Genomic DNA, 57,671 nt, shown 5'->3' with positions numbered 1-57,671 from the left:
GCAGTTTTACTTAAAAAAGCAGCTAACATTGAAAAAGGTTCAGGAGAGCCTAACTCTAAAAAAGTAGCAACTGTTACTAAAGATCAAGTAAAAGAAATCGCTGAAACTAAAATGCAAGACCTAAACGCAGCTGATATTGAAGCAGCTATGCGCATGGTAGAAGGTACTGCACGAAGCATGGGTATCACTGTAGAGTAATATTCTACAGCGACTCTTGAAGTAGCTTCTCAGTCGAATTTATATTGAAAAATATAAATACGTGGGAGGTACAACCGTTATAACCACAATCAAGGAGGAAACAAAATGGCTAAGAAAAGTAAAAAAATGCAAGAAGCATTGAAAAAAGTAGATGTAACAAAAGAATACTCTGTAGCAGAAGCAGTAGCTTTAGCTAAAGAAACAAACATTGCTAAATTCGACGCAACTGTAGAAGTTGCTTACCGTCTAAATGTAGACCCTAAAAAAGCTGATCAACAAATCCGTGGAGCTATGGTATTACCTAATGGAACTGGTAAAACTCAATCTGTATTAGTTTTCGCTAAAGGTGAAAAAGCTAAAGAAGCAGAAGCTGCTGGAGCTGACTTTGTTGGTGAAGCTGACATGGTAGAAAAAATTAAAGGTGGATGGTTTGGTTTCGACGTTGTCGTAGCAACTCCAGACATGATGGCGCAAGTTGGTCAATTAGGACGTGTATTGGGACCTAAAGGATTAATGCCTAACCCTAAAACAGGAACTGTTACTATGGACGTAACGAAAGCTGTTGAAGAAGTTAAAGCAGGTAAAGTGACTTACCGTGTAGACAAACAAGGAAACATTCATGTTCCAATTGGTAAAGTATCATTCGACGATGCTAAATTAATTGAAAACTTTGAAGCGTTAAATGATGTTATCTTAAAAGCTAAACCAGCTGCTACAAAAGGTGCTTACATCCAAAACTTAACAATTACAACAACTTTTGGACCTGGTGTCAAAGTTGATAAATTTTCATTCTAATTAATAAAAACAGTTGACCTAGATAACTGTAGATGTTATAGTTATCTAGGTTAAAATATTATGCCGAAGACAGTAGGTGGTTCTAGAACCTTAATTTCCTACCGAGGACAATGATTAATACAATCAATAGTCCCTCTATGTCAACGGTGGCATGGAGTTTTTTTTGTATAAAAAATTCCACCATCTATTAATTAACGGAGGTGAAAATAAATGAGTGAAGCATCAATTGCAAAAAAAGCACAAGAAGTTGACGTGATTTCTGCTAAACTAAAAGAAGCTGCATCTGTTGTTGTTGTAGATTACCGTGGTTTAACTGTAGAAGAAGTAACTAACTTACGTAAACAATTACGTGATGCAAACGTTGAGATGAAAGTTATCAAAAATGGTATCTTACGTCGTGCAGCTGAAAAAGCTGGCTTAGAAGGTATGGAAGATGTATTCTTTGGACCAACAGCCGTAGCATTCAGTAACGAAGACGTTGTAGCACCTGCTAAAATCATGAATGATTTTGCAAAAGAAGCAGAAGCATTAGAAATTAAAGGCGGTATTATCGAAGGAAACGTTTCTTCTAAAGAAGAAATTATTGCTTTGGCAAAATTACCAAGTCGCGAAGGCTTACTTTCTATGTTACTATCTGTACTTCAAGCTCCTGTCAGAAACGTGGCTTATGCAGTCAACGCAGTAGCAGAAGCAAAAGAAGAAGAAGTTGCGTAATGGCAGCTTAATATCAAAAAAATAAAAAATAAAACAATCGAGAGATTTAAAATGGAGGAAAAAATAATGGCATTAAATGTTGAACAAATTATTGCTGATTTAAAAGAATCAACTATTTTAGAATTAAATGATTTAGTTAAAGCTATCGAAGAAGAATTTGGTGTATCTGCTGCTGCTCCTGTAGCTGTAGCTGGTGGCGCTGCTGAAGGTGGATCTGCTGCTGAACAAACTGAATTCACTGTAGAATTAACTTCTGCTGGAGATTCAAAAGTTAAAGTAATCAAAGCAGTTCGTGAAGTAACTGGATTAGGATTAAAAGAAGCTAAAGCATTAGTTGATGGAGCTCCATCTCCACTTAAAGAAGGCGCATCTAAAGAAGAAGCTGAAGAAATTAAAGCAAAATTAGAAGAAGTTGGCGCTGCAATTACATTAAAATAATCAGTTATTTTAATGAAAGAGAGGAAGAGAAATCTTCCTCTTTTTTGTTTGCCTAAAATCAAATAAGGATAAGAGTTGAGAATTTTGTATAGAAGACGTAAAATGAAAGGGATAGTAGAAAAGGAAAAAGGATTGGAGAGTAAAATGATTAATCGATTACATGACGATAGTTTAGCATTACACACAGATTTATATCAATTAAATATGATGAAAACATATTGGGAATTAGGTAGAGACGATAGACACGCTGTTTTCGAATGTTATTTCCGTGATATGCCATTTAAGAATGGTTATGCTATTTTTGCGGGCTTAGAACGAATTGTAGATTATTTCGATAATCTAGCTTTTTCTGATTCAGATATTGATTATCTACGTAAGGTGACAGACTATCCCGAAGAATTTTTGACTTATCTGAAAGAATTTAAATTTAAATGTACAGTGAGATCAGCTTTAGAAGGAGAATTAGTTTTCAATAATGAACCTATTTTCCAAGTTGAAGGTCCACTAGCTCAATGTCAGTTAGTTGAAACAGCTGTATTAAACATTATTAATTATCAAACATTGATCGCAACAAAAGCTGCAAGAATTCGTGCAGTATGTGATGATGATTTAATTATGGAATTTGGGACAAGAAGAGCGCAAGAATTAGACGCATCAATATGGGGGACAAGAGCAGCGTATATTGGTGGTTTTGATTCAACAAGTAATGTTAGAGCGGGTAAAATGTTTGGTATTCCTATTGCAGGAACTCATGCACATAGTTTGATACAATCTTACTTAAATGATTATGACGGTTTTAAAGCATATGCTCAAACGCATAAAGACTGCGTGTTTTTAGTAGATACATATGATACGCTACGTTCAGGTGTGCCAAGCGCAATCCGAGTGGCTAATGAAATGGGCGATAAAATTAATTTCGTTGGTGTGAGAATTGATAGTGGGGACATGGCTTATATTTCTAAAAAAGTAAGAAAACAACTTGATGAAGCAGGTTATCCTGATGTTAAAATCTATGCGTCAAACGATTTAGATGAATCAACCATTCTAAATTTAAAAATGCAACGGGCAAAAATTGATGTTTGGGGGATCGGAACAAAACTCATTACAGCTTACGATCAACCAGCGCTGGGTGCGGTTTATAAAATAGTTTCTATTGAGAGTGATGATGGAAAAATGGTGGATACAATCAAGTTATCAAGTAATGCCGAAAAAGTGTCAACTCCTGGTAAAAAACAAGTTTGGCGAATTACTGGTAAAGATGGGAAATCTGAAGGAGATTACATCACACTTTGGACAGAAGACCCACGAAATCAAGAAGAGTTATACATGTTCCATCCAGTTCATACTTATATTAATAAAACAGTGAAAAACTTTACAGCACGTCCAGTTTTACAAGATATCTACATAGATGGTAATCGAGTGTATGAGTTGCCCACATTAGAAGAAATCAAAAAATTATCTAAAGACAATCAAGACTCATTGTGGGAAGAATACAAACGTAATTTAAACCCTCAAAAATATCCAGTTGATTTATCAACAGAGTGTTGGGAACATAAAATGGCTACTATAAAAAAAGTTCACGATATGACTCGAAATCAATAGTAGTCATAATTTAAGGAGCTCTAGATGAATGAAAAAGAAACTGTCTTTTGGAACAGATTTTTAAAAGACACGGATATAAAGTCGCCTGTTTTTGGTGAGTCATGGGCGTTTGGAGGCTCACCTGACGAGTTAGCTGAATTAGTTTTACAAGGTAAGAAGACAGCAACTGCCAGTGCCAAAATAGAATATGAATGGTGCAATGAAGCTTTACCTAAAGCTAATGAGCATTATGATATGTTATTAAATGGTAATGGTGATCCAGTGGCTATTCTCATGACAACCAAAGTCTATGTGACACCGTTCAATCAAGTTTCAGCAGAACATGCTTATAAAGAAGGAGAAGGAGATTTATCTCTAGCATACTGGCGAGATGTACATTATCAGTTTTGGAAAGATCTATTCCAAAATCATTATCACAAGCAAGTAGATATTGAAAGCATGGATGTTGTGTGCGAAGAATTTAAAGTTGTATATCAATAAGTGAGAAAAGATAGTTTGTTTTAATGAAACTATCTTTTTTTGCTGTTTTAGGCTGAATGTTTATTATTAGTTCATCATTGATTTATCGCTATTTTAGTATAATATACTTGTTGTTTTGTACAAAAAATTCATTTATTAGTTATTTTACGAAATAGTAGATTGATTTTTCATTAAAGGATTATTAATGTGGTATATGTTGCTTATATGAGTATACCATATGATAAACTATCGAGTATGATATTAAAAGAAGGGGTAAGTAATGGTGGAACAAAAAAGTATATATGTAAATAGTTTTGGTAAAAGGCGTTTACTAGATGATAAAGGCGAACGTATTTCAAATATTGTATTAATACAGTTTTTATTAGTATTTAGAGATAATTGTTTAAGTGACTTAGAGCTTTTAAGTGTTATCTTAGATTGTTTTGCACAGAGTAGAGATAAACTAATATTAACAGATGCTTAATAATACTGGGTGTCAGAACTATCGTGTGATTTACCAGAAGAGTTTATCAGTAAATATGAATAGAGTTTATACATTGTTAAGGATGTAAAAAGAAGTTGACCTAGAAGTCCTAAAATAGAAAAAATCCCGTGAAATCAGTTTATTAAAATATTGATTTCATGGGATTTCTATTTTATTAGTGTGGTGATTTTTACTAAATAAATTACTTTTGTGTCAGCTTCTTTTTATTATTTTCCCAAGTTGAGGTGAGGAAATCATAGGTTAAATCATTTGTATTACTAACTAGTGATATATCGGTCCCTAAATCATTAATGCGTCCAACGCCGATAGGTAAAGCGCTACTTTTTTTAATTGCCGTAATTCCTGCTTGTGAATCCTCAATCCCGATACAACTTGAAATAGGACAATCAATTGCATCTGCTGCAGCAATAAAAATATCAGGAGCAGGCTTTCCTAAGGCTATACTACTTGGATCGACTATAGCATCGAAATAGTGAGTTAAATTCATTTTTTCTAACAATAAAGGCCCGTTCTTACTTGCAGAAGCAAGGGCGATTTTTATATGATGTTGCTTTAATTCTTTTAGTAAAGAAAGAATTCCTGGGAAGATATCTTCTTCAGAAAAAGATTGAATCATTTTGACATAAACATCATTTTTCTTTTCAGCTAGTTTTCTAAATGTATCATCATCAACAGTGTTTCTTTTCTTTCCGTGCTTTAAAATTAAATCTAAAGAATCTTCTCTACTAACCCCTTTGAGTTGTTCGTTGAATTCTCTATCAATCTCAATATCTAACTCTTCAGCTAAACTTTTCCATGCTTTGTAATGATAGTCAGCCGTGTCAGTTATGACACCGTCTAAATCAAATAGAACTCCCTTAAACATTTAATTAACTCCTTTGTTTTTTAAATCGATAGTTAATGTATTTTTTAATGTATAATTTTTTTCATAAACTGATAAATCCAGAGGTTCGCCACTCAATAAATTAATTTTAATATCAGTTGAGATATTAATATGAAGTAGTCGATTACGGTAGTTAATATGGAAAGCATATCCATTCCAGTTCGTTGGCAAGAATGGTGAAAAACTTAAAGATTCATTGAATACTTTCATTTGAGCGAATCCTTGAACGATTGTTAACCAACTTCCTGTCATAGAGGTAATGTGTAATCCATCTTCCGTATCATTGTTATAATTATCTAAGTCTAATCTAGCTGTTCTTTGATACATTTCAATTGCTTTTTCTTCCATACCTAATTCAGCTGCTAATATAGAATGGATACATGGTGAAAGTGATGATTCGTGAACAGTCATTGGTTCGTAAAATTCGAAATTTTTACGTTTTTCATCTAGAGTAAATTGGTCGTTGAAGAAATATATTCCCTGTAAAACGTCAGCTTGCTTAATAAAGCAAGAGCGAAGTATTTTATCCCAAGACCAATTTTGGTTTAAAGGAACCTCTTTTTTATTTAAGTCAGAGACAGGCATTAAATCTTTATCTAAAAAGGTATCATGCTGTACAAAGACATCAAGTTTCTCATCTTTTGGTAAATACATATGATTTATAATATCTTCCCATTTATCTAATTCAGATTCCGAAATAGAGACAGGTGTTTCGTTTTTGTATTTATCATAGTTTTCTAGTGTGTAGCTTAATACCCATTTGGCAATATAATTTGTATACCAGTTATTATTGACATTGTTTTCATATTCATTAGGTCCTGTAACACCATGTATCATATAAGCGTTGTTACGTTTTGAAAAATGAACTCTATCTGCCCAAAAACGTGAAATTTCAGTTAATACTTCTAAACCTTCTTTTTTTATGTAGGAAGTATCACCTGTGTAATTAGTATAATTATAAATAGCATAGGCAATAGCTCCGTTACGATGGATTTCTTCAAAAGTAATTTCCCACTCATTATGACACTCGACACCGGTGAAGGTTACCATCGGGTAAAGAGCACCTTTTAACCCTTGCTGTCTAGCGTTATGTTGTGCTTGTGGTAATTGGTTATGACGATATTTTAATAAATTCTTTGTGACACTAGAATCAGCAAGAGATAAGTATAGTGGAATAGCATATGCTTCAGTATCCCAATAAGTAGCACCGCCATACTTTTCACCAGTAAAACCTTTAGGACCGATATTTAATCGTTCATCTTCTCCATAATAGGTTGAGAATAATTGAAATAGATTAAAACGAATACCTTGTTGTGCTTCATCATCTCCTGAAATCACAACATCAGCTAGTTCCCAACGTTTTAACCACGCTTTTTTATGTTGTTCAACAAGTTCTTCTATTGAGTAATGATTGACTTGTTCCATTAGTTCTATTGCTTTAGATACTTGTTTTTCTTCAGGAATATCACGACTTGTTATAATAACTACTTTTTTATCGAGTGCTAATTTATCACCTGAAGATAGTGTAGTAGAAAATGTTTCGGTTGCTTCAAATTCTTTGAAAGATTTATTAGATGTAATCGTGGAGTTCGAAATGTCATTTTGCATCATAGTTGTCACACAAAATTGATCTACACCAAATGGATTACTAATTGTTTTAGCTGTAACGGTGTTTTCGCTACTTTGACGGTGTTCCCAGAACATATCATCATAATTACTGTCTTCGTTATGAACATGGTTATCTAATTTGGAAACAAAAGTCACACCACCTATACCTTCTAAAATTTCAACAGTAACGTTTATCAATGCTAATTCTTTAATTGTTAGGCTTAACAATCGTTTAAATGAACATTTAAATTTACAGTTATCAACTGATAAAATAAATGAGCGTGATAAAATACCATGCTGCATATCTAGTTCTTGATAAAAATTTGTTGGTTCATAATGATTCAAATCTATTTTTTTATCATTTAAATAAATATCGACAGCAATAAAATCAACAGCGTTAATTACTTTGCCAAAATAATCAGGATAACCATTTTTCCACCATCCAACACGTGTTTTATCGGGATACCAAACACCAGCCAAATAAGTCCCTTTATGGTTATTTCCAGAATATCCTTCTTCAAAGTTTCCTCTTAGTCCCATGTAGCCGTTCCCGATACTTGTTAAAGATTCTTGTAAACGGATATCTTCTTTGTTTAGTGAGTGAGTGGTTAATTTGAATGGATCAATGTCAAATAATCTTTTTAAGTGTGTCATTTATAATACCCTCCATGAATTTTAATGATTAATTATATAATATACGCAAACGATTGCGAAATCAATAAAAAATAAAATTATGTTACTGTAACATAATTTTAAAGATAAATGAAAAGTATTTACTTTTCTAAAACTGATAAGTATAATATAATTATGCAAACGATTTCGTTTAAAACAAGAATTAATAATGACAGAAAGAGGTATAGAAACAATGAAAAAGTTACTAAGTTTTGAGTTTTGGCAAAAATTTGGAAAAGCATTAATGGTTGTGGTAGCTGTCATGCCTGCTGCTGGATTAATGATTAGTATCGGAAAAACGATTCCGATGATGTCACCAGATATGGCGTTTTTAGTAATAACTGGCGGAGTAATTGAAAATATAGGATGGGGAATTATTGGAAATCTTCATTTATTATTTGCACTAGCAATTGGTGGTAGTTGGGCTAAAGAACGTGCAGGAGGAGCTTTTGCTGCAGGAATTGCCTTTATTTTAATCAATCGTATTACTGGTTCAATATTTGGTGTTACATCAGAGATGCTTGCAAACGACGAAGCATTTACTCACACATTATTTGGAACTAAAATCATGGTTAAAGGATTTTTCACGAGCGTATTAGAAGCACCTGCTTTAAATATGGGAGTGTTTGTTGGGATTATAGCTGGTTTTGTTGGGGCGATGGCATATAACAAATATTATAATTATAGAAAATTGCCAGATGCTTTGTCTTTCTTCAATGGTAAGCGCTTTGTTCCTTTTGTTGTCATACTTTGGTCAACGTTAGTTTCTATTGGTCTTGCGATTATTTGGCCAGCTATTCAATCAGGTATTAATAATTTTGGTTTATGGATTGCTCAATCACAAGAATCTGCACCAATTTTGGCACCGTTTTTATATGGAACCCTTGAGAGGTTATTACTACCATTTGGATTACATCATATGTTGACCATACCTATCAACTATACTCAGTTAGGTGGGACATATGAAATTTTATCTGGAGCACAGGCAGGGACGCTTGTTTACGGTCAAGATCCACTGTGGTTAGCATGGGCAACAGATTTATTTAACTTAAAAAATGCAGGAAATATCGAACAATATAATTATGTATTATCAAACTGGACACCAGCTAGATTTAAAGTAGGCCAAATGATTGGAGCATCAGGTATTTTGATGGGATTCACTTTGGCAATGTATAAAAATGTAGACATTGATAAAAGAAAACAATATAAATCAATGTATGTATCTGCTGCATTGGCAGTGTTTTTAACAGGAGTAACTGAACCATTAGAATTTATGTTTATGTTTGCAGCAGTTCCGTTGTATCTAGTGTATGCAGTGATTCAAGGAGCGGCATTTGCGATGGCCGACATCATCTCATTACGCGTCCATTCATTTGGAAATATTGAGTTATTAACAAGAACACCATTAGCCATTAAAGCAGGTTTATCACAAGATTTGATTAACTTTGTAATTTGTATTATTGTGTTTGCTATTGTTTCTTATTTTATTGCTGGATTTATGATCAAGAAATTTAATTTAGCAACACCAGGTAGAAATGGTAATTATGATGTTGATGCGTCAAATGAAGTAGATGCTGATCCAACAAAGAATGAAGGAATCGCACCACAAATTGTATCAATTATCCAATTATTAGGTGGAAAAAGAAATATTTCTGAAGTGGATGCCTGTATGACACGTCTAAGAGTGAGTGTGAAAGATGCTAATTTAGTAGGAAACGAACAAGAGTGGAAAAAAGCAGGGGCACTTGGATTAGTCTTAAAAGATAACGGGGTGCAAGCAATATATGGACCAAAAGCGGATGTTATTAAGTCTGATGTACAAGATGCATTGGATAGTGGAGTGGATATTGATTTACTTGTTGCAGAAACTACCGTGGAACAAATCGAAGATAAACAAAAGAAAAAAGGTATAATGATTCCATTGATTACTGTAGCTCAAGGTGACGTTATACCTGTAGAGCAAGTGACAGATGATGTGTTTTCTAAAAAAATGATGGGGGAAGGATTTGCTGTTAATCCTAGTAGTGAGCATGTATACTCACCAGTTTCAGGTGTTGTGACATCTATATTTCCAACTAAACACGCTATAGGATTAGTCACATCAGAAGGATTAGAAGTATTAGTACATATGGGTCTGGATACGGTGGAAATGGTAGAAGAAGTATTTGAACTCTCAGTACAAGAAGGAGATGTTGTACAAGCGGGTGACTTACTTGCCACAGTTGACTGGGAAAAAGTTGCACAGGAAGGAAAAGAAACAACGATTGTTGTCATATTTACGAATACACCAATGATTCAAGAATTTGAATTAACGTCTGTTGGATTATGCAGAACATCAGATAAGATTGGACATATAATACTATAAAGTGAGGGATATGGATGAAGTGGTTAACACTCAATATACATAGCTGGATGGAAAAAGAAACGATAAAGAAAATGGATATTCTAGCAAATTTTATTATTTCACAAGATTTGGATGGAATATCGTTGCAAGAGGTCAATCAACTGATTGATGCTCAAAATGAGGTCAATCCACTTCATTTTATATCTCCAGAAAATGAAAGACCTGTCATTAAACAAGATAACTATGCACTCTGCTTAGTAAAAAAATTAGCAGAACTTGGTGCAACGTATTATTGGAGTTGGACATATAGTCATATAGGATATGATATCTATGAAGAAGGAGTTGCTATATTATCTAAAGTGCCAATAAAACCATACGCTGTTCTAGTTTCTAATGTTGATGATAAGAAATCTGTTCAAAGGCGAATGATGTTATGTGCAGAGCTTACAGTATCAAGTAAACCAATACTTGTTACTAGTAATCACTATTCCTGGTGGGATACAGACAGTCGAACAGGCTTTCAGATTGAATGGAAATTAAGTAAACAATATTTAGATAAGTTTTCTGGTGTTAAACTATTATTCGGTGATTTTAATGGACCAGATAATATAAAAAATGAAACCTATGATTTAGTGAATGAAACCTTTATTGATACGTATAAATTATCAGATAAAGTAATAGGTCATTACACCATTCCTGAAGAAATAGATGGATGGGAAGGGACGAAAGAACAGTTTAGAATAGACTATGCGTTCATATCTGAAAAACATCGAGTAAGGTTACATCAAGTTGTTCTTGACGGTGATATTTATCCGTGTGTGAGTGATCATTATGGTATTATGGTATTAATTGATATGTGATAAAGAGTGGGAGATAAAACTATGGGAGTTACAATAAAGGATGTTGCAAAAGAAGTTGGTGTTGCCCCATCAACTGTTTCACGAGTGCTTAAAGATCATCCAAGTATATCAGCAGATACGAAAGAACGTGTGAGAAAAGCAATGGATAAATTGGGATATGTCCCAAACATATCTGCTAGAAATTTAGTTAGTAAATTATCTAACGCGATTGGTGTTGTTTTACCAATTATTGAATCGAAAGAAAGAACAAGTGAGCCATTTTACCTAGAAGCAATTACTGCGATGAATGAAGAAGCGAGTAAACACCAAGTGAGTATTGCAATAGCTTCAGGTAATACAGAAAAAGAATTATTAGAAGCAGTTCAGCTTCTCTATTTACAAAAAAGAGTAGACTCATTTATTTTGATGTATGTAAAAGAAAATGATATAATTCTAGATTTTTTAATTGATAAGGCTATTCCGTTTACTATCATTGGGCATCCTTATCGATATTATAACGAGACGAGTTGTGTTGATAATGATAACCAATTATTAGGGCGTAGTGTGACACAATATTTGATAGATAAGGGACATCGTGATATTTTATTTGTGACCAATAATTCAACCGAAAACTTTTTTAAAGAACGGTTTTATGGCTATGAAATGTGTTTAAGAGAAAATAGTTTAGTACCTTACCCAGTGTGTGACTTAGAAAAAACAGATGAATTTATTCAACTAGACTCTTTATTAAGTCAACGGAAGATATCAGCTTGTATCGCTATTGATGATATGTTTGCTTTGAAAGTTATTCAATTTATTCAATTGAGTGGATTGAACGTCCCAGATGATATATCAGTTATTAGTTTTAATAATTCTATTTTTTCAACATTGATACATCCTTACATCACTTCGGTTGATATTAATACACGAGAATTAGGAAAATCTGCTGTTTTAGAATGCTTATATCAGGTGAATCATCCTAATGAATTGAAAAAACGAGTTGTTATCCCTCACAAATTAATAGAGAGAGAAACAGTGATTGAGCACAGAAAATAACATTTAATCCATCAAATTCTTTTATGAAATTGATGGATTTTTTTATATAGTAGTTAAAAGGAGTGAGAATAGTGAGCTTGTATTTAGAAATCCCCGTGTGGAATCATATGTTACCATTTAGAGCATTTGAAAATGAGGGAGAGGTTGTTGTTCACCCTCATTGGCATAAAGAGATAGAAGTGATTTATGTCACAAAAGGAATGGTGAATATAGGATATGATAATCAATTATTTCAAGTGAATGAAGGAGAAATATTTGTTTTTGGAAGTGGTGAATCACACTATTTTTTAGCATCTCCTGGCAGTACTCGAATTGTATACCAATTTGATTTAGGAATATTTCAAAATAATATGCTTAAACAAAAAGACTATAAAGAAATTGTTACTTTATTTGAAATAACCGAAAACTTAAGTCGATTTTGGGGTAGAGAAACAGAGCAAGAAATGAGAATAATTTTAGAGAGCTTATTTCAGGAGGGACAAAAACCAAATAAAGGTTATAACTACGCCATATTAAGTTTACTCAATCAACTATTAGTGATTTATTATAGAGAAATACCAAAAAAGACACATAAATTATCGGAGGGGAATTTTGTTGAATCGACACTGCAAAAACAAACATTAGAGAGATTAAATGAAGTATTCATTTATATTGAGACTCACTATCAAGAAGTAATCACTTTGGAAAATATAGCTAATCATGTTGGGTTTAGTCCATATTATTTTTCACGTTTTTTTAAAAAAAATACAGGTCAAAATTTTAGTCAGTTTTTAACAGACTATCGTTTAAATCAAGCCAAATATATCTTATCTCATGAGAATGTTCCTATGATAGAAGTGGCAGAGCGTGCAGGATTTAATAGCGTTAAAACATTTCATCATGTATTTAAAGAACATATGGGAATATCGCCGCTAAAATATCATAAGACAATATATGGGAATAATTGACTCAGATAACAGGAAGAAAACCTTATCATTTTTTTGTATGATGAATGTATCAACAAGAAAACGATGGAGGTTTTTTTATGACATTAAAAGTAGGGATTATTGGCTGTGGTGGTATTGCTAATGGAAAGCATATGCCAGCGCTAAGTAAAGTAGAAGAAGTCGAAATGGTGGCATTTTGTGATGTCATTGTTGAACGAGCTGAAAAAGCAAAAGAAGAGTTTGGTACAACCAATTCAGCTGTCTATGAAGATTATAAAGAGTTATTAGCAGATAAAACCATTGACATTGTTCATGTGTGTACACCGAATAACTCGCATGCAGACATTTCAATCGCTTCAATGAAAGCGGATAAACACGTGATGTGTGAAAAACCAATGGCAAAAACAAGTGAAGAAGCTAAAAAGATGTTAGAAGCTGCGAAAGAAACAGGGAAAAAATTAACGATAGGGTACCAAAATCGTTTTACAACTGCTGCGAATTACTTGCATCAGGTATGTGAAGAAGGAGAATTAGGAGACATCTATTATGGAAAAGCACATGCGATTCGCCGTCGTTCTGTGCCAACTTGGGGAGTCTTTCTTGATGAAGAAGCACAGGGCGGTGGTCCGCTGATTGATATAGGGACACACGCTTTAGACTTAACATTATGGATGATGGATAACTACAAACCAAAATATGTGGTAGGAAATACCTATCATAAATTGTCACCAACGAAAAATGCAGCAAATGCGTGGGGGCCTTGGGATCCAGAAAAGTTTACGGTAGAAGATTCAGCTTTTGGTTTCATTACAATGGAAAATGGCGCAACGATTTCTTTAGAATCAAGTTGGGCGCTAAATAGCCGTCAAATTGGGGAAGCGAAAACTAGTTTGTCAGGGACAAAAGGTGGCGCAGATATGTTTGACGGCCTAACAATTAATGGTGAAGATCACGGTTTATTATATGAAAAACACATTGAGCTAGAAACAGGTGGCGTTGATTTTTATGATAGTGAAGGGAATGACCCGGCATTGATAGAAGCACAGTCATTTGTTCAAGCAATTTTAAATGATACTGATCCAGTTGTTCTACCTGAACAAGCATTGGTGGTCACGCAAATTTTAGAAGCGATATATGAGTCATCAAAAACTGGGAAACCAGTATATTTTAATAAGTAGGTGAAGAGGAATGATTCATGTATTAGTATGGAATGAATATCGTCACGAAAAAATCGATAAAAAGGTACAAGAGGTTTATCCTGATGGTATTCACGAGCAGTTAGCCTCTTTTCTAAAAGAAGAGTTTGATGTAAAAACTGCGACATTGGATGAGACAGAACATGGTTTAACAGAAGATGTACTGAGCAATACAGATGTATTGGTTTGGTGGGGACATATTGCTCATAATGAAGTGAGTGATGAGATTGTTCAGCGTGTGCATCAACGTGTCTTACAAGGTATGGGATTGATAGTACTCCATTCAGGTCATATGTCTAAAATCTTTATGTCATTGATGGGAACGTCATGTGATTTAAAGTGGCGTGAAGCAGATGAAACGTGTCGTATTTGGAACGTCAATCCAAGTCATCCAATCGTAGAAGGGGTTGGCGAGTATATTGAGTTAGAAAAAGAAGAAATGTATGGCGAACATTTTGATATACCAGCACCTGGTGAATTGATTTTTGTGAATTGGTACAAAGGTGGCGAGGTATTTAGAGGTGGCTGTACCTTTAGACGAGGAAATGGTAAGATTTTTTATTTCCAACCAGGTCATGAAACGTATCCATCATATTACAACGAACAAGTTCAACTAGTGATTAAAAATGCAGTGAAGTGGTGTAATCCAATTGATAGCACCTACCCAACATATGGACATCATGAACCATTAGAAGAGTTATAAAAGGAGGAAACAAACATGAAATTAGGCGTTTTTACCCCATTATTTAACAATTTATCATTTGATGAGATGATTGAAAAAGTAGCAGAGCAAGGGTTACAAATGGTTGAGATTGGAACAGGTGGCTCTCCAGGAAGTGCTCACTGTGATGTGGACGCGTTACTCGCCAGTAGTGATAAACGAAAAGAATACCAAGCAAAATTAAATGATAAAGGATTAGAAATTAGTGCCTTTAGTGCGCATCATAATCCTATTTCACCAACACCTGCAGAAGCAAAAGAAGCGGACGAACTATTAAGAAAAACAATTAAGTTGGCATCTCTAATGAATGTACCAGTGGTGAATGGATTCTCTGGTGTTGGTGGAGGAAATGAAACTGATACATCTGTTAATTGGCCTGTCTTACCATGGCCAACGGATTATACAGATATTTATCATTATCAATGGGAAAACCAATTAATCCCTTATTGGAAAGACATTAATAGTGACTGTCAAACAGCAGGAGTGAAAATAGGGATTGAACTTCATGGTGGATTTTTAGCTCATACCCCATATACCATGTTGAAATTGCGTGATGCAGCTGGAGATAATATTGGGTGTAACTTAGATCCATCTCATTTATGGTGGCAAGGAATCGAACCAGTTGGAGCAATTAAAATACTAGGAAAAGAAAATGCGATTCATCATTTTCATGCTAAAGATACATATTTAGATCAAGATAATATGAATATGTATGGTGTGACGGATATGCAACCTTATACCAACGTTCAGTCAAGAGCATGGACATTTAGAACGGTCGGGTGTGGTCATAGCTTACAAGATTGGTCAGATATTATTAGTGCATTGCGTTTGTATGGATATGATTACGTATTAAGTATCGAGCATGAAGATCCATTGATGTCAATTGATGAAGGTTTCTCACGTGCAGTGACCAATCTTAAGTCAATTATGATTCATGATAAACCAACTGACATGTGGTGGGCATAGGAGGTCGTCAAATGCTTAATATAGGAATTATTGGTTACGGTGGTATGGGAAGCTACCATTACCGGGAATTAATTAAACAAAAAGATGGTGTACAAGTGACAGGTGCTTATGATATAAAATCGGAACGTATGGAAATTGCGAAAGAAGCTGGTCTTAAAACATACAAATCGTTAGAAGAATTACTGTCTGATGACACGATTGATGTAGTGTTAGTGGCCACCCCTAATGATGTGCATAAAGAGTTGTCTATCCAAGCGATGACAAGTGGAAAACACGTGATTTGTGAGAAACCAGCGATGATGTCAGCACAAGAGTTAGATGAAGTGATTAAAGTATCAAACGAAACAGGTCAAGTGTTTATGGTGCATCAAAACAGACGATGGGATAATGACTTTTTAATCATTCAAGATATGTATCAAAAGAAACCAATTGGCGAACTATTTCAAATTGAGTCGCGTGTTCATGGAGCAAATGGTATTCCAGGAGATTGGCGTCATTTAGAAAAACATGGCGGTGGAATGTTACTTGATTGGGGCGTTCACTTATTGGATCAACTTCTTTTTATGGTAGATAGTCCAGTAAAAGAGGTATCCGCTGATTTAAGCTATATTTTAGGTGATGAAGTGGATGATGGCTTTATTGCGGACATCACATTTGAAAATAGTGTCAAAGCGTTAGTTGAAGTTGGTACAACCAATTTTGTTAAATTACCACGTTGGTATGTCAAAGGTTTGGAAGGAACAGCTGTCATTGATGATTGGGACCTATCTGGAAAAGTAGTGAAACAAACAGGCGTGATTGATCATCATAACTTAGTACCAATTAAAGCAGGACAAGGACTAACTAAAACAATGTCACCTCCTTCAGAAGATGCGACAACGACGTTACCAATTGTCGAAGTTGAGGCAGATTATGATGGATTTTATCAAAATTTCTACAATGTTGTAGTTAATAATGCAACACCAATTGTAAAAAATGAAGAAGTAAGAGATGTATTGGCATTGATTGAGAGAATATTTGAGGTGGCTAAAATCTAAAGTATGAAACACCAGTAAATGGATTTAAATCCATTTATTGGTCTTTTAACATAGTTAATTGTAATAGAATGATATTTAAATATCTTTTACTTTATTATCTTATATTAAATCTATTTCACCACGTCCAATTTTGTTTATAATGGGAAGCAAAGCACATTCATGTGCATTTAGTGAAACAGCATATGATTTAGCAAATGAACCAAAAGAATTGTTTGAGATAGAAGGAGCCAATCATGTTGATTTATACGACAAGGAAGAATTGATTCCTTTTGAAAAATTAGTGTGGTTTTTTACTGAACTTTAATATCATAGAGAGTAAAAACATTCCATTGAAAAATTAATGGAATGTTTTTATTATAGTTTCTCCATGGTCGTACCTCTAATAACAAGAGTTGGATTGAAAAGTTCATTTCCTTGAGGTGCTCCATCTTGTTTGATTTTATTAAGAATCATTGTCGCACAAGCCATTCCCATCTCAATGACAGGCTGCTTAATAGTAGTTAGTTGTGGATGAGCAATCTGATCTAAAAATACTCCGTCAAAACCGATGATACCATAGTCATCAGGTAATTTTTCTCCTTTATTCTGTATCCCTCTTTCAATTCCAATAGCTAATCTATCTGAGCTGCAAATAAAGGTAGTTTTTTTAGGGAAACGGTGAATATTTTTTGTAATAAAGTCAAAAGTATATCGTGAGCGATTATCGAAGCGATATATTTTTGGTACCATTTTGTATTTTTGCATGGTGTTGATATATCCTGCTTCACGAGAATACTCAAAGGATTCTTTAACGTCGATGCCAATGTATACAATATTGGTATATCCCATATCTATCGCATATTCGGTAGCATAAGTCGTTCCTAAAGAATTATCTGTGTCTACATAATCATACCCGTAACGGTTTTCACCAAACAGAACAAATGGTTTTTCAAGCCGTTCAATCCACTCAGAGTGCTTTTCTCTCATACCTGTTATGATATAGCCATCACTTTGTCCTAAATCAAAACTATTTTGAGTGATTAATTGTAAAGTGTATTGGTTTTGGTCTAAGGTTTTTGAAATTCCCATTAATAGGTTCATATAATAAGGTTCAGTGGTATCAATCTCTTCTAGTATAAAGAATTTAATGACTTGCGTTCTATTATTAACTAATGCTTTAGCTGCAGCATTTGGTTTATAATTTAAGTCTTTCATTGCTTGAAAAACAAGTTCTTTTAATTCATCTGTTACTTTTTCTGGGTGATTTATGACTCTTGAAACTGTCATTTTTGAAACATTTGCTTTTCGAGCAACATCAGATAAAGTTACCATAAAAGTCGTACACTCCTTTACAAGGTTCTCTTAATTATGATTATACCTGTATTCGTATAATTTTCATCATATATTTTTAAATATCCTTATCCTAGTGTTACTATATCAATAATGTTAACGTTAACACTATTTTTTTGCTTGTATGTTAGTGTAACATTTTCTAGACTGATGTTAGATAAGGAGGGAGAGCATGCAAAAAAATTGGTGGCAGGAAGCAATTATTTATCAGGTGTACCCCAAGAGCTTTAAAGATACTAATGGAGATGGTATAGGTGATATTAAAGGGATTACTTCAACATTAGATTATATTAAAAGTATTGGGATTAATACAATTTGGATAAACCCAATTTTTGTTTCACCACAAATTGATAACGGTTACGATATTTCTAACTTTTATGCGATTGATGATATTTTTGGAAATGTCGATGATGTAGAAACGTTAATAGAAGAAGCTCATAAACGAGAAATAAAAATAATTTTTGATTTAGTATTAAATCACACATCATCAAAGCATCCATGGTTTCAAGAAGCTTTAAAAGGAAAAGATAATATTTACCGGGATTACTATATATGGGAAGATGCAGGTATCAATGGTGAAGAGCCAAATAATTGGGCCTCTTTTTTTGGCGGATCAGTATGGGAAAAGGATAAATTGAGTCATCAATATTATTTTCATCTGTTTGATAAAGAAATGCCAGATTTAAACTGGGAAAACCTAGAAGTTCAAAAAGCAATGTTAGATATAGCTAAGTATTGGATAAGTAAAGGCATTGATGGTTTTAGGTTAGATGCGTTTATTCATATAGCTAAAGCTGATTTTAATCAACAAAAAGAAACTAATAGTTGCGAACCTGTGATAGCCGAAGAATACTATGCAAATTTGCCAAAGGTTAAACACTATTTATCTCATTTTGTTAGAGAAATAAAAAAAATAAAACCAGATGTTTTTATTTTAGGTGAAGCAGCATCAGCAACGCCAACTATAGGTAAAGATTATATTTCGGAAAACTTATGTAGTACCATTATTTCATTTGATCATTTTAGGGAAACAAGTCATTTCGAGAAAGAGAATCATTTACCTACTTCCTTAGATTTTATTTCCTTTAAAGAATCAATTTATAAATGGCAAAATGAATTATCGGATGAGCAAAAGCCTACTCTTTATTGGAATAATCACGATATGCCCCGTGTGTTGTCACGATTTGGTAACACTAGTTTTTATAGGAACGAAAGTGCTAAGTCGTTTGCAACAGTGATGTATTTATTAAAAGGGATACCTATTATTTATTATGGGGAAGAAATAGGGATGAAAAACTTGGACATTCCAACAATTGATTTCTTTGAAGATAAAAAAATAGTTGAAGAATATCAGTCCCTGATAACACAAGGATATAAACCAAAGGAAGTATTAAGAAGTTTAGCCGAAAAACATAAAGAAGTTAGTCGAGGTTGTATGCAATGGAATTCAACAGAATATGCTGATTTTTCATCAGTTTCTCCGTGGAACAGTGTCAATCAAGAACATGGTTTTAACGTTTTGGATCAAGAAAAAGATGATCATAGTATATTAAATTTTTACAGACAGTTACTTGAATTAAAAAAGACTTCGCTATTCCAAGAAGGACACGTATATTTTTTGGATACACCTCCTGAGATTATAGCTTATAAAAGATTTTACAAAAGTGAAGAAGCAATAGTTATAGCTAATTTATCAGATAAACAAATAAACGATATCGATATCGTTATTCCAAGTACATCAAAGATTTTATTAGGTAGTTTGGAGAATGCAAAACAGATAGCACCATATGAATTTGTTGTATATAAAACATAAAACATATAGGAGAGATTATAAGATGGAAAAAGCAGCTTTATATCATAGACCTGAAAGTGAGTATGCTTATTTATATGATAAAGATACTATGCATATTCGGTTAAGAACCAAAAGAAACGATGTATCTAATGTAAAACTTATTAGTGGAGACCCATATTTAATTCATGAAACTAAATGGTATAACCATTCAGAAAATATGCAAATAATTGCGCAAACAGAAGACTATGATTATTGGTTTATTGAAAAAACAGCCGATTTTAAGCGGTTACAGTATGCGTTTGAGCTAACTGATAATAAAGAGCGTGTGTTTTACGGTGATAGAGGGTTATTTGAAATGACTGAGCAGGCACGTATGAAAGCGGAGAATTATTTTAGGTTACCGTATTTTCATGATATAGATAGAGTTAAGACGCCAGAATGGGTTAAGAAAACTGTTTGGTATCAAATATTCCCTGAACGATTTGATAATGGTGATACAACAAATGATCCAGATAATGTTTTGGAATGGGGATCAAAAAATCCTGATCGTGATGATTTTTTTGGAGGAGACTTACAAGGTGTGATTAATCGCTTGGACCATTTAGTAGACCTAGGAATTAATGGTATTTATTTCTGTCCAATTTTTAAAGCAAGCTCAAATCACAAATATGATACAATCGACTATTTTGAGATTGACCCTCAATTTGGTACAAAAGAACTTTTTAAAGAATTAGTTGAAAAAGCACACGAAAAAGGAATAAAAATTATGCTGGATGCTGTGTTTAATCACACAGGGTATTATTCAAAAGAATGGTTGGATGTTGTAGAAAATGGAGAAAAGTCTAAATATAAAGATTGGTTCCATATTAATCGTTATCCGGTAGAATTCGGAAAAAATGGTAATTTTGAGGGAGCAACAACAATTGCTTATGACACTTTTGCTTTTACACCTCGCATGCCAAAATTAAATACAGCTAATACAGAAGTAAGAGAGTATCTGTTAAAAATAGCTAAGTATTGGATAGAAGAATTTGACATTGATGCATGGCGATTAGATGTTGCTAATGAGGTAGATCATCATTTTTGGAAAGCTTTCTATCATGAAACAACTTCTTTAAAAGAAGATTTCTATATACTAGGAGAGATTTGGCATTCTTCTCAAAGTTGGTTAAACGGTGATGAATTCCATGCTGTAATGAATTATGCCTATACGGAAACAATTATAAATTATTTTGTTAAAAAAGATATTAGTTCAACTAAGTTAGCAAGTGGATTGTACGAACAATTGATGTTATATCGAAATCAAACTAATCAAGTAATGTTTAATTGTTTAGATTCACATGATACGACAAGACTATTGACATTATGTAATGGAGATAAAGATTTAGCAAAAATGACATTAGCTTTTACGTTTTTGCAACAAGGCTCACCATGTATTTATTATGGAACAGAGTATGCGATGGAAGGAGAAAATGACCCTGATTGCCGTCGATGTATGGTTTGGGAAGAGGACAAACAGGATAAAGAGTTTTATGAGTTTATAAAAGAGTTGATACAACTTAGACATAACGAGCAACATATTATAAGTTATGGTTCCTTGGATTTTAATCTATTGGATAATGATAAAAATATTGTTGGTTTCAAACGAGTATTAGATAACCAAGAACTGATTGCAATTTTTAATAACAGTTTGACGGAAACCATTGATTTAGATAATCAAGAAAACGTGGTATTTAGTCATAATATTATATTAGATTCAGAAAAAGTCATCATTAAACCAAAAGGGTTTGTTTTGTATAAAAAATGTTATCGATAACAACAAAAAAGCGTTTGCAATGAGATGTGTAACAACATAATCTTAGAGTGTAGTTAGTTGATATATAGGGGGATAATTTAGATGAACAAGATGAAAAAAATAGGTATTGGTTTATTAACACTTAGTGCAGTTGTCGCACTAACAGCATGTGGTGGAAATAAAACAAGTAAAGAAGAAACTGGAAATGATACATTAACCGTTTCAGTCGATAAGGGTTACATTAAATACTTAGAGGAAGTAAAAGGTGATTTTGAAAAAGAAAACGATATCAAAATTAAATTAGTTGAAAAAGACATGTTTGATCAATTAGATGCACTTTCTTTAGATGGGCCAGCTGGAAAAGCACCAGATGTGATGATGTCAGCATATGATAGATTAGGACCTTTGGGACAACAAGGTCATATTGCAGAAGTTAAGTTATCAGAAGACAGTCATTACAATGATAAAGATAAACAACAAGTAACTGTGGATGGTAAATATTTTGGTTCTCCAGCTGTTATTGAAACGCTAATTATGTACTATAATAAAGCACTTATTAACGAAGCTCCAACAACGTTTGAACAACTAGAAGAAATGTCAAAAGATGAAAAATATGCATTTGAAGGTGAAAAAGGAAAAAATGTTGCTTTCTTAGCAAAATGGACAGATTTTTATAGTGCGTATGGTTTGTTAGCTGGTTATGGCGGATATGTGTTCGGTGATGATGGAACTAATCCTCAAGATGTTGGTTTAGCAAGTAAGGGATCGATTGAAGGGATTGAGTATGCAACAAAATGGTATCAATATGTATGGCCTAAAGGGATGATGGATATAAAAAGTGCTGGAGATTTTATTGACAATCAATTTATCAATGGTAAAACAGCCGTTGTAATAAATGGTCCATGGGCTGCTCAAGGTTATTCAGAATCAAATGTTGATTATGGTGCAGCTAAAATAGCCACTTTACCTAATGGAAAAGAATACGAACCATTTGGTGGAGGGAAAGCTTGGGTAGTAAGCAATTATTCAAAAAATAAAGAACTCAGTCAAAAATTTGTTGATTATTTAACAAATGTAGACAATCAAAAAGTTTTCTATGATATGACAAAAGAAGTTCCAGCGAATAACGAAGCAAGAGAATATGCAAAATCTAAAAATGATTCTATTACCACTGCTGTTATTGAGCAATATGAATCAGCAAGTCCAATGCCTAATATTCCTGAAATGGCTGAGGTTTGGGCAGGTGGAGAAAACTTAATGTTTGATGCAGCATCAGGGGAAATGTCTCCTAAAGAAGCAGCACAAGCAGCTGTTAAAATTATTAATGATAATATTTCACAAAAGTATAGTGAATAAACAATGACTTTTATAAACAGCGAAAGACATTCTTTTGCTGTTTTATTTATACTAAAGAAGGTAGGGGAGACGCCATGAAGGATGTAGAAAATCAATCCACAGTAAAAAAAGCAATGTTACTGTCTTTAATTCCAGGGCTCGGGCAGTTCAAAAACAAACAAGCATTTAAAGGAATTATTTTTTTAGGTATTTTTTTAGTATTTGTGTTTGAATTCATATTTTTTGGATTTAGTGCATTACAAGGATTTATTACATTAGGAACAGAGCCTATAGTAGATCATTCATTATTTATGTTAATAGAAGGAACCTTACAATTAATTATAACGTTTCTATTTATTGTATTTTATGTTTTAAATATCAAGGATGCTAAAACTATTGCTATACGCTGGCAAAGAGGGGAAAAAGTTAATACAACAGCAAAATCAATTATGTTAAATGTCTTTGATGAAGGATTTGCCTATATTTTAACTTTTCCAGCATATATTGTTATGACTGTTTCTATTATTTTCCCTGTTTTAGTGACCTTGTTTATGGCATTTACAAATTATGATTTTAAGCATATTCCACCTGCAGGGTTGATTGATTGGGTAGGATTTAAAAATTTCTTTAGTATCTTCTTTTTAAGTTCTTATCGAGATACATTTATTTCCGTATTAGGTTGGACGTTAATTTGGACAATTTGTGCGTCAACGTTACAAATTGTGTTGGGTGTTGCAACAGCAGTAATAAGTAATCAGTCATTTATCAAAGGCAAAAGGCTGTTTGGGGTTATTTTCCTATTACCATGGGCAGTACCGGCATTTATCACGATTATGAGTTTCTCAAATATTTTTAACGATAGTATAGGAGCGGTTAACACACAAATTTTACCCTTATTAAATCACTTACCTCTGATTGATATTTCACCCATAGCGTGGAAAACAGATCCATTTTGGACTAAGACAGCTATCATTATGATTCAAGGTTGGTTAGGATTTCCTTATATATATGTCATGACAACAGGAATATTACAATCTATTCCTGAAGAGTTATATGAAGCAGCTAAAATTGATGGTGCAAATGCCTTGCAACGATTTAGAACCATAACCTTACCAATGATTTTATATGTTGCGGCTCCAATTTTTGTGACACAATACACTGGGAATTTCAATAACTTCTCAATGATTTACTTGTTCAATAATGGTGGTCCTGGAAGTGTTGGTGGCGGAGCAGGTTCAACAGATATTTTAATTTCTTGGATTTATAAATTAACAACCGGAAATGCGCCACAATATTCAGTTGCAGCAGCTATTACCTTGATTATTTCATTTATTGTGATTGGCGTATCTTTAATGGTATTTAAGAAAACAAAAGCCTTTGATATGGAGGGAATGTAATTATGAAAAAAAATCATTCAGTAAAACGCGCAAGATTTATGAGCCATTTTTTCACATATTTATTTTTAGTTATCCTATCCATTATCGTAATATATCCTCTTTTAATTACAGCGAGTACAGCATTTAAAACTGGGAATGTAGGTGCGTTTACTTTAGATTTTTCGAGCGAATGGACATTGTCGAATTTTTCTAGATTATTTTCCGAAACGATGTATGGCACATGGTATAAAAACACATTGATTATTGCTATTTCAACTATGATTTTTCAAGTATTGATTATTACTTTGGCAGGTTATACATATAGTAGATATCGTTTTGTTGGTAGAAAGAAAAGCTTGAAATTCTTTTTAGTCATTCAAATGGTTCCTACTATGGCAGCATTAACAGCCTTTTATGTTATGGCTCTTTTATTAAATGCCTTGGATCAACCATGGTTCTTAACTTTGATTTATATTGGTGGTGGGATTCCTATGAATACTTGGCTAATGAAAGGTTATTTTGATACTGTACCAATTGATTTAGACGAGTCAGCTAAACTTGATGGAGCAGGCCATTTTAGAATTTTTTGGCAAATTATTTTACCATTGGTTAAACCAATGATAGCTGTGCAGGCTCTTTGGGCATTTATGGGTCCTTTCGGAGATTTCATGTTAGCTAAGTTCTTACTTAGAAGTCCTGAAAGTATCACGGTTGCAGTAGGATTACAAACATTTATTAATAATTCTAGAGATCAAAAAATTGCCTTGTTTTCAGCAGGAGCTATACTAATTGCTTTACCAATTTCTATTTTATTCTTCTTCTTACAGAAAAACTTTGTATCAGGGCTATTATCAGGTGGAACGAAAGGGTGATCTAATCCATGATAGAAAATAAATTTCCGATGAATTATTTTAGTCAGGCAATCAATCCTAAAAAAATGTTTTTAGGAAGAAAAACTTTACGTTGGTATCAAAAGATACTTATCACGTTGTTTTTATTGTCTCTTATGCTGATTCCTATTTCGATTCAATCTAAAAATGTGCCGTCAATAAAAATAGATGCGCTATATCCGAAACTAGTCGAACAATTAAAAAGTGATGAATCTAATAAAGAGATGTTGCAAACGGTTCATATTGAAGATGGTAATCTTGTTAACCAACAGACATCGAAACATAGTAACAACGTTATGATAAATCCGACTAAAAGTGGACTGAAGAATGGAAAAAATATGGTGGTATTTTATCCAGATAAATTAATACTTAATGATTCTGAAAAGTCGATTAATATAGGATTTGATAAAAATCTATCTATTGCGGGATTTCAATCCATTGACGACTTAATAACATTCGTAGAAGAGAAATGGAATGAGCAAACTATTTTCTATCGTACAATAGGTTATACAGTCATTATCGGCATGTTGGTTCTAGTTAGTAGTTTATTAATAGTCTTTGGAACAAGTCTTTTTATTTATTTAACTAGAAAAAACCATTTATCTAATGTTAAAACCTATGGAGAAGCAACAAATATTGTTATAAATGCATTATTCATTCCAACAGTCATCGCATCGGTTCTTGGTATGTTTCATTATGATGTATCATTAATGTTGACAATTCAAGCGTTAGGGGTAGCTGTTAATATCCTGTTAATATTTGTTAAAACAAAATTCAATGATAGTTTAATCACAGCATAAACAAAAAACCAAAACATGATTTAGTGTTTTGGTTTTTTTGGATTAGTAAGAGGCAATTTGAACATAAACTCAACACCAACAGGCGAGATGTTTTTTGCTTGAACTGTGCCTCCATGTTCCTCAATTATTTGTTTAGCAATTGACAAACCTAAGCCATTTCCACCAGTTTCCTTATTTCGTGAATCATCTTCTCTGAAGAATCGGGTAAAAATATGATTTAGTTTATCATCTTGGATATGTGGTCCAGTATTTTTTATCGAGACTTCCCATTGTTTTTTAGTTGTAAGACTAGAGGTGACAGTAATATCGTCACCAGTTTGTGTGTATTTAAAGGCATTATCTAAAAGAATTAGGAGCACTTGATGCAACTTAGCAACATCAATATAGGCTTCGAAAGAATCGTGCCCTGTAAATGATAAGTTTTTTTCTTGTTCTTCAGCTAGTAATTGGAAAGGATCAAGTACTCTATGGATAAAATCATTTGTATCAATGGTTTCCTTATCTAGTACTAGTGTATTAGAATCACCATTAGCTAAAAGTAGCAAATCATCTGTGAGTTTTGTTAAACGTTGTGATTCGTTTAAGGCTTGCGCGATGTGTTTAGACTCATCAATAATTGTATTGTTTGGATGAGTAAATAGTTTTTCTAAATTTAATCGAATAATGGTAAGTGGTATTCGCAACTCATGAGAGGCATTTTCCACAAATTCTTGTTGTTTTTTCCAAGATTTTAAAATAGGGCGCATTGCCAATTTTGATAAACCATAACTAATCGCTAACGATAATAACCAAAAAATAAACATACAAATGAGTATAATAATCCTCGATTGACTAACCGCTTCATCAATCTGGTTAATATTAACTAATACTTGGATATACGCAATATTAAGACTACTTTGACTAGTCGGAATGGTAATACTTCTGAAAGCATAATTAGTGTCACTAGTTGTATTATTTAAAGAGATGGTGGAAATTGAATGGATATTTTTTTTATCAAATGTGGGTTCTTCTAAATTTTCCAATCGATCTTCGACAGTTGCTTGATTTAGAATTTTTCCATCATCCCCCCATAAGATAACCACTGTGTTAAATTGATTATTTGGTCCCTCAAAGTTAAATTTTGGCATTCCAATGTGCCCACCGTTTTCATCTTTATTCAATATTCGTATTTCTTTATCCAATAAACTTGGGTCATTAGACATTCTTTCTAAAGTAGAGTCAGTTTCAGTATAGGCAGAATGTTGAATCACTTTAATGGTTATAAAAGACAATAAAGAAAAAAGAATAGCAAAAGCAGTACAGTTGATTAAGAAAAATTTTAACCGTTGTTTTTTTGAGGCAGTTGATTTCATACAGCATCCTCTTTTTGTAGAATATAACCAACGTTACGAATAGTAGTTAGTTGTTTATTTAAATTGGTTTCTTTTAAATGCTTTCTTAAATGACTCATATGGACTTCAACGACAGATAAAGCAGTGTCAGAATCATATCCCCAAATTCGGTTGAATATTTGTTCTTTCGTTAGTATTATGCCTTTGTTTTGGAGCAAATACACAAGCAAATCATATTCTTTTCCTTGAATTGGTAGAACATTGTCTTGGTATTTGACTTCTCGTTGCAATAGAAGACAGGTCAAATCGCCATAACTAAGGGTATTGTCTTCATATAATTCGAAGGTCCGTTTTAAGATGGCTTTACTTCTCATTAGTAATTCTTCACGGTGAAATGGCTTGGTTAAATAATCATCGGTACCGACTTTAAATCCTTCCAGTTTATTATCCAAACTGTCTTTAGCTGTTAGTATTAAAATAGGAATATTATTTTTATCGTTTCTAAGTTTTTTTAATATAGATACCCCATCCATATTTGGTAACATCAAATCAAGAATAACAAAGTCATACTCGCCTGATTCTACCTCATAAAGAGCTTCCTCTCCATCATAGACTTGAGCGACATTACCTAACTCTACTAAAATATCTCGGATATGATGAGAAATCTCTTTTTCATCTTCTATTACTAAAATATTAATCATCATCTCACTCCTTTACTTACAATTCTTTTGTACCTTAAGTACACAAAAAAACAAACATTAACTAACGAGTTTGAGATAAACTAGCTAGTTAATTCGTTTTTAGATATTATCTAGGATCTCCTAGTATTCCCATCTTAATTAATATTTAGGATGTAAATCATATTTATCAGTAGACATATAATGTTGTAAATCTGATATAAATGTTTCATATAAATCTTCTGGAATCAGATATTTGTGTTCTTTTCGTTTAAATTCTTTTTTGATTTCATCGTAATCGTCCTCTTTAAAATAGACATGCATACAGTGTAATATATTAAACTTAAATAGAGTTTAAGCAAAAACAAAAAAGTGATATAAGTCACAATGTTTCAATTATTAAGAAAAATATCACTCGACTAAAGAATGAAATCAGATTTAAATGTTTATTTTAAGGTTTTATTAAGAGGAAACGTATTCACTTGAATAAAGTGAAAAAAATCACATAAAAGTATTTACAAGGTGAAAAAAGTATTGTATATTATATTTGTGAAATACATAACGAATTAAATTCAGGAGGGTATTACTTTGAAAGATAAAAATAAAAAAGCAGAAGTAAAAGAACAATCAGTAACAGAAACAATTGATCATTTAGTCGCTAATGCTCAAGAAGCATTAAAAGAAATGAAAACTTTTGATCAAGAAAAAGTGGATCATATCGTTCACCAAATGGCTATGGCTGCCTTGAATGAACATATGCCTTTAGCTAAATTAGCAGTAGAAGAAACTGGCCGTGGTATTTATGAAGATAAAGCAATCAAAAACATGTTTGCTTCTGAAAGTATTTGGAACAACATTAAAAATGATAAAACTGTTGGAGTTATTAATGAAGATGAACAAAAACAAATCATCGAAATTGCTGACCCAGTCGGAGTGGTATGTGGGGTAACACCAACAACAAATCCAACATCAACAACTATTTTCAAATCAATGATTGCGATTAAAACACGTAACCCAATTATTTTTGCTTTCCATCCGAGTGCACAAAAATCATCTGCAGCAGCGGCAAAAGTTGTAAGAGATGCAGCAGTTAAAGCTGGCGCTCCTGAAAATTGTATTCAATGGATTGATACGCCATCTATTGAAGCAACAAATACATTAATGAACCATGAAGGTGTTGCAATTGTTCTTGCAACTGGTGGTTCTGGAATGGTTAAAGCAGCTTATTCAACTGGTAAACCAGCTCTTGGAGTAGGTCCTGGTAACACTCCTGCTTATGTTGAAAAATCAGCTAAAATCAAACGTGCGGTAAACGACTTAATTACATCTAAATCATTCGATAATGGGATGATTTGTGCGTCAGAGCAAGGTGTCATTGTTGATAAAGAAATCTACGATGCAGTGAAAAAAGAATTTGAAGCGCATCAAGTATACTTTGTAAAACCAAATGAACTAGAAAAATTAGAAAAAGCCGTGATGAATGAAACAAAAACAGCTGTTAATCCTAAAATTGTTGGACATTCAGCAGTATCTATTGCTAAAGATGCTGGAATTAAAGTACCAGAAGGAACTAAAATTTTAGTAGCTGAATTAGAAGATGCTGGTCCAGATTATCCATTATCACGTGAAAAATTATCTCCAGTATTAGCAATGTTTAAAGCTGATAATACTGAACATGGTTTAGAATTATGTGAAAAAATGTTAAAACTTAATGGTGAAGGACATACAGCTGTTCTACATTCTGAAGATGAAGACTTACAACTAGCATTTGGTTTAAGAATGAACGCTTGTCGTATTTTAATTAACTCTCCAGCGGCTCAAGGTGGTATTGGTGATATCTACAACGAAATGATTCCATCATTAACTTTAGGTTGTGGATCTTATGGTAAAAACTCAGTATCTAAAAACGTTTCAGCAGTTAATTTGATTAACACTAAAACTTTAACGAAACGGAGAAATAACATGCAATGGTTTAAATTACCTGAAAAAATCTACTTTGAATTAAATTCAATTCAATATTTACAAAAAATGAAAGACGTTGAACGTGTATTCATCGTTTGTGACCCAGGTATGGTTGAATTTGGGTATGCTCAAAAAGTGATTGATGAATTAATGAAACGTCAAAACAAGGTAAAATTTGAAATGTTCTCAGATGTTGAACCAAATCCTTCAACAAATACAGTTTATGCTGGTACAGAACAAATGATGAAATTCCAACCTGACACAGTTATTTCCATCGGTGGTGGATCTGCTATTGATGCGGCTAAAGGTATGTGGTTATTCTATGAACATCCAGAAACAGAATTCTTTGGCGCTAAACAAAAATTCTTAGATATTCGTAAACGTGCTTACAAAATTCCTGAAGCTAGAAAAGCTAAAATGGTTGCTATTCCAACAACATCAGGTACTGGTGCGGAAGTAACACCATTTGCGGTTATTACTGACAGTGAAACTCACGTGAAATACCCATTAGCAGATTATGCATTAACTCCAGATGTGGCAATTATTGATCCACAATTTGTTATGAGTGTTCCTGCTTCAGTTACAGCTGATACTGGTATGGACGTATTAACTCATGCAATCGAGTCATATGTATCTGTTATGGCAAGTGATTACACGAGAGGTTTAAGCTTACAAGCTATTAAATTAGTATTTGAAAACTTAGAAGACTCAGTTAAAAATCCTAACTTAGAAAACCGTGAAAAAATGCATAATGCTTCTACAATGGCTGGTATGGCGTTTGCCAATGCATTCTTAGGTATTTGTCACTCAATCGCTCATAAAATTGGTGGAGAATACGGTATTCCTCATGGACGTACTAATGCGATTCTTTTACCACATATTATTCGCTACAATGCAAAAGATCCTTCAAAACATGCATTGTTCCCTAAATATGATTACTTTAGAGCTGATACAGATTATGCAGACATCGCGCGTTTCTTAGGACTTAAAGGCAACACAACAGAAGAATTAGTAGAATCTTTAGCTAAAGCTGTTGATGATTTAGGAAAACGTGTTGGAATCGATATGAACTTATCAGCACAAGGATTAAGCAAAAAAACATTGGATGAAACAGTTGATCGTATGGCTGAACTTGCTTACGAAGATCAATGTACAACTGCTAACCCTAAAGAACCATTAATTAGTGAATTAAAACAAATCATTATTGATTCTTATGAAGGTAACTAATGATAAATTAAAAAAGGTCGTCCTAATATGGGACGGCTTTTTTATTTGATTAAATCATAAGTTATGACATTTGGTTTATAGAGTAAATCTCGTTTGGAATTTGGCACGATAATAGACGAAATATCTGGATCAATTTTTTCTTTAAAGTCGATATCTTTAAATTCCTTATCAAATAATTTAGCATATTCTTTTGTGATAGATACATGAACAACAGGCTGAAATACTAGTCGATCACTTGATAAATCTAATTGAAAGATGTTTTTATCGTCGGTAAAAAAATAAAAGACGTCATTTTTTCCAAGATAAGTAAGAGAGTCAGTTTCTGTGACAGTTTCTTTTTCATAGAATGGTAGATTAAGAGTTTTGTTTATATCATATAAGCTAGCATTAGTTGATGAGCTGTTTGACCGTCTCTCGTAATGAAGAATGGCTATTTTTCTTTTTCGATTAGCATTAGTTTCATATTTCGTCAAACTTCGATAATCTTTCGTGAAGATAGAAATACCAATAGTTAATATGACAGTTACACTTACTATGAGTGCGATGATTTTAAATATTTTTTTATTCGGTATGTTTGTGGAAAATGTGCCGAATAATATGAAGAGTGTGATGGTGACTAATAGGAATAATACAGGTGAAAAAAGTTGATTAAATGTTCGGATAGATACCAATAATTGCTAGACATTGTTATAATAACCCCTTCCTAATATCATTATAGTCTAAAGTAGGTCATAATGCTTACATTACTTTATTAAAATTTTAAAAACAAAAGGGTAGTTGTATGGTTAATACTAAAGAAAAATGGTAGAATCAAGGATGTATGTTTTTTAGATAATAAGGAGCTATGAGGTGGAATAGTGAAAAAAAATAATTCAAGTCGAAATATTATTATAGCTGTTACGATAGTGATAGTCATCATATTGTTAGTAACATTTAGTGCGATGCAAAGAGATAATAATAAAAAAAGTTTACCTGGACAGTCGCAAACGAATAATGTGATTGCAAAAGTAGATAATGTTGTCAAGGCACCATTCAGATTATTAGAAAGTGGTGTAAAGAGTATTAATAATTTGTTTAATACTTATACAGAAAATCAAGAATTGAAAAAACAAATTGATAAAAGTGTTTCACTAGAAGCAGAGTTGGCAAGTCAAAAAGCTGAAACAAGAAAATTAAAAGAGCAGTTGAAACTCAATGATACCTTAACTGATTATGACGTGATTAATGCAAGTGTGATCAATCGTTCGCCAGATAGTTGGCAAGATGTCCTTATTATCAATAAAGGAACTAAGGATGGCATCGAAGCTAACATGGCAGTTATGGGAGATAAAGGGTTAATTGGTCGTGTCATTATTGCTGAATCAGGAAGTTCGAAAGTAGAATTACTGACAACCCAAAATCAAAATACTAATCATTTTCCTGTGATGATTCAAACTAAAGATGAAAAAACAGCGTATGGTTTGATGGAAGGTTACAATAGTAAAACTCACACATTGATTGTTTCTCAACTAACAAGTGTTGATAATATCAAAAAAGGGGATTTAGTGTCGACTTCTGGTTTAGGCAACAATTCTCCTGAAGGATTGGTTGTTGGTGAAGTAAAAGAAGTGAAGAAAAATAAAACAGGCCTAAATGCAGAAGTATTAGTAACTCCAGTTGCTGATATGTATGATGTGTCTAGTGTGACAGTTATTAAGAGATTAGCAGGGAAGCAAGAGGTGGAATAATGGAAAAAAAATCATATTATCCATACTATTTACCTATATTATTGTTTATTGCTATGTTAGTAGATGGCCACGTTAGTAGTGCAATGATGGGGATGCTGTCTATTCCCATGACGTTTACAAGCCATTTGGTGCTTCTTATACTAATGTTTTCAACCTTTAAAGTGAGTCAAACTTATCTAATGATTTGTGCAACGATTATTGGCTTACTGTACGATTCTTATTTTTATAATGTATTAGGAATTAACTTGATTTTATTCCCTATAATTGTATTTTTTATGTATCGTTTGTTCGAATATGTTGAACCAAATACATTGACGTTGATTTTAAGTTTTATTGTATTTGTTACTCTTATCTCAATAGGAAGAGCAGTATTACTTAGTATATTTAAGTTAACAACAGCTAATTTTTTAGATTTTTTTACACGTAATCTGGCACCGTCTTTACTAATCAATGTTTTATATATATGTCTATTAGTCATCCCGTTATCAAAGGTATATGGTGTTAATGAAATAAAATGATTGATTGAAATGTTTTTGTAATATTTCTATCATACGAGTGACATGTATCTATGTTAAAATTTATTTATTATTAAAGTTAACGTAAAATTAAAAATTTAAATAAAAAATTAAGTAAAAAAAATAAATGTAGACGTAGAAAAATGGAGGATGGCAAATTTTGAAGAAGAAAGTATTATCAACAGTTTTGTTAAGTAGTATGTTATTAAGTACTGTAGGTGCTCCAACTGTTGCGACAGCAGCTAACAAAGATTCGAAAGTAGAAGAACAAGATAAAAAAATAAATGAATTAGCTACTAAAGAACAAGAAGCCTCAAACCAATTAGCAAGTATTAAAGAAAATATTTCGTCAATAAAAAACGAGGCATCTGCTTTACAAACAAAACAGGTAGAACTAACAAAAGAAATTTCAAACTTAAATGGTGAAATAAAAGATTTAGAAGCGCGTATTGCAAAACGCGATGCGTCAATCAAAGAACAAGCAAGATCTGTACAAGTTGATTCAAACAGCTCTAATGTTGTTGATCTAGTATTAAATGCTGATTCTGTATCAGATGCATTAACAAAAGTGATGGCGGCAAGTCGTTTAGTTGGTGCTAATAATGATATGATGAAACAACAAAAACAAGATAAAGATGCAGTTGAAACGAAAAAAGAATCTGTAGAAGAAAAAGCAAAAGAAGTACAAGAAGCAGCTGTTACTCTAGAAGCTAAAAAAGGTGAGTTAGAAGACCAAGAATTAGCACAACAAGCAGCAGTTAGCAAATTATCTGCAGAAAAAGCAACTGAAGAAAGTAAAAAAGAACAATACTTAGCTGAACAAAAAGCTGCAGAACAAAAACGTGAAGAACAACGTAAAGCTGTAGCAGCAGCAAAAGTTGAAACAAAAGAAACTGAAAACAAAGCAAAAGAAGATACAAATGCTGGTAAAATTGATAAACAAGAGAATTACGTGACACCAAACGATATTACTCCTAGTGAGAACAAACCAAATGAAAAGGAAGGAACTACTCAAAGTACACCAGAGCAAAGTACACCAACACCTGCTCCAAGTACTCCAGTAGCAACAACTCCTACTCCAGCACCAACACCTTCAGCTCCAGCTGCAAACGGAAGTGCTATCGTATCAGAAGCCTATAAACATATTGGTAAACCATATGTTTGGGGAGCTAAAGGACCAGATTCATTTGACTGTTCAGGATTTACTTCTTATGTATTCCGTCAAGCAGCAGGAAAAGAAATTGGTGGATGGACTGTTCCTCAAGAAAGTGCTGGAACACAGATTTCATTAAGTGAGTTACAACCAGGAGACTTGGTATTCTGGGGTTCTAGAGGTGCAACGTATCATGTAGGTATCTATGTTGGTGGTGGACAATATATTCATGCACCACAGCCTGGAGAATCTGTAAAAGTTACAAGCATGTCTTATTACTCACCAGATTTTGGTGTAAGAGTTAACTAATTAAAATAAAAAATTAAAATGACTTATGGCAATTTTAGCTGTAAGTCATTTTTTTATTGACAAAAAATATATCATTCTATAATATATCAGTTAACAATATATTATAGAATGATATACAATATAAAAAAGATTAAAGGGGAGGGAAAATAAAATGGAATCAATGACGGACTCGACATACTTAATCTTATTAAGTTTACTAGAACCTAGACATGGCTATGCTATTATGAAAGGAATCAGTGATATGACATATGATAGTGTATCCATTGGACCAGCAAGTATGTATACAATACTTAAAAAATTAGAAAAGAAAGGTGACATTAGGTTAAAAGAAGATAAAGATAGAAAGAAAATTTATGTTATTACTGACCAAGGTAAGGCTGACTTGATTAAAGAAGTTGAGAGAAGGAGAATGTTTTATGAGGCAGGACGCTCTTTATTAAATGGAGATAAGGTGGATGTGTATGGTATTTAAAAACACAAAAATTAAACTATCTAAAGGATTGGCATTTTATTCTGAAAAAGAAAGTATTCAATTTGCTAAAGAAGCTAGAGAAGGGTGGCAGCTCAAAAAAATTAGTCCTTTTGGTTTTTATATCTTTAAAAAAGCTAAACCTGAAGATTCTACGTGGGTGATTGATTTTTATAGTGGAAAGAAAATAGATGTATGTGATTATGTTGAGCTTTATCAAGACTCAGGATGGTCACTAGTTGAAAATTATCGAAATAGATATTTTGTTTTTAAGTCGACAGGTAATCATATTTTTAATTATACTGATAGGCAAACGTATAAAGAACGATTAAAAAATGAGACGGTATGGATGTTATTACAATCGTTATGGCTGTTTTTTCCAAGTTTAATTATCTATTTATTTTTATTTCATTTTAATAATTTTAGTATGAGTCTATGGGTAAAGGTTATGGTAAGTGGTGTTTTATTTGTCGGAATGATTTTTCCAATTATGATGGCAGTGTTATTGTTGTATTTTAAGGTGATGTATCGAAAACGACCAGAGCTTTATAACAATCCTAAAGCAATAGACAGAAGTCAAAATTTTGGACGAGATATGGTGATTTCAATGGTTATAGGAGCAATTTTTGGTTTTATAAGTAGTATGTTATTTTTTAACTAATAGGAGGGAAAAGATGTTAGAAGTAGATGGGTTAACAAAGTATTTTGGTGATATGGCAGCAGTTGATGATGTGTCATTTAGAATACCAGATGGTAAAATATTAGGATTAATCGGGCAAAATGGGGCAGGTAAATCTACCACATTTCGTTTGATATTAAACTTTTTAGATACAGATGATGGCGATGTATTGTGGAATGGAAAGCCGTTGACTGAAAAGGATTATAATGTGATAGGTTACTTACCAGAAGAAAGAGGATTATATCCTAAAGTTACTATTGAAGATCAATTAATTTATTTTGGTCGTTTGCGTGGTAAAAAGAAAAAAGAAATTGTTCCTTTGGTTGACAAATGGATGGATAAATTTCAAGTTAAAGGAAAAAAAACAGATAAAGTAAAATCATTATCTAAAGGAAATCAACAGAAAGTACAGCTTATCGCAACTTTAATCCATGAACCAAAGCTAATTATTCTTGATGAGCCGTTTAGTGGTTTAGATCCAGTAAATGCTGAATTACTAAAAGAAGGAATTATCGAATTAAAAGAAAAAGGGTCATGTGTCATTTTTTCTAGTCATAACATGGAAAATGTTGAAAAAATATGCGATCATCTAGTGATGTTACGAAATGGCGAGATGGTACTTGATGGTACGGTTCAATCGATTCGTGAATCATTTGGTCGAACTCGTTTAGAATTGGAAAGTGTGTTAACAAAAGAAGAAGTGGAGAGTATTCCAGGCGTGCTTAATGTAGAAAGTCCACGAGAAGGATATTATAATATTCGATTAGAATCGTCAGAAGTTGGTCGTTTGGTCTTTGATGAAGCGATGAGAGTTAGTGATTATATACCAGTATTTAATCAACAACCACCTACTTTAGAAGAGATATTTAAGATGAAAGTTGGTGAAGAAGATGAATAAGTTTTGGGTTGTTGCGCTAGAAACATATAAAAAACATGTAAAATCTGCTAGTTTTATTATGATGGTATTGGCTCCTTTTTTATTGATTGCTTTTTCATTTGGTACAGGTTATCTTAGCTCAAAATTTGCTGATGTGAATGAAATTGCGATTGTATCAGAAGACAAAGGCATGACAGATAGTTATATTGAATTAGCTAAAAATGATTTTGATATTAATAAAAAGATTACGACAGAATCAACAGCTAAAAAAGCGTTAGAAAAAGAAGAAATAGATGGTTATCTGGTTATTTCAGTTAAGAATAACCAATTGACTGGACAATACACAGGTGTTGAAACATTGGGGAGCACGAATCAACAGTTATTGTTAGGGTATCTAAATCAAATGCAGTTAGGTCTTAATTCAAGCTCATTGGGACTCACATCTGATCAAGTAACGAAATTATTATCTCAAGCTTCATTGAGTGAAACGCAAGTGAAAATATCAGATGGAAAAATCGAGGAAAACAAAGACAATCGTATGGCTTTGACGTTTGTAGGGTTTTTTGTTGTTCTTGCGATGTATATGATTGTGTTACTGTATGCATCTATTACAGCACAAGAAGTTGCTTCTGAAAAAGGCACGCGTATTATGGAAATTATTTTATCAAGTACGACTGCGGCTAAGCATTTTTATGGGAAAATTATGGGGATTTTCTTAGTGATTTTAACTCAGGTTATTATTTATTTATTCTCAGGAATTGTGGCGTATTTCTTAGCTAAAGATATGGATACAGTTAAAGGATTTTTAGAGACGGTTTCTATGGATGAATTGATAAAAGGGATTCTTGGATATAACTTATTGTACTTATTATTGGGTGTATTGATTTATACGATTTTATCTGCTTTTACTGGGTCGCTTGTCAGCAAGTCAGAAGATGCAGCAAAAGCTGTGACCCCCGTTACTTATCTCATCATGATTGCGTCTTTACCAACGATGATGTTAGGAATGTCAGACCCTCAAAATATTTTAATTAAAATATTTTCGTTTGTTCCATTCTTTTCTTCATTTGCTATGCCGGTTAGAATCGCAAATGATAGTGTGACAAACTCAGAGATATTGATTTCACTAAGTATTTTAGTTGTAGCTATCGTATTACTTCTTAGAATGTCAGCAAGAGTTTATAAATCAACTGTTCTTATTTATAGTGATAAGAGTATGATGCAAGTGTTTAAAGATGCATTGAGAGTAACTAAAAAAGCATAAAATAAAGAGCCTTCCTTACATTGGGTAAAGAAGGTTCTTTTATTATGATAAAGTCTTTTTAACAAAGCCATTAGCATTGACTAATTTGGTTTTAGCAGTATGTTTGTCACTGTTAGTCAGTATCATCACAATCGCCAATTTAACATCTTCATCGGCATCATAAAAATAGTTTTCAGCCATTTCATAGTCACAGTCAGTTGCTTGCATGATAATTCTTTTTGCTCGTTCAACGAGTTTTTCGTTAGTTGCTTTAACATCAACCATTAGATTGTTGAAGACTTTTCCAATGCCAATCATGCTGATGGTCGAAATCATGTTTAGAACTAATTTTTGTGCTGTACCAGATTTCAACCTTGTTGATCCCGTTAAAAATTCAGGTCCAACATTAATTTCAATTGGAAATTCTGCGTGCTGACTGATTTTGGCCTGTTTATTACAAGATAAACTTGCTGTTGTTGCTCCAACAGATTGTGCGTAATTTAATCCACCAATAACATAAGGTGTCCGCCCACTTGCTGCAATACCTAGCACAATATCGTTGTCAGTTAGTTTTAGTTTCATCAAGTCCTCTCTACCAAGTTCTAAAGAGTCTTCAGCTCCTTCCACAGCTATTGTCATGGCTTTTTCTCCACCTGCAATTAAGCCGATAACCATATCTGGATTAACGCCAAAAGTTGGAACACATTCAGCAGCGTCTAAAACACCAAGCCGTCCACTAGTACCAGCACCCATATAGATAAGTCTTCCACCATTGTTAAAAGCATTAATTGTCTGTTCAATGATAGGTTCAATGCTATCAAGTTCTTTACGGACGGCTTCTGCAACTCTTTCATCTTCTTTATTCATTAAAACAAGGGCTTCTTTAACGCTCATTGAGTCTAATCCGAAAGTATCTTGATTTCGTTGTTCAGTTGTTAAGTTATTTAAATTGATTTTTGTCATAGTTTTCATCCTTTATGAATCTTTCGATAGTACAGTGTTTACTTCTTTATTATAACGATTTTGAAATATAATTTCAATATCGAAGATGTAAATAATAAAATTTTATTTCCTTTTAAATCATTTTAAGTGACGAATAAAAGAAGTTTGTATAAAATGAGGGAAATGGATGAAGGAGATGATTTGATGGAAGAAAAAGCAATATTTGCTGGAGGGTGCTTTTGGTGTATGGTAAAACCATTTGATGAGTTACCTGGCATTATTAAAGTAGTTTCTGGTTACACTGGTGGTCATACAGTCAATCCAACTTATGAGGAAGTTTGTAGTGGGACAACGGGTCATACTGAAGCGGTTGAAATTACATTTGATCCTAGTATTATAACTTATAAGCAATTAGTTGAAATTTATTGGCATCAAACAGATCCAACTGATGCTATGGGACAATTTGTCGATAGAGGAGACTCTTATCGCCCAGTTATTTTTTATAATTCTGAAGAGCAGTATGATGTTGCGACCCAATCAAAAAAAGAATTGGAAGAAAGTGGCAAGTTTGACCAACCAATAGTGACTCAAATAGAAGAAGCTCAAGTATTCTATCCGGCTGAAGAGTATCATCAAGATTTTTACAAAAAAAATAGAACTCATTATCAAAATTATCGACAAGCTTCTGGTCGAGATAAGTTTATCGAATCAAAATGGTAAAAATAAAAAGCTTTGCGTGACTCACGCAAGGCTTTTTAAAAATGAAAATCCACAATTTGTGTTCCGTGAACTTCTTTTACTTTTAGAAAAGAGGTAACGGTATCGATATTTTTATAAGAAATACCGCCACCAGGCAAAATAGTGATACGGTTATTAGCATACGAAATCAAATCATTGATGTATTCAAGATGTTGTTCAATTGGAACAAGATTAGAACCCCCATGAGTTAGTATGCGTGTTACTCCGTGCTCGCTTAACCAGTCGATAGCAGAAAATTGGTCATCGCGACTCATTTCGTCAAAGGCCATATGAAATGTCACTTGCATGCCTTCTGCAGCTTCTAGAAGAATAGACATGGCTTCAACATCGATTTTATTTTGTTCATTTAAACAACCAAAAACAACACCATCTACACCAAGTTGTCTTGCTTCTAAAATGTCAGCTTCCATAATTTTTAATTCAATGTCTGTGTAAATAAAATTTCCTCCACGAGGTCTGATAATTGCCATGACAGGCACACCTTTTTCACTACAGTAGGCCATCGTTTCAGCCATAACCCCTTTACTTACTGTCGTTCCACCAACAGCTAGGTTATCACATAATTCAATACGAGTTGCACCTGAAGCAATCGCGTTTGGAATATTTGTAAAGTTTTCAGCACAAAATTCTTTTATCATCACAAAGAAATCCTCCGATTTAATTCAATAGTTTAATCTTAGTATAGCATAAACAATCATTTACGGATTGAAATTATGGTATGATAGTCATAACATTTATTTAGGAGTTTATATATGCTTAAAAAGAAAAAAGAGTATGCGTTTGACCATTTAGGCCAATCAATTAATACCATGGAGTGTCCGAAATGTCACACTAGTTTTGAATTATCTCAAAGTGGATTAGTTTGTCAAAATAATCATCAGTTTGATGTGTCAAAAAAAGGAACCGTTCATTTTCCACTTCATCATATGGATAGTGATTATGATAAAGAGATGTTATCGCATCGACGTAAAATGATTCAAAAAGGCTTATATGAGCCATTAGAAACAGAAATTGCTAAACTGTTATCTAGCGTAAGTCATGATGATTTGATTGTTGATATGGGAGCCGGTGAAGGAAGTATCTTAGAGCGACTAGCAACGAGTCATCATGTGGAAGGCCATAAAATGGGGTTTGATTTATCTAAAGATGGCGTATTACTATCTAGTGATTTTTCAGAAGAAGCATTTTGGTTTATTGGTGACGTGACAAATATGCCTTTTAAATCGGAAAGTATCGATGTGTTGTTAAATATTTTTTCACCAAGTCATTATGAAGAAATGAGTCGAGTCTTAAAAAAAGATGGACTAGTCATAAAAGTGATTCCTGAATCATATTATCTAAAACAATTACGTGAGGCTTTCTATTATGATGATGAGGATAAAAAAGAATATAGTAATGTAAAAGTCTACCAAAAATTCATAAAAGACATGACGTTAGTTGAGGAAAAACATTTGACGTATGATTTTTTAGTGGAAGAAGAGGATTTTCAAGATGTTTTGAAAATGTCACCAATTCATTGGGGAGCAAGTGAGACAGCAAAACAACGTGCTCATGATAATTATTTTCAGAAATTAACAGTGGACGTGAAAATATTGGTTGGGAAAAAACAATGATTTACAAAAGTAAGGTTGTTTTTTCTAGTTGTTAGTGCTACAATAACATCAAGTCATTTTCAGCGGTTTTTATCAGATTCCTGTTCTGATAAAAGTTGGTGAGATGGCAAACCGCCAACGTAGCGACTCGCAGTGGATTGACACCGAGACGATACGTTTTTTTTATGCAAAAAAATAGGAAAGAAGAGACCCAAAAATGAATCATATCGTATTATTTGAACCACAAATACCAGCAAATACTGGAAATATAGCTAGAACATGTGCTGCAACCAATTCACCGTTGCATTTGATTGAGCCTTTGGGTTTTTCAACTGATGACAAACACTTGAAACGTGCAGGTCTTGATTATTGGCATGATGTAAATATTACGTACCATAAAAACTTAGAAGCCTTTTTAGCATCAATAGGAGAGTCTCCACTACATTTGGTGACAAAATTTGCTAGAAATACATATAGTGATGTGTCCTTTGATAATGAGGTCGACCATTACTTTATTTTTGGAAAAGAAACAACTGGTTTACCTGAAAGTTTTATGAGAGAAAACGAGGGAAAATGCATTCGTATTCCGATGAATGATGAACATGTACGTTCACTAAATCTTTCTAACACTGTTGCTTTGGTCGTTTATGAAGCATTAAGACAACAAGGATTTCCCAATTTAGAAACAGTTCATATTTATGAGAATGATAAATTAAGTTAGGAGTGAAAGATTTGAAATTATATTTTGTCCGTCATGGAAAAACAGAGTGGAATCTAGATGATCGCTTACAAGGTGTAAAAGATTCTCCCTTATTACCACAAAGTTATGAAGATATGAAAAAGTGTGGCTTAGCTTTAAAAGATATTCCATTTGAAGCGGTTTATACTAGTCCAATTAAACGTGCGAAAGAGACGGCTGAGGGCATTGTTTCTCAATTCGATAGAGCAATCCCTATGTATGAAAGAGAAGGTTTTGTTGAGCTAAGTTTTGGTGACTTAGAGGGTGAAAAGTTTTTAGAAGCAAAAACTCGTTTTCCTGATGAAATGTTTTATCTTAGAAATCATCCAGATAAGTATGATCCGACTCCTTTTAATGGCGAAGATTACCAATCAATGATAGATAGAAGCACAAGAGTTGTCAAGGATGCTATAGCGGAAACAAAAGATGGACCATTATTATTTGTGGGACATGGAGCCATGTTGATTGCTTGTGTGCGTACTCTTTTAGGAGTGCCGATAGAAAGAATACGTGAAGTAGAAGGCATGATTGATAACAACAGTGTAACAGTGTTATCTTATGATGGTGATAAATTTACATTAGATGAATGGAATAACACAGATTTTCTATAAATTATAGAAATGTTGAGGTGATAACAATGGATAATTTGGAAGACATGTCTTTTTTAAAGGGAAGTGTTGAAGCCATCTTTTTTGAAAATGCGACAAACTTTTATAAGGTCATGTTAGTTAAAGTAAAAGAAACCAACACATCTTATGATGGCGATGAAATTGTTGTCACTGGGACATTTGGTCAAATACAAGAAGGCGAACCATATTGTTTTTATGGTGAGGTAGTCAACCATCCCAAATACGGCGAACAATTAAAAGTAGAACGATATGAGCAAGATAAACCAACGTCTACTGAAGGCTTGATTAATTATCTTTCTAGTAGTAAATTTCCAGGAATTGGGAAAAAAACGGCAGAGACGATTGTTGAACTGTTAGGTGAATCTGCGATTGATGATATTTTAGAAAATCCCGATTTACTTGATAGAGTATCTGGATTAAATCAAAAGAAAAAAGATGTTTTAGTAACGTCACTTAGAGAAAATTATGGGATGGAACAAATTGTCGTGGGGCTTAATCGTTATGGATTTGGTAATCAGTTGGCATTTTCTATTTATCAATTTTATAAAAGTGATACATTAAAAATAATTGAAGAAAATCCTTATCAATTAGTTGAAGATATTGAAGGGGTTGGCTTTAAAAAGGCGGATATGTTAGCTGAGAGAATAGGTATTTCAGCTACGTCTCCCTCACGTATTAGAGCAGCACTTATTCATGAATTGTATCAAGGTTGTTTAAATGCAGGGGATACCTATATGGAAGCAAAACAATTATTAGAAGCATCACTGCAAGTTTTAGAGAGTAGTCGCCCTGTTGAAATTAATCCAGAACTGGTGGCAGAAGAAGTTCTTGCTTTATCAGAAGAAGGTGCGATTATTCAAGAGGGAACACGATTATTTGAAAAATCATTATATTTTTCTGAGATAGGTACAGCGGCTTCAATCAAACGATTGTTAGAAAAAAAGAAAAAATTACCATATAAGAAAAAAGAAATTGATGAAACCATCGAAATGATAGAAAAACGAACGGATATCAAATATGGTAAAAGTCAGAAAGATGCCTTAAAAGAAGCGATTATGTCGCACTTTTTTATTTTAACGGGTGGTCCAGGAACAGGAAAGACGACCGTTATTAATGGCTTGGTTTCTTTGTATGCTGAATTAAATGGTTTATCGTTAAACTTAGAAGATTATACACAAAAAGTGTTCCCGATTCTTTTAGCGGCGCCAACGGGACGAGCGGCTAAAAGAATGAATGACATGACTGGTTTACCGGCTAGTACTATTCATCGTTTGTTAGGATTGACCGGTCGAGAAAAAGAAGCGATTGGCGAAGCTAGAGAATTAGAAGGTGGCTTATTAATTGTCGATGAGTTGTCGATGGTTGATACTTGGTTAGTTAATACGTTACTCAAATCCGTGCCAAATAACATGCAAGTCATTTTTGTGGGTGATAAAGATCAGTTGCCATCAGTAGGGCCTGGGCAAGTTTTGACTGATTTATTAAGAGTAGAAGAGATTCCTAAAAAAGAATTAGTAGATATTTACCGCCAAGATGATGGGTCGTCGATTATCTCATTAGCACATCATATAAAAAATGGTGAGGTGCCTAAGGATTTAACTGAAAATAAAAAAGACCGATCATTTATCCAATGTCAAGTAAATCAAATTGAATCAGTGGTGGAACAAGTGGTTTCCAGAGCAAAAGATAAAGGGTTTTCTAATCAAGAAGTACAAGTTCTAGCCCCGATGTACCGTGGGAAAGCGGGAATTGACCAATTAAACATCATGATGCAACAAATATTAAATAATAATGATACTGGTGAGAGAAAAGAAGTAAAATGGCTTGATAAAGTGTATCGAATCGGCGACAAGGTTCTGCATTTAGTGAACAGTCCAGAAGTTAATGTGTTTAACGGTGATATGGGTGAAATTGTTGGGATTACTTATGGAAAAGACACAGATGATAAAGTTGATGAGATTACAATTTTATTTGATGAAACAGAAGTTGTCTATAAACGGAATGAGTGGCAAAAAATAACGTTAGCATATGCTTGCTCGATTCATAAATCTCAAGGTAGTGAGTTTCAAATGGTTATTTTACCATTAGTAAATCAATATGGGCGGATGTTACAAAGGAAACTACTCTATACAGCTGTGACGCGAAGTCGCGATTTTTTAATTTTACTTGGTGAACCTGATGCGTTTGTTCGAGCAATTGAAAGTCAAACACTAGAACGCCAAACAACTTTAGCAGAACGTTTGATGGAAAGTGAAGACTCACTTGATAAACGAAAAGCTGAAGAAGAAAATTACCTACTTGAAAAAGAAGAAGAGGTAAAAGAAAATTTAAAACATTTGGTGGAAGAAAAAACAGCTAACATTCCGAAAAAGGAAATTGTGCAAGAAGTCTCTCTTTTTGAACAGGAAAAAGAGACATCATTGCCTAAGAAATATGTTTTGACACTAGATAATTTTACAGAAATTGATCCAATGATAGGGATGGAACATGTTTCACCTTATGATTTTAATACAAAAAAATAAGCGATGGTTTTAGTAGCCATGGCTTATTTTTTTACATCCAAAATAGTCTATGCGTCGTTTTAAATCGTAGTTTAAACTCTTGCTCTCCTAATTCTTCGCCATCAGCTTGGCCAACTTGAGCGATAGGACAAGTTAAAGTAAGTTCTGAGTCGACAAATCGGTGAAGGTAGGGTGAAGTCAAATGTTGTTTGAAAAATAGTTTAATAATTAACCACGCAAGTGACAAAGGAAATATTTTTTCCACAATGATTAAGTGAATATCATCCGTATAAGCAGATGCAGTGGGATCAATCGCAACACCACCACCAAAATAGGGATGATTTGTTGTGGTGCATAAAAAAGCTTTTTTAAATTCTTTCTTTTCAGTGCTTGTTTCAGCAATTAAAGGAAAAGAGGGTTGTTTAAAAATAGACGATAATGCCGCACTAACATAAGACAACGATCCAAGCTTTAATTGATTCAGTAAAGATTTAGCTTTTGAATGATTCGCTGTTGCCACAATTTTTGCATCAATCCCGACGCCAACGTTATTTAGTATCAGACGAGTGTCGTTTGTTTCGACATCTATTGCTTGCATCAAACTGATTGAGGTTGGGTGAGTGACTGATAGCAGCTGTTCTAATGCTTGATTAATTTTACGAGAAACCCCAACACCGCGTGCAAAGTCATTTCCAGAGCCACTTGGTAAATACCCTATTGGAATATCTGGATACTCTTTTAAGGCATTAACGACCTCGTGAAGTGTTCCGTCTCCACCTAGTACAACAAGTAAGTGATCAAACGGTTTACCTGACTCATAAGGTTGAAGCGTCGTTTGTAATAAAGTCTCAACAATTTCTTTTTCATGTCCTGCGTACTCAGTTAGATAGGACTCAAAAGGAATCTCTTTTTCTGTTAGTTGGTTCTTTACTTCTTTATATTGTCTAGCACCTCTACCAGATCCAGCATGCTGGTTGACTAATAAATGCAGTACTAATTTTTTCATAGAGCAACTCCTTAAAATTTTGACGGGTTCTAGTGAAACAAGGCAATGCAATCACAGTTTCTTTTGCAGACGAAGGCGGTCTTTTAACTGAATACCGTGCTCATATATTGGTTTTTTATAATGAGTGATAAAGTAGTCAGGCTGCACACTGATGATACGAAAGCCATGTTTTTGGTAAAAATAAAGTTGCCAGATACTAGTAGAACCTGTACAAACTTCAAGTATGACATAATGATTCTTTTTAGCAAACACATCTGCAAAATCAAGAAGGCTAGAACCAATTCCTTTATTTTGATGCGTGTCGCTAACAGATATATTTAAAATTTCTAGTGAATCTTGATTTATTTTTCCCAACGCAAGAATTCCTACAATTTTATTATTATAAAGGCATTCGAACAAAAAAGCACGAGAAATATAAGAATTAATCATATGTTTATCAGGATCTGCTTCTTTCAAAAGTGCTAAATGTATAGGTGTAATGGCGTTTATTCTTTTGATAATCAATGACATATTTTTCTTCCTTTTAGTTAGTTATGTTACTATCATAACAGAAAATTTTGACATTTTGTGCAACAAAGAGTAGGATAATATCGTTATGTTTTATAACCGCAGTTCGTTCATACCATCCTGCGATATCAAAACTAGGAAGGGAGAAAAGAAAAATGGAAAAATCAGTATCACGATCAAAGACAACCGTATTAGTTGTCAACGGGTTAATTGCAGCGTTATACGTTGTATTAACACTTGTTGTTGCACCTATCGCTCAAGGACCTATTCAATTTAGGGTTTCAGAGAGTCTGAATCATCTTGTAGTATTTAATAAAAAATTATTATGGGGTATATTTTTAGGGGTGGTCACCTTTAATTTACTCTTTGCTGAAGGAGGCATGATGGATGTCTTGTTTGGTGGAGGTCAGACATTACTAGCTCTAAGTATCACAGCATTTTCTGCTAGATGGATTAAGAGTGAGAAAACACGAATGGTTATCAATACGATTGCTTTTTCAGTGAGTATGATATTAATTGCCATTATGATTTGTATTATTTCTAATCAATCAATTGGCTCAAACTTTTTCTGGGCAACATATGGCTCACTATTTTTGAGTGAATTAATCATTATGAGTATTTCAGCGCCCATCATGTATGGGATTAATAAAGTCGTTCACTTTGATAAATTTAAATAAAAAAATGCCAGTAAGAATTTTTCTTACTGGCTTATTTTTTAGCTTAAAGGCTGTTGTAAATCTTCAACTTGAGCAACAAAGAAATCTTTTTTCTCTAGTGCTTTGATGATTAAATCACATGTTTCTTTATCTGTGTCAGCTGGTAGTGTAATAATTGTACGACGGATGTACTCGTCACGACCAACATCAAGTGTGATACAACTTGCAATATCAGAGTATTTCGAAATAACTTTTGTCATGTTTGCCAAGTCACCCTTGCGACCAGTAGAAGCAATCGTTAATGCGAAGCGTCCTTCTTTAACGTTCCATGACTGAGATAAGATACCTAATAAACTACTATGTGTTAGAATGCCGTAAAATTGATCGTTTGCATCTAAAACAGCGATGTATGGTAACTCTTTAATTGTGAAAAATATTTTGAAGAAAGATGAATTCAAATGAATAAATTTTGTCGCATTTTTAATCAAATGTGTGACAGGTAAACTCATGTCCCCACCATTTGATTTGTGACGATATATATGCATTTTATAGATATTTCCTCTAAAGAATTTTCCTGTTTCGTCAAGTACAGGGACGCAACGGAAACCAGACTCTTCTAAGATATTCAACGCATCTTCTAGCGTACAAGTTTCACTAACTGTTGTTAGTAATCTTTTTGGAATACAGACTGATTCAATTAACATAATATGTAGCTCCCTTCATTTTTAATTACAACCTAATAATACCATAAATAAACGGTTAAATAAAAGAACAATAATTCTGTTCAGTAAACGAACAAGTTTGACAAAAATTATAATAAACGTTATACTTTAAAAGTTATTAATATAGTGGGAGGATTCTACCCTTGGCTCAAAAAAAATCAGCACTTGCCTGTACCGTATGTGGTTCGCGTAATTACTCAAAAGCAGTTAGTGATTCACAACGTACAGAGCGATTAGAAGTGAAGAAATTCTGTAAGTATTGTAAAAAGCATACAGTACATAAAGAAACAAAATAAAAAAGACTTATCTTAGGAGGAGACAAAATGAAATTCTTAAAAAGTGTTATTGAAGAGATGAAACTTGTAACATGGCCAACACGTAAAAAATTAGTTAAAGATGTGATTACTGTCATCCAATCAACTATTTTATTTGCGTTATTCTTTGCAGCAGTTGACTTTTTATTAGCGAAAATTTCTTACATAGGTCTTAAAGGTCTGTAAAAATTACTAGAAAAAAGCATATTTGAGTGTTACAATTAATTGAAAGAAAAACTTCGGCTCTCTGAGGTTTTTTTATTTTATCATGAAAAGGATGGTTGAATTCTGTGGAATCGTTTGAAAGACAGTGGTACGTATTACATACATATTCAGGATATGAAAACAAAGTAAAGACAAATATCGAATCTCGTGCACAAAGTATGGGAATGGAAGATTTTATTTTTCGTGTGGTTGTTCCGGAAGAGGAAGAAAGAGAAATAAAGAATGGGCAAGAAAAAATTACAGCTAAAAAAACGTTCCCTGGTTATGTGTTAGTTGAAATGATTATGACAGATGAATCTTGGTATATTGTACGTAATACACCGGGAGTGACAGGATTTGTCGGCTCACACGGAGCAGGAAGTAAACCTGCACCATTGTTACCAGAAGAGGTAACACACATACTTGGTAAATTAGGTATGAGTAAACGTGTAACTGACTTAGACGTTGAGTTAGGCGAAACAGTGACGATTACAGAAGGTGCTTTCTCTGGATTAACAGGAGAAATTACAGAAATCGATCTAGAAAAACAAAAACTAAAAGTAAATATTGACATGTTTGGTCGTGAAACAAGTACAGAATTGGACTTTGATCAAGTAGATAAACTGTAAAACCGATATTTTTATCGGTTTTTCTTTTTAATATAGGTCATTTAAGGAGGTTTTCTATTGCGTATTTCAAAGCAGTTTATTTTGTTAATGGGTATACTTATCTTGATATTATCAGGTTGTCGACTCAATAATTCAGTGAAACCTTTGTCTTCGGAAGAAAAGGCAGTAGATGTTGCATACTTTGATGTCCCTACTATATTTCTACATGGTGCTGGCGGTGGAAAGCACTCTTTAGGTGGCATGTTGAACCGTTTTACTAATCAAGAAGTGGCACAAAAATCATTAGTATTAACTGTGTCAAAAGATGGCGTTGTAAGTGAGAAAAAAGCATTGAAGGATGGTCATTTCTCTAAAGACAATCCGATGGTTCAAGTATTATTTGAAGACAATCGAAATAATGAGTGGGAACAAGCTGCTTGGATAAAAGCTGTTTTAGTGTTTCTCCAAGAAAACTATCAAGTGAAAACAGTCAATCTAGTTGGTCATTCAATGGGTGGCATCAGTGAATTCAGGTATTTATTACAAGATAGCACAAACACAACACTTCCTAAAGTAAATAAATTTGTTGCTATAGGTTCACCATTTAATGAGTTTTTAGATACGTTTGATAGTCAAAGTCTAGATGATTTACTAATAGCAGGACCTAGTCAAAGAAGTGAACGTTTTATTCTTTATGAAAATGAGTTAGATGGTATGCCAAAAGACGTGGACGTGTTATTAATTGCTGGTAAATTATCTGAAAATGATTTGAGCGATAAAGTAGTCCCGTTGAGTAGTGCCTTGTCCGTTAACATGATGTTAATGAATAATGGAAATAATGTGGAGCATGTCATCATTACAGGTGCCGACCATAGTGGCTTACATGAAAACAAAGAAGTCGATGAAAAAGTGAGTCATTTTTTATGGTATAAAAATTAAAGGGTTGACTTTTATTCAATAACTCGATAGTATGAATAAAAGTTTTACATTTTTTGCCAGTAGGGAATAAGAACTGTGTTTAGAAAGTCGATGGTTGCTGAAAATCGAACCAACTTATTTTTCTGAATTACACTTAAAATGATAGATAATTAAATAATAAATTAAGAGATGAAGATAGATATATTATCTTTAAATTAAGGTGGTACCGCGAAAAAGTCGCCCTTATGTGTAATAGCATACGGGTGACTTTTTTAGTGTATAAAGGAGAATGAAGATGAGCTGTGGTGGAATGATACGATATCGTTTTATTTAATAAACTAACTAATTTATTAAATGAAAAGAGGAAAAATCATGAAGAAAAAGATTGGCTTGTTAGAAGCAAGTGTTGTGTTATTAATTATTTTATGTTGTATTTCATTAGGCGTTATTGTGTTTAAATTGTCACCTAATGTGGTGATATTATTTGCGGTTGCGTTGACAATTGGCTACATGGTAATGAGAAAAATGCCATTAGAGTGGGTCAACGAAGGTATTGTAAGCGGCTTAAAACCGGGGATTATTCCAATTTTTATCTTTTTACTTGTTGGAGCACTTATAGCCGTCTGGATACAAGCTGGTATTATCCCAACCATTATGGTAATCGGATTTAAATTATTAAGTGTGAAGTGGTTTATTCCATCTATTTTTCTTGTTTGTGCTATTGTCGGGAGTGCCGTTGGGAGTGCCTTTACCGTCATGTCGACTATCGGTATTGCTTTTTTTGGAATTGGTGTGACACTGGGGTTAAACCCTCCTTTAATTATTGGAGCAATAGCTTCAGGAGCGATTTTTGGTGATAAGATGTCGCCACTGTCTGAATCAACTAATTTAGCTTCAGCTGTGGTAGAAGCAGATATATTTGACCATATAAAAAATATGATGTGGTCAACAATTCCAGCATTTTTAGTATCATTGATATTATTTACGGTTATTGGAAAATCTGATGCGACAGCTGAATTGACAAATGTTAAAGAAGTGACGCAAGTCTTGGAAACCAATTTTCATATATCTTTGTGGTCGCTCATTCCAATTTTACTGATGCTAGTCTGTGCGTGGAAAAAACTTCCAGCGATCATGACGATTTTATTAAATGTAGTAGTAGCTGTTGTGATGATTATTATCCAACAAGGTTCAGTTGATTTGGCTAATTTATCCAGTGTTATTGAAAATGGGTTTGTTTCTAAAACAGGGAATGAACAAGTGGACATGTTACTAACGCGTGGTGGGATTAACAGCATGACGTTTACAGTGTTATTGATTATTTTAACCTTATCACTTGGTGGTATTTTGATGCGAATTGGGTTAGTGACAACAGTGATTGAAGCTGTAGCGAAAACACTTCATTCACCAAAACAATTAATTATTGTTAGTTTGTTATCTAGTATCGGGGTAAATATTTTTATCGGGGAGCAATTGTTATCAGTAATTTTACCAGGAAATGCTTTTAAAGATGTTTATAAAAAAATGGATTTAGATCCAGTTGTGTTGAGTCGAACGCTCGAAGATGGAGGAACGGTAATCGATTACTTAATTCCTTGGGGGATTGCCGGAAGTTTTGTTGCTAATACATTTGGCGTACCAACGATGAGTTATATGCCGTTTGTTTTCTTTAGTTTATTGTCACCAGTATTCTCTATAGTAAGTGCCCTAACAGGAATTGGAGTAAGATACACAAAAAAAGTTGCCGATTAGGGCAACTTTTTTATTTAGTACAACATTTTACTTGTAAGAGCTTTTACCGGTTTATAAAGTAATGACACAATGATAATGGCGGCAATAGCGTTAATAACGGTAATATAAAGTGTTGAAAAACTAGCAAATGCAGACACGCTAAACGCATTTCCCATCATGAGTTGAATGACTAAATTTTTTAGAAAAGTCATGATGATTTTAGCGATGGCTGCAAAAAACATAATCGTTGGAATAAACCAAACTTTGTCGTTATATTTTTGAAGTCGTGAATAAGCCAAACTAAGAGCAGCACCAACGACAAAACTTTCTAACACGAAATAAGGTGCTTCAGCGGCAAATCCATTTAAAATATCAAAAATAGCAAAACCAATTCCACCGGCCAAAGATCCTTTAAAAAAGCCTAGCGTTAACACTGCTAACGATAAAATCGGTAAGCCAAAGTGAAAAAATGGATTTCCTACAAGGGCTGGTAGTGGGACACGAATACTTGTCCCAACAACCGTTAAAGCCGCGAATAATCCCATTAATGTGGTTTCTTTTATACTCCATCTTGTACTAGTCATACTAATCATCTCCTAAAGTCATTCTATTTGTTGCCTCTAAAAAGGCACCATGCCAAACATATCCTGTAAAGTCATTTAAATATAGTCCATGTTTTATTGCACTTGTTACATATTTTTTAGCTAACCTAAAACTTGATTCAAGGGTTAATCCTTTTGCAAGTCCTGCAGTAATAGCCGCTGCAAAGGAGCATCCAGCTCCGTGGTTTGTAACAGTATCTAACTTGTCTTCGTGGATAAACAAAAGCTGTTCACCATCATAAAATAAATCCGTTGCAACGTCTCCTTTAAAACGAGCGCCCCCTTTGATGATGACAGATTTTGGCCCAAGGTCGAAAATCTTTTTGGCAGCTTTCGTCATGTCTTCTTCTGTTTCAATTGTCGGCATATCAGACAATATACAGGCTTCGACAAGATTTGGTGTCACAATATCTGCTAAAGGCATCAATTTTTTTATCATGCCATTGACCAATTCAGGTTGTAACACATCTTTATTTGTTTTAACAGCCATCACAGGATCTAAAACGATATTTTTTTGATTTACTTTGACTAAATAATGTTCGAGTAAATCAATGACTGGTAAACTACCTAATAGCCCGATTTTTAATGCGTCAAGCGCGCCCCCAGAAAAGGCAGTATCGAGTTCTTTTTCCACAATATCAATCGGGATTGGGTAAATGGATGGTTTTTTTGTTTTGGGATCAACGGTTAAAATACTGGTGATACTGCTTATCCCAAATGTCCCGTATTCTTCAAATGTTTTTAAATCTGCTTGAATTCCTGCTCCGCCTCCTGCATCAGAGCCAGCAACGGTTAATATTTTTTTTACCATAGTGAACACTCCTTGTTGATGTTGTAGTAAAGTGTACCATGTTGATTTTAAAAACCTAGAGCCAATTAAAAAAAATTGGACCCATCCAATTTATGATATACTGATACAAAGAGGTGAGATAATGAATATTATATTAGAAAGAGAAACCAATACGCCATTGTATCGACAAATTATGAATCAATTGATTTATCAAATTGATGAAGGTATTCTGTACGAAAATTTTAGACTACCATCAGAAAGAGAGTTAGCTAATCAACTAGGTGTCAATCGCAGTACCGTTGTAAGAGCTTATGATGAGTTAAATGCTGAAGGGTTTGTCGAAAAACGAGCGAGCAGTGGAACGTATGTTATTGGCCAGTCCGAAGCACAGACGGTTAATCATTTGAGAGAGCGAATTCAGTTTAATTATCAAAAATACCAACAAAATGATTACATGACAAAAGTCGAAGAGATGATAAAAATGGACGCGTCAAGTGTATTAGATGCTTATAGTGGTGAGTTACCTTATAATTTAATTCCTAATATCAGTTTGCCTAATGTAAATTGGCAATCATTTTTATCTGTAGAAGTATCTAGACTTGGATATAAGCCACTTCGAAAAAATATTGCGACATTGGTAGGCAAAATGTATTCGTATGAACCAAAAATCGAAGAAATCATGTTAACAGCTGGTGGACAACAAAGTTTAGTATTACTAATCCAATCTTTACTAAAACCGGGAGACACTGTGGCATTGGAAGATCCGTCTTTTTTTAATGGCATTTCTGTTTTAAATGCCATGTCGATTAAAGTAGTTAGGATACCAATTGATAAAGATGGTTTGTGTTTGAATGAGTTAGAGGATGCAATAAAAAAAGAGAGTATCCAACTTATCTTAACTAATCCGAACTTTCAAAATCCAACAGGTACCACGATGAGTTTGACTAGACGAAAAAAATTAATAGCATTGTGTGAGCTATATCGCATTCCGATTATTGAAGATGATGTGTTTGGCCAGTTAGCTTATGAAGCTCCTAGTAGAATACCGTTACTTAAAGAATTATCTCCTCAATTAGTTATCTACATTGGGTCGTTGTCGAAAATACTAGGTAGTAGAATGCAATTAGGATGGATTGAAGCACCTGTTTATGTGCTGGATGAAGTTGCAAAGCTAAGAGATGAATATGAAACCCAGTTAAATATTTTTCCTCAGGTCATGGCATCATATGCCGTCTCAGACCCAGAGTTTTCTGAAAAATTGATGGTATTACGTCAGACTCTAGAAGAGAGAATGAGGTATTTTATTGAGGCCATCAAAAAAGAATTAAGTTCTAGTCTTGATTATACGATGCCAAAAGGTGGCTATTATATATGGTTGACCTATACTAAGCGCACGCTGATAAAAGAGGATTGGCGTTTGTTAATTAAAGACTCTATTGCTGTATTGCCAGGATTTGTGATGAGTAAAGAAATGCAAAGCTGCCGAGTGAATGTCTCACGACTAACGACAAAACAAATTGATTTATTTATCATAAAATTTAAAGACATCATCACGCAATGGAATAAACACATTGAAGAGTAATTAGTATTTTCATAATAGATGAGTGAGAAAGTATATCTTACAGAAATTTTTTGTTTTTTATGATAAAATGGTATCAACTTAAGACGTGTAAAATTTATCAAGTCGAAATAATTCGTTTGAGTGACAGGTAAGCAATTATTTTATGGCAAGTTATTGATAAATATAGATCGTGAACAAGAAAAATAATGAAAGAGCTATATATAAAGAATTATATAGCATAATTGAGGTGGAGAATTAGTGAGTGAAGTAAAAATAATTCCTCTAGGAGGAGTTAGAGAAAACGGGAAAAGTATCTATATAGCAGAAATTGAGGAAGAAATTTTTGTAATGGATTGTGGGTTGAAATACCCAGAAAATGAACAATTAGGAATTGATATGGTAATCCCTGATTTTTCTTATTTAGTTGAACGTCAAGATAAGATTGCTGGAGTATTTCTAAGTCACGGACATGCAGACGCTATTGGGGCCCTACCTTATCTATTAGAAAAAGTTTCAGTACCAGTATTTGGGTCTGAATTAACAATTGAACTAGCTAAAATTAATGTGAAAAATTACCCTAACACAAAAGATTTTGATGATTTCCACGTGATTGATGAAAACACAATCATTGAATTCAGCAAATCAGAAGTGAGCTTCTTTAGAACAACTCATACTGTTCCAGACTCTATGGGAATTGTGTTAAAAACTGGAGAAGGGCAAATCGTTTATACAGGGGATTTCAAGTTTGATCAAAGTGCAAGTCCAATGTACCAAACAGATTTTGCTAGATTAGCAGAGATTGGTAAAAAAGGTGTATTAGCTTTACTAAGTGACTCAACTAACGCCGAGAGTAATATATTATCTGCTTCTGAAAATGAAGTGGCTGATGAGGTAGTCGATACATTTAGATATTGGGAAGGTCGCATTATTGTGGCTAGTGTGGCAAGTAATTTGCAACGCATCCAACAAGTATTTGACGCAGCTTATTTGAGTGAGCGATTTGTTGTTCTAACTGGAAAAGATGTTGAGCAAATTGTTCGTACAGCGATTCGTCTAGGAAAACTAACATTACCAAATGATGAGTTGATAATAACAGAAAAACAAATGAAACATAAAGAACCACATGAATTAGTTATTTTAGAAACTGGTCGTATGGGTGAGCCATTAAACACATTGCAAAAAATGGCGAGTGGACGTCACCGTTTTATCCGTATAACAGAAGGCGACCTAATCTACATCACCACAACACCATCAACTGCTGTTGAAACAATGGTAGCCAAAACAGAAGACATGGTTTATCGCGCAGGTGGAACAGTCCAAACTATTTCAGATACAGTGAAAGTTTCAGGACATGCTAACCAAAATGATTTAAAATTGATGTTAAACCTAATGAAACCAACCTTCTTTATCCCTATTCAAGGGGAATACAGAGTGTTAGCTAAACATGCTGAATTGGCAAATCAAGTAGGTATTCCATTTAAAAACATCTTTATCTTAGGTAAAGGAGATATTTTAGAATTTGAAACAGGTCGATTGAGAATGACAGGCTCTATTGAAGTCGAAAATATCTTGATAGATGGACTCGGTGTAGGAGACATTGGAAATATTGTCTTAAGAGATAGAAAAATTTTATCTGAAGATGGTATTATTATCGCAGCCATTACGATTAGTCGTCGCGAGAAAAAAATTATTTCTCCAGCTAGAATCACGTCACGTGGGTTTGTTTACATGAAATCAAGTAATAATTTGATGAAAGAAAGTGGCGATATTGTAGAGACAGTCGTCCTTGAAAATCTTGAAAAGCAAGATTTTGACTGGGGTGTGTTGAAGCAAGAGATAAGAGACCAGTTAAGTCGCTATCTCTACGAACAAACGAAACGTCGACCAGTTATTTTACCAGTGATTATGGAGTCTAGTCAGAAAAGAAAATAAAATAAATAATAGTGAAAAACACAGGAAAGCAAATGTCGCTTTCCTGTGTTTTTTTGTATCTTTATTCATAAATCCAATCATCATATGGGGAAAAAAGTATCTTTTTTTGAAAAAACATTCTCAAAAAATTCAAAATATATTTTTAAAAATTGCTAATAAGTCATACAAAAAAACATAAAAATTAAAATAATGTCCGATTTTAGTCTATATAATCAACAAATATAAGAAATCGAAAATTAGTAAGACGTTTTAATATAACTTTTTTTATATTTATAAAATAACAAAAAAACAAAAGAATACTCCAAAAAAAGTTAATTTTAAATTTTAATCTATTATAAGTTGCTAAAAGTTTTTTAAATGATTAGCACATCATATTTAGAAAAGAGGTGAGAAAACTAATGCTTGGTGTGATTTTACTTTATGTAGGTATGGTTCTAATAAGTAATGGGTTGTACCGACTACAAGGAATAAAAGATAAATCTATTGTAGTAATGAATCTTTTTACAGGTGGGC

At 33.4% G+C, this 57,671-nt stretch carries 57 protein-coding genes and 1 other annotated feature (2 of these 58 cut by a window edge); of the genes, 44 read left to right on the top strand and 13 right to left on the bottom strand.

Annotation, left to right across the window (positions count from 1 at the left end; translation table 11 throughout):
- From rplK to DW196_RS04575, 7 genes are all read left to right on the top strand, one after another.
- Window positions 1-198, top strand: partial view of a 50S ribosomal protein L11 gene (gene rplK / locus DW196_RS04605; protein ID WP_071457521.1) — the 3' portion only. 225 nt of this gene lie to the left of the window's left edge; 198 of the gene's 423 nt are visible here — the last part of the coding sequence; its start codon lies off the left edge, out of view; its stop codon occupies window positions 196-198.
- 105 nt (window positions 199-303) lie between these two features.
- On the top strand, window positions 304-993 hold the full coding sequence (rplA, locus tag DW196_RS04600; RefSeq protein WP_071457520.1) for a 50S ribosomal protein L1: 690 nt from the start codon (window positions 304-306) through the stop codon (window positions 991-993).
- Window positions 994-1,038: 45 nt separating this feature from the next.
- Window positions 1,039-1,166: a sequence feature (ribosomal protein L10 leader region), on the top strand.
- A gap of 37 nt (window positions 1,167-1,203) precedes the next feature.
- Window positions 1,204-1,707 carry a 50S ribosomal protein L10 gene (rplJ, locus tag DW196_RS04595; RefSeq protein ID WP_118250401.1) on the top strand — a complete coding sequence of 168 codons (504 nt, stop codon included), beginning with the start codon at window positions 1,204-1,206 and terminating at the stop codon, window positions 1,705-1,707.
- Window positions 1,708-1,773: 66 nt separating this feature from the next.
- Window positions 1,774-2,145 carry a 50S ribosomal protein L7/L12 gene (gene rplL, locus DW196_RS04590; protein ID WP_071457518.1) on the top strand — a complete coding sequence of 124 codons (372 nt, stop codon included), beginning with the start codon at window positions 1,774-1,776 and terminating at the stop codon, window positions 2,143-2,145.
- Between the two features lie 144 nt (window positions 2,146-2,289).
- Complete coding sequence (locus DW196_RS04585; RefSeq protein WP_118250573.1) at window positions 2,290-3,747, top strand: nicotinate phosphoribosyltransferase; 1,458 nt, start codon at window positions 2,290-2,292, stop codon at window positions 3,745-3,747.
- A 24-nt stretch (window positions 3,748-3,771) separates the two neighbouring features.
- A complete protein-coding gene (locus DW196_RS04580) occupies window positions 3,772-4,227 on the top strand; it encodes an ASCH domain-containing protein (protein ID WP_118250400.1) in 456 nt (151 codons plus the stop codon).
- A gap of 259 nt (window positions 4,228-4,486) precedes the next feature.
- Entirely contained in the window at window positions 4,487-4,690 is a 204-nt protein-coding gene (locus DW196_RS04575) for a hypothetical protein (RefSeq protein WP_071457516.1), read from the top strand.
- A gap of 202 nt (window positions 4,691-4,892) precedes the next feature.
- On the opposite strand, the gene pgmB is transcribed toward DW196_RS04575, so the two are convergent.
- Complete coding sequence (gene pgmB, locus DW196_RS04570) at window positions 4,893-5,576, bottom strand: beta-phosphoglucomutase (RefSeq protein ID WP_118250399.1); 684 nt, start codon at window positions 5,574-5,576, stop codon at window positions 4,893-4,895.
- On the bottom strand, window positions 5,577-7,856 hold the full coding sequence (locus DW196_RS04565; RefSeq protein ID WP_118250398.1) for a glycoside hydrolase family 65 protein: 2,280 nt from the start codon (window positions 7,854-7,856) through the stop codon (window positions 5,577-5,579).
- Between the two features lie 211 nt (window positions 7,857-8,067).
- Between DW196_RS04565 and DW196_RS04560 the strand changes: the two genes are divergently transcribed.
- From DW196_RS04560 to DW196_RS11335, 9 genes are all read left to right on the top strand, one after another.
- Window positions 8,068-10,239 carry a PTS transporter subunit IIBC gene (locus tag DW196_RS04560; protein WP_118250397.1) on the top strand — a complete coding sequence of 724 codons (2,172 nt, stop codon included), beginning with the start codon at window positions 8,068-8,070 and terminating at the stop codon, window positions 10,237-10,239.
- Between the two features lie 14 nt (window positions 10,240-10,253).
- Window positions 10,254-11,078, top strand: a complete 825-nt coding sequence (locus DW196_RS04555; protein WP_118250396.1) for an endonuclease/exonuclease/phosphatase family protein — start codon at window positions 10,254-10,256, stop codon at window positions 11,076-11,078.
- A 21-nt stretch (window positions 11,079-11,099) separates the two neighbouring features.
- Window positions 11,100-12,113 carry a LacI family DNA-binding transcriptional regulator gene (locus DW196_RS04550; RefSeq protein WP_118250395.1) on the top strand — a complete coding sequence of 338 codons (1,014 nt, stop codon included), beginning with the start codon at window positions 11,100-11,102 and terminating at the stop codon, window positions 12,111-12,113.
- A gap of 71 nt (window positions 12,114-12,184) precedes the next feature.
- Window positions 12,185-13,060 (top strand): helix-turn-helix domain-containing protein, encoded by an 876-nt coding sequence (locus DW196_RS04545; RefSeq protein ID WP_118250394.1) that lies wholly within the window; start codon window positions 12,185-12,187, stop codon window positions 13,058-13,060.
- A 77-nt stretch (window positions 13,061-13,137) separates the two neighbouring features.
- Window positions 13,138-14,217, top strand: coding sequence for a Gfo/Idh/MocA family protein (locus DW196_RS04540; protein WP_118250572.1), 1,080 nt, complete (start codon window positions 13,138-13,140; stop codon window positions 14,215-14,217).
- Window positions 14,218-14,227: 10 nt separating this feature from the next.
- Window positions 14,228-14,938: a ThuA domain-containing protein gene (locus DW196_RS04535; protein WP_118250393.1), complete on the top strand. Its 711-nt coding sequence runs from the start codon at window positions 14,228-14,230 to the stop codon at window positions 14,936-14,938.
- Between the two features lie 15 nt (window positions 14,939-14,953).
- Window positions 14,954-15,922, top strand: coding sequence for a sugar phosphate isomerase/epimerase (locus DW196_RS04530; protein WP_118250392.1), 969 nt, complete (start codon window positions 14,954-14,956; stop codon window positions 15,920-15,922).
- 11 nt (window positions 15,923-15,933) lie between these two features.
- The gene (locus DW196_RS04525; RefSeq protein ID WP_118250391.1) at window positions 15,934-16,959 is read left to right on the top strand and encodes a Gfo/Idh/MocA family protein; all 1,026 of its coding nucleotides are present in this window, start codon (window positions 15,934-15,936) and stop codon (window positions 16,957-16,959) included.
- A gap of 139 nt (window positions 16,960-17,098) precedes the next feature.
- Entirely contained in the window at window positions 17,099-17,263 is a 165-nt protein-coding gene (locus DW196_RS11335) for an alpha/beta hydrolase (protein ID WP_157093661.1), read from the top strand.
- 50 nt (window positions 17,264-17,313) lie between these two features.
- On the opposite strand, the gene DW196_RS04520 is transcribed toward DW196_RS11335, so the two are convergent.
- Window positions 17,314-18,270 (bottom strand): LacI family DNA-binding transcriptional regulator, encoded by a 957-nt coding sequence (locus DW196_RS04520; RefSeq protein WP_118250390.1) that lies wholly within the window; start codon window positions 18,268-18,270, stop codon window positions 17,314-17,316.
- A gap of 190 nt (window positions 18,271-18,460) precedes the next feature.
- Here DW196_RS04520 and DW196_RS04515 point away from each other — a divergent pair, with 190 nt between their 5' ends.
- The 6 genes from DW196_RS04515 to DW196_RS04490 all read left to right on the top strand — a co-directional run bounded on the left by DW196_RS04515 (window position 18,461) and on the right by DW196_RS04490 (window position 26,276).
- Window positions 18,461-20,101: an alpha-glucosidase gene (locus tag DW196_RS04515; RefSeq protein WP_118250389.1), complete on the top strand. Its 1,641-nt coding sequence runs from the start codon at window positions 18,461-18,463 to the stop codon at window positions 20,099-20,101.
- 22 nt (window positions 20,102-20,123) lie between these two features.
- On the top strand, window positions 20,124-21,896 hold the full coding sequence (locus tag DW196_RS04510) for a glycoside hydrolase family 13 protein (protein WP_118250388.1): 1,773 nt from the start codon (window positions 20,124-20,126) through the stop codon (window positions 21,894-21,896).
- Window positions 21,897-21,977: 81 nt separating this feature from the next.
- Window positions 21,978-23,231, top strand: a complete 1,254-nt coding sequence (locus tag DW196_RS04505) for an extracellular solute-binding protein (RefSeq protein ID WP_118250387.1) — start codon at window positions 21,978-21,980, stop codon at window positions 23,229-23,231.
- A 74-nt stretch (window positions 23,232-23,305) separates the two neighbouring features.
- The gene (locus tag DW196_RS04500) at window positions 23,306-24,607 is read left to right on the top strand and encodes a carbohydrate ABC transporter permease (RefSeq protein ID WP_118250386.1); all 1,302 of its coding nucleotides are present in this window, start codon (window positions 23,306-23,308) and stop codon (window positions 24,605-24,607) included.
- Window positions 24,608-24,609: 2 nt separating this feature from the next.
- Window positions 24,610-25,458 (top strand): sugar ABC transporter permease, encoded by an 849-nt coding sequence (locus DW196_RS04495; RefSeq protein ID WP_118250385.1) that lies wholly within the window; start codon window positions 24,610-24,612, stop codon window positions 25,456-25,458.
- An 8-nt stretch (window positions 25,459-25,466) separates the two neighbouring features.
- Complete coding sequence (locus DW196_RS04490; protein WP_118250384.1) at window positions 25,467-26,276, top strand: hypothetical protein; 810 nt, start codon at window positions 25,467-25,469, stop codon at window positions 26,274-26,276.
- Window positions 26,277-26,296: 20 nt separating this feature from the next.
- Here the strand turns inward: DW196_RS04490 and DW196_RS04485 are convergent, their stop codons facing one another.
- Both DW196_RS04485 and DW196_RS04480 read right to left on the bottom strand, forming a co-directional pair.
- Window positions 26,297-27,628: a cell wall metabolism sensor histidine kinase WalK gene (locus tag DW196_RS04485; RefSeq protein ID WP_118250383.1), complete on the bottom strand. Its 1,332-nt coding sequence runs from the start codon at window positions 27,626-27,628 to the stop codon at window positions 26,297-26,299.
- Window positions 27,625-28,308 (bottom strand): response regulator transcription factor, encoded by a 684-nt coding sequence (locus tag DW196_RS04480; RefSeq protein ID WP_118250382.1) that lies wholly within the window; start codon window positions 28,306-28,308, stop codon window positions 27,625-27,627. Before DW196_RS04480 ends, DW196_RS04485 begins: the two co-directional genes overlap by 4 nt.
- A gap of 564 nt (window positions 28,309-28,872) precedes the next feature.
- Between DW196_RS04480 and adhE the strand changes: the two genes are divergently transcribed.
- Window positions 28,873-31,473: a bifunctional acetaldehyde-CoA/alcohol dehydrogenase gene (gene adhE / locus DW196_RS04475; protein WP_118250381.1), complete on the top strand. Its 2,601-nt coding sequence runs from the start codon at window positions 28,873-28,875 to the stop codon at window positions 31,471-31,473.
- A 41-nt stretch (window positions 31,474-31,514) separates the two neighbouring features.
- On the opposite strand, the gene DW196_RS04470 is transcribed toward adhE, so the two are convergent.
- Window positions 31,515-31,946, bottom strand: a complete 432-nt coding sequence (locus tag DW196_RS04470; RefSeq protein ID WP_147408667.1) for a hypothetical protein — start codon at window positions 31,944-31,946, stop codon at window positions 31,515-31,517.
- Window positions 31,947-32,330: 384 nt separating this feature from the next.
- Here DW196_RS04470 and mreC point away from each other — a divergent pair, with 384 nt between their 5' ends.
- The 7 genes from mreC (at window position 32,331) to DW196_RS04435 (ending at window position 38,466) form a co-directional block, all read left to right on the top strand.
- The gene (gene mreC / locus DW196_RS04465; RefSeq protein WP_079347210.1) at window positions 32,331-33,200 is read left to right on the top strand and encodes a rod shape-determining protein MreC; all 870 of its coding nucleotides are present in this window, start codon (window positions 32,331-32,333) and stop codon (window positions 33,198-33,200) included.
- A complete protein-coding gene (mreD, locus tag DW196_RS04460; protein WP_118250379.1) occupies window positions 33,200-33,718 on the top strand; it encodes a rod shape-determining protein MreD in 519 nt (172 codons plus the stop codon). Before mreC ends, mreD begins: the two co-directional genes overlap by 1 nt.
- Window positions 33,719-33,875: 157 nt before the next feature.
- A complete protein-coding gene (locus DW196_RS04455; protein ID WP_118250378.1) occupies window positions 33,876-35,177 on the top strand; it encodes an NlpC/P60 family protein in 1,302 nt (433 codons plus the stop codon).
- Window positions 35,178-35,328: 151 nt separating this feature from the next.
- Window positions 35,329-35,649, top strand: a complete 321-nt coding sequence (locus tag DW196_RS04450; RefSeq protein ID WP_071457498.1) for a PadR family transcriptional regulator — start codon at window positions 35,329-35,331, stop codon at window positions 35,647-35,649.
- Complete coding sequence (locus DW196_RS04445; protein WP_071457497.1) at window positions 35,639-36,307, top strand: DUF2812 domain-containing protein; 669 nt, start codon at window positions 35,639-35,641, stop codon at window positions 36,305-36,307. The genes DW196_RS04450 and DW196_RS04445 overlap by 11 nt, the downstream gene beginning before the upstream one ends.
- A gap of 13 nt (window positions 36,308-36,320) precedes the next feature.
- The gene (locus tag DW196_RS04440) at window positions 36,321-37,223 is read left to right on the top strand and encodes an ABC transporter ATP-binding protein (RefSeq protein WP_118250377.1); all 903 of its coding nucleotides are present in this window, start codon (window positions 36,321-36,323) and stop codon (window positions 37,221-37,223) included.
- Window positions 37,216-38,466 (top strand): ABC transporter permease, encoded by a 1,251-nt coding sequence (locus DW196_RS04435; protein ID WP_071457495.1) that lies wholly within the window; start codon window positions 37,216-37,218, stop codon window positions 38,464-38,466. Before DW196_RS04440 ends, DW196_RS04435 begins: the two co-directional genes overlap by 8 nt.
- Before the next feature lie 42 nt (window positions 38,467-38,508).
- Here DW196_RS04435 and murQ read toward each other — a convergent pair whose 3' ends face one another.
- Window positions 38,509-39,408 (bottom strand): N-acetylmuramic acid 6-phosphate etherase, encoded by a 900-nt coding sequence (murQ, locus tag DW196_RS04430; protein ID WP_118250376.1) that lies wholly within the window; start codon window positions 39,406-39,408, stop codon window positions 38,509-38,511.
- A gap of 183 nt (window positions 39,409-39,591) precedes the next feature.
- Between murQ and msrA the strand changes: the two genes are divergently transcribed.
- Window positions 39,592-40,107: a peptide-methionine (S)-S-oxide reductase MsrA gene (gene msrA, locus DW196_RS04425; protein ID WP_118250375.1), complete on the top strand. Its 516-nt coding sequence runs from the start codon at window positions 39,592-39,594 to the stop codon at window positions 40,105-40,107.
- A 35-nt stretch (window positions 40,108-40,142) separates the two neighbouring features.
- Here msrA and DW196_RS04420 read toward each other — a convergent pair whose 3' ends face one another.
- Complete coding sequence (locus tag DW196_RS04420; RefSeq protein ID WP_071457879.1) at window positions 40,143-40,784, bottom strand: copper homeostasis protein CutC; 642 nt, start codon at window positions 40,782-40,784, stop codon at window positions 40,143-40,145.
- Window positions 40,785-40,898: 114 nt separating this feature from the next.
- On the opposite strand from DW196_RS04420, the gene DW196_RS04415 reads away from it, so the two are divergent.
- The 4 genes from DW196_RS04415 to DW196_RS04400 all read left to right on the top strand — a co-directional run bounded on the left by DW196_RS04415 (window position 40,899) and on the right by DW196_RS04400 (window position 45,628).
- Window positions 40,899-41,759 (top strand): putative RNA methyltransferase, encoded by an 861-nt coding sequence (locus tag DW196_RS04415; protein ID WP_118250374.1) that lies wholly within the window; start codon window positions 40,899-40,901, stop codon window positions 41,757-41,759.
- A gap of 196 nt (window positions 41,760-41,955) precedes the next feature.
- Window positions 41,956-42,459 carry a tRNA (uridine(34)/cytosine(34)/5-carboxymethylaminomethyluridine(34)-2'-O)-methyltransferase TrmL gene (gene trmL / locus DW196_RS04410; RefSeq protein ID WP_118250373.1) on the top strand — a complete coding sequence of 168 codons (504 nt, stop codon included), beginning with the start codon at window positions 41,956-41,958 and terminating at the stop codon, window positions 42,457-42,459.
- 11 nt (window positions 42,460-42,470) lie between these two features.
- The gene (locus DW196_RS04405; protein WP_071457490.1) at window positions 42,471-43,088 is read left to right on the top strand and encodes a histidine phosphatase family protein; all 618 of its coding nucleotides are present in this window, start codon (window positions 42,471-42,473) and stop codon (window positions 43,086-43,088) included.
- Window positions 43,089-43,114: 26 nt separating this feature from the next.
- Window positions 43,115-45,628, top strand: coding sequence for an ATP-dependent RecD-like DNA helicase (locus DW196_RS04400; RefSeq protein ID WP_118250372.1), 2,514 nt, complete (start codon window positions 43,115-43,117; stop codon window positions 45,626-45,628).
- Between the two features lie 31 nt (window positions 45,629-45,659).
- Here the strand turns inward: DW196_RS04400 and DW196_RS04395 are convergent, their stop codons facing one another.
- Window positions 45,660-46,613: a diacylglycerol kinase family protein gene (locus tag DW196_RS04395; RefSeq protein ID WP_118250371.1), complete on the bottom strand. Its 954-nt coding sequence runs from the start codon at window positions 46,611-46,613 to the stop codon at window positions 45,660-45,662.
- Between the two features lie 51 nt (window positions 46,614-46,664).
- On the bottom strand, window positions 46,665-47,123 hold the full coding sequence (locus tag DW196_RS04390; protein WP_118250370.1) for a GNAT family N-acetyltransferase: 459 nt from the start codon (window positions 47,121-47,123) through the stop codon (window positions 46,665-46,667).
- Between the two features lie 152 nt (window positions 47,124-47,275).
- Between DW196_RS04390 and DW196_RS04385 the strand changes: the two genes are divergently transcribed.
- The gene (locus tag DW196_RS04385; protein ID WP_071457487.1) at window positions 47,276-47,797 is read left to right on the top strand and encodes a QueT transporter family protein; all 522 of its coding nucleotides are present in this window, start codon (window positions 47,276-47,278) and stop codon (window positions 47,795-47,797) included.
- 38 nt (window positions 47,798-47,835) lie between these two features.
- On the opposite strand, the gene cbpA is transcribed toward DW196_RS04385, so the two are convergent.
- Window positions 47,836-48,480 carry a cyclic di-AMP binding protein CbpA gene (gene cbpA, locus DW196_RS04380; RefSeq protein WP_071457485.1) on the bottom strand — a complete coding sequence of 215 codons (645 nt, stop codon included), beginning with the start codon at window positions 48,478-48,480 and terminating at the stop codon, window positions 47,836-47,838.
- Window positions 48,481-48,641: 161 nt separating this feature from the next.
- On the opposite strand from cbpA, the gene rpmG reads away from it, so the two are divergent.
- The 5 genes from rpmG to nhaC all read left to right on the top strand — a co-directional run bounded on the left by rpmG (window position 48,642) and on the right by nhaC (window position 52,294).
- The gene (gene rpmG, locus DW196_RS04375; protein ID WP_071457484.1) at window positions 48,642-48,794 is read left to right on the top strand and encodes a 50S ribosomal protein L33; all 153 of its coding nucleotides are present in this window, start codon (window positions 48,642-48,644) and stop codon (window positions 48,792-48,794) included.
- 27 nt (window positions 48,795-48,821) lie between these two features.
- Entirely contained in the window at window positions 48,822-48,998 is a 177-nt protein-coding gene (gene secE / locus DW196_RS04370) for a preprotein translocase subunit SecE (protein WP_079345820.1), read from the top strand.
- A gap of 104 nt (window positions 48,999-49,102) precedes the next feature.
- A complete protein-coding gene (nusG, locus tag DW196_RS04365) occupies window positions 49,103-49,645 on the top strand; it encodes a transcription termination/antitermination protein NusG (protein WP_071457482.1) in 543 nt (180 codons plus the stop codon).
- Between the two features lie 57 nt (window positions 49,646-49,702).
- Complete coding sequence (locus tag DW196_RS04360) at window positions 49,703-50,563, top strand: alpha/beta fold hydrolase (protein WP_118250369.1); 861 nt, start codon at window positions 49,703-49,705, stop codon at window positions 50,561-50,563.
- 351 nt (window positions 50,564-50,914) lie between these two features.
- Window positions 50,915-52,294 (top strand): Na+/H+ antiporter NhaC, encoded by a 1,380-nt coding sequence (nhaC, locus tag DW196_RS04355; RefSeq protein ID WP_118250368.1) that lies wholly within the window; start codon window positions 50,915-50,917, stop codon window positions 52,292-52,294.
- Between the two features lie 14 nt (window positions 52,295-52,308).
- On the opposite strand, the gene DW196_RS04350 is transcribed toward nhaC, so the two are convergent.
- Together DW196_RS04350 and thiD are read right to left on the bottom strand one after the other, a co-directional pair.
- Window positions 52,309-52,857, bottom strand: a complete 549-nt coding sequence (locus tag DW196_RS04350; protein ID WP_118250367.1) for an ECF transporter S component — start codon at window positions 52,855-52,857, stop codon at window positions 52,309-52,311.
- A 1-nt stretch (window position 52,858) separates the two neighbouring features.
- The gene (thiD, locus tag DW196_RS04345) at window positions 52,859-53,686 is read right to left on the bottom strand and encodes a bifunctional hydroxymethylpyrimidine kinase/phosphomethylpyrimidine kinase (RefSeq protein ID WP_118250366.1); all 828 of its coding nucleotides are present in this window, start codon (window positions 53,684-53,686) and stop codon (window positions 52,859-52,861) included.
- 121 nt (window positions 53,687-53,807) lie between these two features.
- Between thiD and DW196_RS04340 the strand changes: the two genes are divergently transcribed.
- The 3 genes from DW196_RS04340 to DW196_RS04330 all read left to right on the top strand — a co-directional run.
- A complete protein-coding gene (locus DW196_RS04340) occupies window positions 53,808-55,247 on the top strand; it encodes a PLP-dependent aminotransferase family protein (protein WP_118250365.1) in 1,440 nt (479 codons plus the stop codon).
- Window positions 55,248-55,484: 237 nt separating this feature from the next.
- Complete coding sequence (locus tag DW196_RS04335; RefSeq protein WP_118250364.1) at window positions 55,485-57,158, top strand: ribonuclease J; 1,674 nt, start codon at window positions 55,485-55,487, stop codon at window positions 57,156-57,158.
- 398 nt (window positions 57,159-57,556) lie between these two features.
- On the top strand, window positions 57,557-57,671 hold the 5' portion of the coding sequence (locus tag DW196_RS04330) for an AmiS/UreI family transporter (protein WP_071457476.1). Its footprint extends 404 nt past the window's final position; the window shows 115 of its 519 coding nt (coding positions 1-115); the start codon lies at window positions 57,557-57,559; the stop codon falls past the right edge of the window.

Origin of the sequence: Vagococcus sp. AM17-17 (genome assembly GCF_003471765.1) — a bacterium.
GTDB classification, from domain to species: domain Bacteria; phylum Bacillota; class Bacilli; order Lactobacillales; family Vagococcaceae; genus Vagococcus; species Vagococcus teuberi.
This window is presented reverse-complemented; position numbering and strand designations above follow the sequence as displayed.

Excerpts from the sequence above, each read along its gene's own strand:
- rplA (WP_071457520.1), top strand. The coding sequence starts at position 304 with ATGGCTAAGAAAAGTAAAAAAATGCAAGAAGCATTGAAAAAAGTAGAT.
- rplJ (WP_118250401.1), top strand. The coding sequence starts at position 1,204 with ATGAGTGAAGCATCAATTGCAAAAAAAGCACAAGAAGTTGACGTGATT.
- rplL (WP_071457518.1), top strand. The coding sequence starts at position 1,774 with ATGGCATTAAATGTTGAACAAATTATTGCTGATTTAAAAGAATCAACT.
- DW196_RS04585 (WP_118250573.1), top strand. The coding sequence starts at position 2,290 with ATGATTAATCGATTACATGACGATAGTTTAGCATTACACACAGATTTA.
- DW196_RS04580 (WP_118250400.1), top strand. The coding sequence starts at position 3,772 with ATGAATGAAAAAGAAACTGTCTTTTGGAACAGATTTTTAAAAGACACG.
- DW196_RS04575 (WP_071457516.1), top strand. The coding sequence starts at position 4,487 with ATGGTGGAACAAAAAAGTATATATGTAAATAGTTTTGGTAAAAGGCGT.
- pgmB (WP_118250399.1), bottom strand. The coding sequence starts at position 5,576 with ATGTTTAAGGGAGTTCTATTTGATTTAGACGGTGTCATAACTGACACG.
- DW196_RS04565 (WP_118250398.1), bottom strand. The coding sequence starts at position 7,856 with ATGACACACTTAAAAAGATTATTTGACATTGATCCATTCAAATTAACC.
- DW196_RS04560 (WP_118250397.1), top strand. The coding sequence starts at position 8,068 with ATGAAAAAGTTACTAAGTTTTGAGTTTTGGCAAAAATTTGGAAAAGCA.
- DW196_RS04555 (WP_118250396.1), top strand. The coding sequence starts at position 10,254 with ATGAAGTGGTTAACACTCAATATACATAGCTGGATGGAAAAAGAAACG.
- DW196_RS04550 (WP_118250395.1), top strand. The coding sequence starts at position 11,100 with ATGGGAGTTACAATAAAGGATGTTGCAAAAGAAGTTGGTGTTGCCCCA.
- DW196_RS04540 (WP_118250572.1), top strand. The coding sequence starts at position 13,138 with ATGACATTAAAAGTAGGGATTATTGGCTGTGGTGGTATTGCTAATGGA.
- DW196_RS04535 (WP_118250393.1), top strand. The coding sequence starts at position 14,228 with ATGATTCATGTATTAGTATGGAATGAATATCGTCACGAAAAAATCGAT.
- DW196_RS04530 (WP_118250392.1), top strand. The coding sequence starts at position 14,954 with ATGAAATTAGGCGTTTTTACCCCATTATTTAACAATTTATCATTTGAT.
- DW196_RS04525 (WP_118250391.1), top strand. The coding sequence starts at position 15,934 with ATGCTTAATATAGGAATTATTGGTTACGGTGGTATGGGAAGCTACCAT.
- DW196_RS11335 (WP_157093661.1), top strand. The coding sequence starts at position 17,099 with ATGGGAAGCAAAGCACATTCATGTGCATTTAGTGAAACAGCATATGAT.
- DW196_RS04520 (WP_118250390.1), bottom strand. The coding sequence starts at position 18,270 with ATGGTAACTTTATCTGATGTTGCTCGAAAAGCAAATGTTTCAAAAATG.
- DW196_RS04515 (WP_118250389.1), top strand. The coding sequence starts at position 18,461 with ATGCAAAAAAATTGGTGGCAGGAAGCAATTATTTATCAGGTGTACCCC.
- DW196_RS04510 (WP_118250388.1), top strand. The coding sequence starts at position 20,124 with ATGGAAAAAGCAGCTTTATATCATAGACCTGAAAGTGAGTATGCTTAT.
- DW196_RS04505 (WP_118250387.1), top strand. The coding sequence starts at position 21,978 with ATGAACAAGATGAAAAAAATAGGTATTGGTTTATTAACACTTAGTGCA.
- DW196_RS04500 (WP_118250386.1), top strand. The coding sequence starts at position 23,306 with ATGAAGGATGTAGAAAATCAATCCACAGTAAAAAAAGCAATGTTACTG.
- DW196_RS04495 (WP_118250385.1), top strand. The coding sequence starts at position 24,610 with ATGAAAAAAAATCATTCAGTAAAACGCGCAAGATTTATGAGCCATTTT.
- DW196_RS04490 (WP_118250384.1), top strand. The coding sequence starts at position 25,467 with ATGATAGAAAATAAATTTCCGATGAATTATTTTAGTCAGGCAATCAAT.
- DW196_RS04485 (WP_118250383.1), bottom strand. The coding sequence starts at position 27,628 with ATGAAATCAACTGCCTCAAAAAAACAACGGTTAAAATTTTTCTTAATC.
- DW196_RS04480 (WP_118250382.1), bottom strand. The coding sequence starts at position 28,308 with ATGATTAATATTTTAGTAATAGAAGATGAAAAAGAGATTTCTCATCAT.
- mreD (WP_118250379.1), top strand. The coding sequence starts at position 33,200 with ATGGAAAAAAAATCATATTATCCATACTATTTACCTATATTATTGTTT.
- DW196_RS04450 (WP_071457498.1), top strand. The coding sequence starts at position 35,329 with ATGGAATCAATGACGGACTCGACATACTTAATCTTATTAAGTTTACTA.
- DW196_RS04445 (WP_071457497.1), top strand. The coding sequence starts at position 35,639 with ATGGTATTTAAAAACACAAAAATTAAACTATCTAAAGGATTGGCATTT.
- DW196_RS04440 (WP_118250377.1), top strand. The coding sequence starts at position 36,321 with ATGTTAGAAGTAGATGGGTTAACAAAGTATTTTGGTGATATGGCAGCA.
- DW196_RS04435 (WP_071457495.1), top strand. The coding sequence starts at position 37,216 with ATGAATAAGTTTTGGGTTGTTGCGCTAGAAACATATAAAAAACATGTA.
- murQ (WP_118250376.1), bottom strand. The coding sequence starts at position 39,408 with ATGACAAAAATCAATTTAAATAACTTAACAACTGAACAACGAAATCAA.
- msrA (WP_118250375.1), top strand. The coding sequence starts at position 39,592 with ATGGAAGAAAAAGCAATATTTGCTGGAGGGTGCTTTTGGTGTATGGTA.
- DW196_RS04420 (WP_071457879.1), bottom strand. The coding sequence starts at position 40,784 with ATGATAAAAGAATTTTGTGCTGAAAACTTTACAAATATTCCAAACGCG.
- DW196_RS04415 (WP_118250374.1), top strand. The coding sequence starts at position 40,899 with ATGCTTAAAAAGAAAAAAGAGTATGCGTTTGACCATTTAGGCCAATCA.
- trmL (WP_118250373.1), top strand. The coding sequence starts at position 41,956 with ATGAATCATATCGTATTATTTGAACCACAAATACCAGCAAATACTGGA.
- DW196_RS04400 (WP_118250372.1), top strand. The coding sequence starts at position 43,115 with ATGGATAATTTGGAAGACATGTCTTTTTTAAAGGGAAGTGTTGAAGCC.
- DW196_RS04395 (WP_118250371.1), bottom strand. The coding sequence starts at position 46,613 with ATGAAAAAATTAGTACTGCATTTATTAGTCAACCAGCATGCTGGATCT.
- DW196_RS04390 (WP_118250370.1), bottom strand. The coding sequence starts at position 47,123 with ATGTCATTGATTATCAAAAGAATAAACGCCATTACACCTATACATTTA.
- DW196_RS04385 (WP_071457487.1), top strand. The coding sequence starts at position 47,276 with ATGGAAAAATCAGTATCACGATCAAAGACAACCGTATTAGTTGTCAAC.
- cbpA (WP_071457485.1), bottom strand. The coding sequence starts at position 48,480 with ATGTTAATTGAATCAGTCTGTATTCCAAAAAGATTACTAACAACAGTT.
- secE (WP_079345820.1), top strand. The coding sequence starts at position 48,822 with ATGAAATTCTTAAAAAGTGTTATTGAAGAGATGAAACTTGTAACATGG.
- nhaC (WP_118250368.1), top strand. The coding sequence starts at position 50,915 with ATGAAGAAAAAGATTGGCTTGTTAGAAGCAAGTGTTGTGTTATTAATT.
- DW196_RS04350 (WP_118250367.1), bottom strand. The coding sequence starts at position 52,857 with ATGACTAGTACAAGATGGAGTATAAAAGAAACCACATTAATGGGATTA.
- thiD (WP_118250366.1), bottom strand. The coding sequence starts at position 53,686 with ATGGTAAAAAAAATATTAACCGTTGCTGGCTCTGATGCAGGAGGCGGA.
- DW196_RS04340 (WP_118250365.1), top strand. The coding sequence starts at position 53,808 with ATGAATATTATATTAGAAAGAGAAACCAATACGCCATTGTATCGACAA.